The following is a 48,188-nucleotide window of genomic DNA, read 5'->3' on the forward strand; positions in this document are numbered from 1 at the left end:
TCCTGGAGACGACACACGAGAGGTTGGTCCTCACCGCCGAATAGGCGCGCCCGCAGGGAACCCACTCCGCGGGTGGGCTGGTGCGGCCGTTGTATGAGTCGGTGTCAGTTCTTTTGGCGGGGTGCGTAGTCGAGGATCGCGTCGCCGAGCAGCGTGCGCATGTGCTGCAGCAGGTCGGTCGCGTCCCTGGCGACCTGCTCGGGCGGTCGGCCGGCGACCATCTCCCAGCCGATGAGGTCCAGCAGGGTCGAGTGCGCCCAGCCGAGCTGACTGGCCACCAGGCCCGGCAGCAGGGCCCTCAACGGGCTCTCCCACCTGGTGCCGTTCCGCTACCTGGTCGACGCCATGCGCGACGCCTACCTCGGCCAGTACACCGCACCCGCCGTCCTCGAAGGCGCCGCTGTCGCCCTCGCCCTCGCCGCCGTCTCGCTCGCCGTCGGTACCCGGGTGTTCCGCAGGACGGGCGCCTGACGTTGCGCGGCAACCCCGGGGTCCGGAGCACGCGCTGGGGGGCTCGGCAGGTGCTAGGCGCTCGGCGCTCAGCGCGGCGGCCAGAGCATGCGGAACAGCAGTTCCACCTGCGCCGCGACGTGCGCGGGTTCGAACCGGTCGGGGTCCGTGAGGGCGACGCGCCCGAAGTGCTCGGCGCAGGCGACCAGGGCGTGCGCGAGGATCTGCGGGTCGAGTCGGGAATCGCCCCGGTCGGCCAGCAGGTCGGAGGTCCAGCGGGCGACCTGGCGCCGGAACCGCTCCCGGTCCGCCTCGACGCGGTCGCGGACGACGGCGGGCATCTCGCTCGCAGGCTGCAGGATCAGCCGCCAGGTGTCCGGGTCCGCGCGGAGCATCGCCGACATTCGGCACACCGCCCCAGCGGCGAATTCGGCCGGGTCGCTCGAGTCCGTCTCGGGAGGCAGGGTGTCGAGGAGCAAGTGGAAGGCGCGTTCCTGCTCCCGGTCGAGCAGGTCGCCCAGCAGGTCGCCCAGGTTCTCGAAGGCGCCGTAGACCACCGACCGGGCGACGTCGGCCTTCTTCGCGATCGCGTCGATGGAGACCCGGTCGTAGCCCTCACTGACGATCACCGCAAGGGCCGCGTCGAGCAGTTGCTCGCGGCGTTCCGCCATCGGGACGCGCGGGGCGTAGGGCCGTCGCTTGCGCGGCCCGCCCCCCGAGGAAGCGGACGCGGGTGAAGTGGATGCGGGCGAAGGGGTGGGCGCAGACACCTTGGCAGCTTACGACATCCGTGTCTTAATTTAGGACAGCAGTGTCGTAATCACGGAGCAGACGGACAGACAAACGAGGAGCGGCACCATGGCCTTGCTGAAGCGCGACGAGGTCGAACCGCACGAGGACTACGGCTTCTTCGGCCCTGACTCGGTGGTGTGGAAGGTCTGGAGCTATCCGACGTCGCTGACGGTGGGCTTCCAGCGGGCCGTGGTGGTGGAGGAGCTCGACCCGCCGCTGGTGGCCGCCGTCCACGGGACCCAGGGCATCTACCAGCGCCCGCGCACCCGCTACGACCGGACGTTGCGGTACTTCGCGATGGTGGCCTTCGCCGGGTCGCGCGAGGTCTGCAAGGCGGCCGACATCCTGGTCAAGGTCCACTCCAAGGCGATCGGCCACCTGCCCTACGGCGAGGGCGTCTACGACGCCAACGACCCCGCCTCGCAGCTGTGGATCCAGCTCACCGGCTGGCACTCCATCCTCTACGCCTACGAGAAGTACGGCCCCGGCAAGCTGACCGCCGCGGAGGAGCAGGAGTACTGGGAGGCCTGCGCCACCGCGGCCGAGCTCCAGACCTGTTCCCCCGACGACATCCCGCGCAGCCGTGAGGGCGTCCGCGCGTACTTCGAGCGGATGCGTCCGCAACTGTCCGCCAGTCCGATCGCCAAACAGGCGATGAACCACCTCTTGCGGACCGAGCTTGTGCTGCCGCCGACGCCGTGGTGGGCGAAGCCGACCTCCCTGGTCGTCGCGAAGGCACAGCGGGTCGCCACTGTGGCCACGATGCCGCGCTGGATGCGCGAGCTGGCCGAGATCCGCCAGTCACGCCTGCTCGACGCCCTGATCGTGCCCGTCATGAAGGTGTCGTTCGCGCTGGCCCACCTGAACCCGCAGCTCGAGCTGCTTCTGCTGGGCCGGCTCTCACCGTCCACCGTTCCGGTGGTCGCGCCGATGAAGCTGGGGATCCCGCCCCGCACCGACGAGGTGCTGACCCCCGCGGAGGCCCGCGCCCGCCACGGTTATGCCAGGCCCGCCGAAGCGCACCTCGAACTGCGGGCCCGGCAGGCCGTGCGCGTCTTCGGCGACAACGAATCGCCCAGCGACCAGGGGCTCGTGGAGTCACAGGAGATCCTCGGCCCGCTCGCCTGAGCGGCTCGATTTCCCTGTGGGGCTCGAAAAGTCATCGCTGCGCTCGAACCGCCCTTCATCGAACCGCCGTTAAAGGAGCTCGGCGAAGCGGTCCAGCGTCACGGCCGCCCTGGCTTGGGTGAAGGGTGATCAGCACGAAGCGTGACGGGTTCAAAACCCGACTGACACAGGCTCGTCGGTGCGACAGGATGTCAATTTGTCGTACCGACGAATGAAAGGCAGTCCGCATGCCGCACCCCGCACCGCGACCGCTTCCCGAGTCGACCGACCTGCTCACCGCGGAACTGGTGGTGGACATGGCCGCCCCCATGGCGCCGGCCATCTCGCCGGACGGTCGCCTGGTCGCGTACGGCGTGGTCGCGAACAGCGGAAGGGGCGGACATCCGCACAGCTCTGTCTGGGTCGCCGCCGCCGACGGCAGCGCAGCCCCGTGCAGGCTGACCGACGGCACGGCCCGCGACGCCGCCCCGAAGTGGGCGCCGGACTCGGCTTTTCTGTTCTTCACCTCCGACCGCGAGGAGCAGGGCACCGCTCAACTCCAGCGGATCCCTCTGGACGGCAGCGAGGACGACGCCAAGGCAGAGTCCCTGACCAGGTGGCGCGGGGGCATCTGCGACTACTACCCGCTCGCCGACGGTCGCACCGTCGCGCTGCTCGCCGAGGACGAGCCCACTGCGGAGGACGAACGCCGGGAGGCCGAGGGTGACGACGCGAAGGTCTGGGGCCGGCACCTCCCGGTCACCCGGCTGCGCCTGCTCGACCTGGCGACCGGCGTGGCCCGCACCGTGGACGGCCTCGGGGACCGCCATGTCGTGGAGGTGACCCAGCGTCCGGACGGCGGCCCGCTGGCCGTGCTGAGCTGGGCCACCCCCGAGCTCGATCCCGGCGTCACGACGGCGGGACTGCATCTGGTCGCCCCGGAGACGGGCGCCGTCCAGGACCTGGGCCCGGTCGGATTCGAGGCCCAGTCCCCGGTCTGGTGGAACCACGACGGTGCTTGGCATCTGGCTCACCTGGCAGTGACCCCTGGGCACTTGGTAGGCGGCCTCGCCGTGATCGACACGGTCCCGCCGGCGACCGGCCCGACCGTCGAACAGCGCAATCTCACCGCCGGGATGTCTGCCTGCCCCACCGAGCTGGTGCAGGTCGCCGACGGGCCGCCGCTGGCGCTGTTCGCCGAAGGGTTGGATACCGCGCTGTACCGGCTCGATCCGCAGTCGCTACGGTTCGACCGATTGTCCTGCGCGCCCGGCACGCTCGCCGGGCTGACTGCGAGTCACTCCGGGGAGACCCTCGCCGTGGTGACGAGCACCGCGCACGAGCCCAGGAACGTCCACGCGGGGCCCACCGGCGGGCCACTGCTCCGGCTCAGCGACACCAGTCCCGAACTGCGCAGGATCCGCTGGGGTGTCCAGGAGCGGCTCAGCTACCAGGCGTCCGACGGACTGCAGTTGGACGGCCTGCTGATCCTGCCGACCGGCCGGACTCGGGACGAGGGCCCGTTCCCGCTCGTCACCCTGGTCCACGGCGGCCCCTACTTCCGCCATGCCGACGAGTTCGCGCTCACTGTGGTCGACTGCGGCCAGTGGCTGGCAGCCGCCGGATACGCGGTCTTCCTGGCCAATCCCCGGGGCGGGTCGGGCCACGGCCATGAATTCGCAGCCGTGGTGGCCGGCGCGGTGGGCGGCGACGAGTGGACCGACATCCTCACCGGGATCGACCTGCTGGTCGCCGAGGGAGTCGCCGATCCCGAACGCTTGGGCATCTCCGGCTGGAGCCACGGCGGTTTCATGGCGGCCTGGGCCGTCGGCCAGACCGACAGGTTCAAGGCCGCGTTGATGGGCGCCGGCATCAGCGACTGGGGCATGCAGGCCGGGACCGGCGACTGGGGAGTCATGGACGCGACGCTCGGCGGCGGCACCGCCTGGAACGGTCCGGGACCACACATCCACGACCGGAACAGCCCGATCTCCTACGCGTCCCGGATCCGCACCCCGGTCCTGATCCTGCACGGCGAGGAGGACACCAACGTCCCACTCGGCCAGGTGGTGCACTTCCACCGCGCACTGCGCCACTTCGGCGTCGAGCACGAGTTCGTGGTCTACCCCCGAGAGGGCCACGGGCTTCACGAGCGCGCCCATCAACTCGACGCCCTCCGGCGTATCCGCGCCTGGTACGACCGCTGGCTGTAGGCCCGTGCCAGGGTGTGGGCATTGAGTCGTGATCAATGAGTGGCAAACACACGTGAGAACGAAGTCCTGCGGGCCACCAAGGCTCGCCGCCGCTCAAGCACGCCGTCAACCGTGGCGAGGCGGGGGCAGCGCCGGCCTGAGCGGGTGCGGCTCGGCCTGCCCGGCCGGTGTGCGGAAGGCGGCGAGGCCGCTCCCGCGCACCCTGCCGAGCAGTCCCTTGACGCCCGGTCACACCTGCGTGGTGACCTCCGCCGCGACCCGCTCCCCGGAGGCGACCGCGGCGTCGAGGGTCGCGTTGTCGACGTCGGTGTGCTCGCCGGCGAAGTGGATCCGGCCCTCCTGGACCGCCTCGTAGCCGGCGAAAGCGGTGTACTGGCCGATGCCGTAGTAGTGGTAGGCACCCTTGTGCCACGGGTCCAGTGACCAGTGGTCCTCGTAGGCCAGCCCGTTCCATGCCGCCGTGGTCCCGGGGAAGACCCGCTCGATCTGGGAGAGGAACCAGGTGACGTCCGCCGTCGGGGCGGGGCCGTGGGCCGCGCCGGTGAGGACGGACTTGGCCGTGTTCCCGCCGGGGAAGTTGACCAGCAGGGCGGGGCTGCCCTTGGCACCCAGCTGGACCGAGCCGTCCCAGGCGGTCTGGTAGCCGTTCGGCGCGGTGTTGCTGACGCCGTTGTAGCCGAGCGAGGGCCAGGTCTTGGCGGTGAGCTGGGTGACCAGCTTGGCGTTCTGCCCCATGCCCTGCTGCTGGATGGCGGTCGTCTTCAGCGGGGAGAGCCCGGCCCGGGAGAGGTCGACGTCGCGCAGCGTGCTGAACGGGAGTGCGAGCACCACGTGGTCTGCCGGGACGGCGATCGTGCCGCCGCTGGAGACGTCGAAGGTGCAGGTGTAGCTGCCGTCGCCGTTCTGGGCGACCGCGACCAGTTGGTAGCCCTGCTGCACCGTCTGGGCGGGGAGTTGGGCCTGCATGCAACTGATCAGCTGGTCGTTCCCGCCGACCAGGTGGTACTTCTCGTCGAATCCTGGACCGCCGTCGAAGGTCGACGAGTTGCCGAGGAAGCCGATCATGCCGATCGCCGACGACTGCGACGGCTCGCCGCCGGACTGCAGCTGGATGGACTGGATCAGCTGGCTCAGGGCCGAGCCGGACGGCAGGCCGATCTGGCTGAGGTAGTCGAGGCAGGAGAGCTGGTCCAGCTGTTTGGCGGTGGCGGTGGCGCTGTTCCAGCGGGGGGTGCCCATGGCGGTGTAGGAGGAGGCGAACGCACTGTACGCCTCGGCGACCCAGTCGCTCTGCTGGGCCGGGCCGTCGTAGTGGCTGCCGTTGATCCAGCCTGCGTAGGTGCCCGCGTCCAGTGCCCCGCCGTCGGCGTACTCGGTCTTCAGACCGAAACGCTTGGCGAGGTTGAGCACGGAGGTGTCGGTGGAGCTGATGAACGAGCCGCCGTGCTCGCTGACCTGGTCGCCTGCGAAGAAGCCTCGCAGCGACCAGCAGCGACCGCCGATGTGGCTGGTGTCCGCCTCGTAGACGGTCGAGGCGATCGGGGTCGACTGGGTCCACAGCTGGTGCGCGCAGCGCAGTCCGGCCAGGCCGGAGCCGACGATGACGACGCGCGGAGCGGTCGCCGGGTTCACCGCGGACGCCGACGAGGCGGACGAAGCCGCCGCCGCGCGGGTGGCGCCGGAGAGTGCCGCGGCGGCCAGTCCGCCGACAGTCACTGCTCCGGCACCCGCCAGTAGTTGACGGCGATTCAGCTCACGCTCGGCGCGCTCGGCGCGTTCGCCGGCCACCTCGGCGACCGGCATGCGGCGGCGTCGCGCCTCGCGCTGGAGGGAGAAGGCCAGGCCGAGCGGATCGGGCAGGCCGGTGCGGGACTTCGGGGGAGTGGGGGAGGAAGCGGGGGTGGTGCTCGATCTGGCAGGTTCCCGGTGCATGGGGAATCCCTCTCGGAGAGCGGATCGAACGATGCTGACCGGGAGTGAACTGCCGCCGCAACGCTGTTGTCAACAGTGTTGCGCCAATTGACCGCGCCCACGTGCTGTCCTGAGGAGGAACCGGGGTGCTCAGTCCGGCGGGCCGAGTTCGGTGGCCCGCCGTTCGATCGCCGTGATCAGCGCCTCCACCCGGGCGTCGTAGACCCGGTCCTGGGTGACCTGGGCCAACTCGGCTGCCACGGCCGTGATCTGGGGGAAAATCCCCGGGTCCACCAGCCGGTACTCGCGGGTCCACGCGGACTCGTCAGCTGCCCGCGCCTCCGGCGAGAAGAGCAGGTAGGCGGCGCGTTGGCCGACCAGGGCGAGCAGCGAGTCGCCGACCATGCGGTAGTGGACGGCCGCCTCCGTGCCGCGCAGGCCCGCCTCGTGCACGGCGCCGAGGATCAGCTCCACGACGCGGAACTCGTTCGGCCTGCGGGTGGTGCGGCTGGCCATCGCGGAGGCGACGGCCGGGTACTTGAGCGCCACGGCGAGCGAGCCGTCGGCGAGCGCCCGCAGGCGGTCCTGCCAGGTCAGGCCTGCGGGGATGCTGTCCAGCACCTCGCCGAGGGTCCGGTCGGCGACCTCCAGCAGCAGCTCGTCCTTGTCGCGGAAGTGCCGGTAGACGGCTGTCGGGTCGGCGCCCAGCTCCTCGCCGAGGCGGCGCACGGTGAACGCGTCCGCGCTGCCGCGCGCGGCGATCCGCAGGCTGGCCTGGATGATCGCCTCGGGCGTGAGCTGACTGCCCGAACGCTTGCTCCGTGCGGGCCGGGCCGCGGGCTTTCCGGCGGCCTCGCCGGCGGGTGCCGCGGGGGTGGGATTCGAGGAGTTCGACATGGTGCGGTCAGTGTAGCGATGTGGTCGGAGCTCAGCGCAACAGTGTTGACAACAGTGTTGCGCCGCGCTTCACTCCTCCTCACCACCACTCGGGGAGGACCCGCCCATGGCAGCGAACAATCCGTCATATCCCAAGGCAGACCTGCTCTTTCGCGGCGGTCGCGTCTTCACGGCGACTGCGCCGAGCCCGGCTGACAGGTCGGCGGTCGCCGTCGGTGCGGGCAGGATTCTCGCCGTGGCCGAGAACGAGGCCGACCTGCGCGAGCTGGTCGGTCCGGCGACGGAGGTGGTCGACCTCGACGGGGGACTGCTCGCGCCGGGCTTCCAGGACGCGCATGTGCACCCGACCGTCGCCGGGGTCCAGATGCTGCGCTGCGACCTGTCCGGGCAGCGCACGATCGAGGGATACCTGGCCGCCGTCGCCGGCTATGCCGCCGCAAACCCCGCCGCGGAGTGGATCCGCGGCGGGGGTTGGTCGATGGACGTCTTTCCGGACGGCATTCCCACCAGGGCGATGCTCGACGCGGTGGTCCCCGACCGACCGGTCCTGCTCACCAACCGCGACGGCCACGGCGCCTGGGTCAACTCCCGGGCCCTGGAGCTGGCCGGGCTCGACCGACGTACCCCCGACCCCGCCGACGGCCGGATCGAACGCGAACCGGACGGCACGCCGATCGGCATGCTCCAGGAAGGCGCGATGGACCTGGTCGGCAGCCTGGTCCCGGTGGCCACGCCGGAGGAGGCCCGCGCCGGGCTGCTCGTCGCCCAGCAGCACCTCTTCTCGCTCGGCGTCACCGCCTGGCAGGACGCCATGATCGGCGCCTTCCCCGGCAATCCGGACAACTACGGCGTCTACCTGGACGCCGCACGCGACGGCTCGCTCCAGGCCCGCGTGGTGGGCGCGCTCTGGTGGGACCGGGAGCGCGGCACCGAGCAGATCCCGGAGCTGGTCGAACGCAGGCGGGGCGGTCAGGTCGGCCGGTTCCGCGCCACCACCGTCAAGATCATGCAGGACGGCATCGCCGAGAACTTCACCGCCGCCATGCTCCAGCCCTACCTGGACGCGTGTGGCTGCCCGACCGGCAACGCCGGCCTGAGCTTCGTCGACCCGGCCGTGCTCCACGACGCCGTCCGGCAACTGGACGCGCTCGGCTTCCAGTTGCACTTCCACGCGCTCGGCGACCGGGCCGTGCGTGAGGTGCTGGACGCGCTCGCCGCCGCCCGCGCGGCCAACGGCGCGAACGACCATCGGCACCACCTGGCCCACCTTCAACTGGTCCATCCCGAGGACATCGCCCGCTTCGCCGAACTCGGAGCCGCCGCCAACATCCAGGCCCTGTGGGCGGCCCACGAGCCGCAGATGGACGAGTTGACCATCCCCTTCCTCGGGCCCGACCGCGCCGCGCTGCAGTACCCGTTCGGCGATCTCGCCCGCGCCGGTGCGCGGCTGGTCGCGGGCAGCGACTGGTCGGTCAGCAGCCCCAACCCGCTCTGGGGCATCCATGTCGCGGTCAACCGCGCCGTCCCCGTTGCCGCGCCGAACGCCGCCGCCGACCGTCGACCGCGCCGCCCCTTCTATCCCGATCAGGCGCTCACCCTGGCCCAGGCGTTCACCGCCTACACGGCAGGCAGCGCCTGGGTGAACCACCTCGACGCCGAGACCGGCACGGTCGAACCCGGCAAGCGGGCCGACCTCGTCGTCCTCGACCGGGACCCGTTCGCGGGCCCGCCCGAGGAGATCGGCGAGGCCCGAGTGCGGATGACCTTCGTCGACGGCCACCCCGTCCACTGCGCCGCCGGCTGAAGCCTGACCGACCGTCACTCTCCCCGCGCACCCCCGCTGCGCCGCTCGACCACAGAACGCCCTCACCCCGGAGGCCCTTCATGCCCCGCACCAGCCCCACACCGAGCAGCCACAGACCCCGGCGCTCCGTCGCCGCCGCCCTCGGCCTGCTCTCCGCCCTCGCCCTCACCGCCTGCAGCGGCACCGCCGCCGGCGGCACCGGCACCGGCGGCAGCAGCGCCGCCGCCTACCAGTTGACCGCCGACACCCCGCCCAGCAAGGGTGACCTGAAGTCCTTCACCTGGTCCCTCTACGCCGAGCCCACCTCGCTCGACTACGCCCAGTCGTTCGACTACCCGCCCAACACCGTGCTCGCCAACGTCTGCGAGGGCCTGCTGCGCTGGAACCCGGACCTGACCGTCTCCCCGGGCCTGGCCACCTCCTACGCCAACCCGACGCCCACCACCTGGGTCTACACCATCCGCAGCGGCGTCCACTTCCACGACGGCACCCTGCTCACCGCCGACGACGTGGTCGCCTCGCTGCGCCGCAACCTCGACCCCAGCGTCAACAGCGTCTGGGCCTACCCGTTCCGCAACGTCAAGTCGGTGGAGAAAACCGCGCCGATGCAGGTGACGGTCCAACTGACCAGGCCCGACTCGACCTTCAACAAGTACATGGCGGCCAGCCCCGGCACTGTCGAGTCCGCCGCGACCCTGGCCAAGGACGGCAGCAGCTACGGCAACCCCACCGACGGTGTGAACTGCACCGGTCCCTTCTCCTTCGCCTCCTGGAAGCCCGGCCAGTCGATCACCCTCAAGCGCTTTGCCGGCTACTGGGATCCGAGCCTGCGAGCCAAGGCCGGGCAGGTCACCTTCGTCTTCCTGCCCGACTCCACGGCCCGGGTCAACGCGTTCGAGACAGGCGAGGTCGACGGCGGCTGGATGCTGCCTCCCGACTCCTACGGGCAGTTGGCCTCCTCCTCGGCGGGCAGGCTCTACTTCGGGCAGAACACCACCGTCGCCGACGAGGTCGTCAACAACCTCAAGGGCCCGCTGGGCAATGCCAAGGTGCGGCAGGCGCTGCTGATGGCCATCGACCGACAGGGCATCATCAAGGCTGGCGTCTCCGGTGTCGGCGACGTCGCCGACTCGCTGGTCACCCGCAACAACTGGAGCGGTGTGCCGCAGAGCACCCTCGACGGCCTGCTCAAGGACCTCCCCGGCTACCCCTACGACCCCACGAAGGCCAAGGCGTTGGCGGCCTCGGCGGGTGTGCGGGGACAGCAGGTGGTCATCGCGACCAGCCCGCTCGACTCGCAGACCACGATCATCACCCAGGCCGTCGCCCAGGCGGCCACGGCCATCGGGCTCAAGCCGGTGATCGACACCGTCTCGGCGGACAAGTACACCGCCCTCTTCACCGACCCAGCGGCCCGCAAGGGCATCGACCTCTTCCTGACCTTCTGGTACACCTCCATCACCGACCCGCTGGACATGTACACCTCGCTGGAGACCGGGGCGTACTCCAACTACGGCAACTGGTCCGACCCGCAGTTCGACGCGGCGGTCAACCAGGCAGTCGGGGCGTACGACCCCGCCACCCACGCCGCGGCCACCGCCCGCGCCCAGCAGATCGCCATGGAGCAGCTGCCCTGGCTGCCCCTCTACACCACTCCCGTCAGCGTCTTCCTGGGCAACCGGGTCACGGGCGTCAAGCCGTCCATCGACTACCTCTACTACCCGTGGGCCGCCGAGATCGGGGCCAGGCAGTGACGCGCGCCGGAGCGGTGACCCGCGCGCGAGCGGTGCTCGGCGCCGTGCTGCGACGCCTGATCGGCACCGCGGTGACCCTGCTGGTCACCTCGTTCCTGGTGTTCTCCTCGCTCTACCTCGCACCGGGCGACCCGGTCTCCTTCCTGGTCCGCGGGCGCAGCCCCGGGCCGGGCGAACTCGCGGCGCTGCGCCGGCAGTACGGCTTCGACCAGCCGTTCCCGGTGCGGTACTGGCACTGGCTGGACGGCGTCCTGCACGGCGACTTCGGTCAGTCCTACCTGTTCCACGAGAGCGTCGGGGCGCTGATCTGGTCCCGGTTGCCGTCCTCCCTGCTGCTGGTCGCGGTCGCCGCGCTGCTGATCGCCGTCTTCGGGGTCGGCGCGGGGGTGCTCGGCGCGCTGCGGCGCGGCAGCCGGACGGACAAGACGGTGCTGCTGCTGGTCACGGTCGGGGCCGCGGTCCCGTCGTTCGCTGCCGCGATCGTCCTGCGGTCGGTGTTCGGGGTCCGCCTGGGCTGGTTCCCGACCATCGGCAACGGCACCGGTTTCGTCGACGAGCTGCACCATGTGGCGATGCCCGCGGTGGCGCTGTCCGTGACCTTCATGGCCCTGGTCACCCGGGTGACCCGCACCTCGATGCTCGACGAACTCCGGCGCGAGCACGTGGAGGTGGCACTCAGCCGGGGCACGCGGCGCAGCAGCGTGCTGCGGCGGCACGTCTTCCGCAACGCCCTCGGACCGATCGTCACCGTCTCCGGCCTGCTGGTCTCCGGAATGCTGGTGAGCACGGCGATCGTGGAGACCGCGTTCGGCATGTCCGGCATCGGCTCGTTGCTGGTCGAGTGCGTCGACGAGATGGACTTCCAGGTGGTCCAGGCGCTGGTGCTGCTCGTGGTGACGGTCTTCGTCCTCGTCAACACCGCAGTGGACCTGGTCTATCCGCTGATCGATCCGCGTGTGGCCCGTCGCCCCGCGACCGCAGGAGGCGCCCGATGACGCAGCTCACCACGACCGCTCCAGCCCCCACCACGCGCCGCTGGTGGCCGCACGGTCTGCTGTCGAGGAGCGGTCTGTTCTACCGGATCTGCCTGCTGGCCCTGGTCGTCTTCGTCGTGGTCGCGCTGTTCGCTCCCTGGCTCGCGCCGCAGGACCCGACCGTCGGCGACTTCTCCCAGACGCTGGCCGGCCCGAGCGCGCAGCACTGGCTCGGCACGGACCAGGGCGGGCACGACACCTTCTCCGCGCTGCTCGAAGGGGCCCGGACCAGTCTGCTCGGGCCGTTGGGCGTCGTCGCCTTCTCCAGCGTCGGCGGCATCGCGGTCGGGCTCTTCAGCGGCTGGCGCGGCGGGTGGCTGGACGCGTTGATCGGGCGAGCCCTGGACATCCTCTTCGCCTTCCCCTCCCTGCTGCTGGCGATCCTCGCTGTGGCCCTGTTCGGCAAGGGACTCGGCGCCCCCGTGGCCGCCATGGCCATCGCCTACCTGCCCTACACGGCCCGGCTGGTGCGGGGTCTCGCGGCGCAGGAGAAGACTCGCCCGTATGTCGCCGCCTACCTGGTCCAGGGCCATTCCCCGGCCTACGTCGCGCTGCGCCAGCTGCTGCCGAGCGTCGCGCCGACGGTACTGGCCCAGTCGACCGTCAACTTCGGCTACGCACTGCTGGATCTGGCCGCCCTCTCCTTCCTCGGCCTCGGCGTCCAGCCGCCCACCCCCGACTGGGGAGCCATGATCAACCAGGGGCAGGGCGCCATGCTCGCCGGTCAGCCGCTGTCGGCCGTCGTCCCGGCGGTCGCCGTGGTGCTGGTCGTGGTGGCCGTCACCGTCGTCGGTGAGCAGCTCGGAGACCGCCTCGCACGAAGGGACGCCTGATGGCCGAGACCGTGACACCGCGACCGGGGAGAACCCCGGGACCGGATTCACTTCCGACACCCGAGACGTCACCACGACCCGCGACCGGTCCGCTGCTCGACGTGGTCCGGCTGACCGTCGAACTGCCCGGCGCTGCCCGGCCCGTACTGGACGAGGTCAGCCTGACCGTGGCCGCGGGCGAGGTCGTCGGCCTGGTCGGCGAGTCCGGCTCCGGCAAGTCGGTGACCGCGCGCAGCGCCCTCGGTCTCTTCCCTGCGGGAGCGACGCTGCGCGGGCAGGTGCTCGTGGACGGCGCGGACCTGGTGTCGCGTGACCCGGAGCGGCTGCGGCAGGTGCGCACCTCGGTCGCGTCGATGATCTTCCAGGACCCTCGCGCGGGCATCAACCCGGTCCGCAGGATCGGCGACTTCCTCACCGAGCCACTGCGTCTGACGCGACGTCTGCCCCGCGGACAGGCGCGGGAACGGGCGCTGGAGCTGCTCGCAGCCGTCGGCCTGCCGGACCCACCGCGTCATCTGCGCCAGTATCCGCACGAGTTGTCCGGCGGCATGCTGCAGCGCGCGATGATCGCGGGCGCGCTGGCGGGCGAGCCGCGGCTGCTGCTCTGCGACGAGCCGACCACCGCCCTGGACGTCAGCACCCAGGCGGAGATCCTGGCGCTGCTCGGGCGGCTGCAACGGGAACGCGGCCTCGGCATGCTGCTGATCACTCATGACATCGACCTGGCCGCCGCGAGCTGTGACCGGGTCTACGTGATGTATGCGGGCCGGATCGTGGAATCCGCGTCGGCCGCGGACCTGTTCGCGGCACCGCGCCACCCCTACACGATCGGCCTGCTCGGCTCCACCCCGCCGTTGGTCGGTCCGCTGCAGCGCCTCCGCCCGGTCCCCGGTGCCCCGTTGGGTCTCGCCGAAGCGCAGCCCGGCTGCGCCTTCGCTCCACGATGCGCCTTCGCCCTCCCGGGCCGGTGTGACGTGGAGCCACCGGCACTCGTGCCGCTGGACGGCGCCTCCGGGCGCGCCACGGCCTGTCTGCGAGCGGCCGAACTCCCCGACCCCCAGGAGGTCCACCCATGACACCCACGGCGCAGAGCCCGCTGTTGGAGGTCGCCGACCTGCGCAAGTGCTACGGGCCCACCGTGGCCGTCGACGGGGTCTCCTTCACCCTGCCGCCGGGTGGAGCGCTCGGACTGGTCGGCGAGTCGGGTTCGGGCAAGACCACCACCGCCCGGATGCTGGTCGGCCTGGAGCGCCCGGACCGCGGCACGATCACGGTCCGGGGTGAGCCGCTCGCGGCGCGCGTCCACGGCCGGACCGCACGCCTGGCGCGCGCCAAGGCCGTGCAGATCGTCTTCCAGGACCCCTACCTCTCCCTGGACGGACGCCTCTCCATCGCGGCGACCGTCGACGGCGTCCTGCGCCTGCACGGTCTGAGCGACCGCGCCGCCCGCGCCGGCCGCGTCCGCGACCTGCTCGCCCAGGTCGGCCTCGGCGACCGCGAGGCGGCGGCGCTGCCTCGCCACCTCTCCGGCGGCCAGCGCCAGCGGGCGGCGATCGCCCGCGCCCTGGCGGTGGAGCCCTCCGTCCTGGTCCTCGACGAAGCGGTCTCGGCACTGGACGTCTCGGTCCAGGCGCAGGTGCTGAACCTGCTCACCGACATCCGCACCGAGACCGGTGTCGGCCTGGTCTTCGTCAGCCACGACCTCGCGGTGGTGCGCTACGTCTGCAACGAAGCCCTCGTCCTGCACCGGGGCCGCCCCGTCGAGCAGGGCCCGCTGGAGCCCCTGCTCGAACACCCGGCCCACCCCTACACCCGTCTCCTGCTGGCCTCGGTCCCGCACCCGGGTTGGAACCCCGACGACATCGCCCGCCGCAGAAGGGAGTTGAGCGCCTGATCCGGATGACGCGATATGACGCGTATTCTGATGCCCTCGACAGCGACCATCGGGGGATGGCGTCATGGGATTGCGTGTAGCCGTGATCGGCGGCGGGCTTGGCGGACTGTGCCTGGCCCAGGGGCTGAGGAAGGCCGGCATCGACGTCACCGTCTATGAACGGGACGCGACGTCGGCCATGCGAAGGCAGGGCTACCGGCTGCACGTCGACGCGCGTGCCGGACTGGCCTTGCAGCGCTGCCTGCCGCCGGAACTGTGGGAGCTGTTCTTGGCGACGTGCAGCCGCGCCAGCACCCGCTTCACAGTGGTGACCGAGCACCTCCGACAGCTGCACGAGGTGGCGGGCGACCCGGCGGTCGACACGTTCGCCGCTGCGACGCTGGCCACGTCCGTCAACCGGCAGACGCTGCGGGAGATCCTGGCGCGCGGACTGGACGTCGAATACGGCCGCGAGTTCGTCGGCTACGAGCTGACCGGCGACTTGGTCCACGCCGTGTTCGCAGACGGTAGCCACGCCGACGCGGACCTACTGGTCGGCGCGGACGGCGTCAACTCGGCGGTGCGTCGCCAATATCTGCCGGAATCCGAGGTCATCGACACCGGAGGCCTCAGCGTCTACGGCAAGACTCCGCTCACGGAAGAGACCTCGAAGCTGGTGCCGCCGAGCCTGCTCGACGGTTTCACGGCCGTCATCGGCGGTCAGGTCGGCATGGCGACCGGGCTGGTCCGCTTCCGGAAGGCACCCGGCGAAGCCGGCCTCTCGCCGGTCGGCGACTACATGATGTGGGCTGTGACGGCCGAACAGCGACTGTTCAGGGTGTCGCAGGACAGGCTGGACGCCATGGCGGCGGCCGAGCTGCACGCCCTGACGGGGAGCATGATCAGGTCTTGGCACCGGGACCTGCGCGCGCTGCACGCCCTGGCCGACATCGACGAGACGTTCCTGGTGCGGATCCGGACGTCGGTGCCGACGCCGGCCTGGAAGCCCAGCCGCGTCACCGTCCTGGGCGACGCCATCCACGCGATGAGCCCGGCGCGCGGATCCGGCGCCAACACGGCTTTGCAGGACGCCGGACTGCTGTGCCACGTCCTGACCGAAGCCGCGCCGGACGAGAAGAGCCTGCTGGCGGCGGTCGGCGCGTACGAGGCGCAGATGCGCGAGTACGGAAATGCCGCTGTCGAGGCATCCAGGAAGGCGGAGGCCGAGTACGCCCGTCGGCGCGGCGGCCCGATGTTCTGGCTCTACCGGCGGCTGGCCCGGAACAGACCGTCATGACCGCGGACGCCCCGGCGGTTCGGTGTCGGGGCGACGCCGGGCGCTCTGCGCGGAAGACGAGTGTGGACACGCGCGGAAACCCGCCTGAACAGGAACCGGTCAGTCCCGTCACGTTGCCCGTTGGCCTCGTGACAGTGCGGCATCATTGACCCCACTCGATGGACCTGATCGAGCGAAGAAGGAGAGACCAGCGTGGCGATTCAGCGGATGGACAACGTCGGCATCGTCGTCGAGGACATGGATGCCGCCATTGCCTTCTTCGTGGAGCTCGGTATGGAGCTGGAGGGCAGGGGGGAGGTCGAGGGCCTCTTCGCCGACCAGTGCACCGGGCTCGACGGCGTCCGCTGCGAGATCGCGATGGTGCGGACCCCGGACGGTCAGGGCCGGCTCGAGCTGGCCAAGTACCGCAGCCCGGCGGTGATCAGCGCCGGGCCGCGTAACCGGCCGCACAACGTTCTGGGTACGCACCGCGTCATGTTCGCCGTCGACGGCATCGAGGACACCGTTGCCCGCCTGCGCCCTCACGGCGCCGAACTCGTGGGCGAGATCGCCCGGTTCGAGGACAGCTATCTGCTCTGCTACGTCCGCGGCCCGGAGGGCATCATCGTCGGACTGGCCGAGCAACTGAGCTGAACCACCTCGTCGAGGCGGGCCCTGCCCTGAATTCAGCGCGTGTGCGCGACGGGACCACCGCGCAGGGGTGCCAGCTTTCGGCTGAGCCTGAGGACGTTGTCGACGACCTGGGGGTCGGTACTTCCCCGGAAGGCGGGGACGGGGTGGACCCGAGGGCCGATCAGGAGGCCGGTCTTCCCGTCGAGGGAGGTGTCGGTGGCGGCGAAGACGGACGGGCGGGCGGCAGCGGAGGCGGGGCCGGCGGTGGAGCGTTCGAAGGTCCGCCGGACCAGCGGCCACAGCAGGCGCAGCCCGGGGGAGATGATCTTCGGTGAGGTCATGGTGCCGTTGGTCATGTCGGTCGCGGCGCCGCCGGGGTCGGCGGCGAAGACCGCGATGCCGGTGCCGCGCAGCCGCTCGGCCAGGTCCAGGGTGTAGGCGAGGTTGGCGAGCTTGGCCCGGCCGTACCAGTGGAATCCGTAGTAGCCGCCCGGCGGTTCGACGGCCTCGAAGGTGCGCTTGGCGACCTTGATCGCGCCGGAGGTGACGTTGACGACCCGACTCGGCCCGCCGGCCCGGAGCTGATCCAGCAGCAACTCGGTGAGCAGGTACGGCGAGAGGTGGTTGACGGCGAATGACGCCTCGATCCCGTCAACGGTCTCCTGCCGCTGGGCGAACATCGCGCCGACGTTGTTGACCAGCACTTTGAGTGGGCCCTCGGCTGTCAACTGCGCTGCGAGCGCGCACGTTGTCGAGCGAGGCCAGGTCGGCTGCCACGAAGCGCGGGGCCGCTCCGGTGGCCACCGCGGCGATCCGCTCGGCCGCGCGGGCGCCGCGCTCCGCGTTGCGGCCGACCACCGTCACGGCTAGCCCGTGCGCTGCGAGTCCCATCGCGGTCTCCAGGCCAATCCCGCCGGTTCCCGCCGTCACCACTGCCCGATGCTCCACAGTTCCGCCTTCCAGCGCCACACGGATACGGATAGGTATCCGTTTCGATGAGCGCACGTTAGCACAATCGGATAGTTATCCGGTTGCTGTGTGTGGGATGCACCGGGCAACCCCCTCGGCGGGGGTCCGGTGCGGGTGTCGGCGGGGCGGGGGGTGCGATCAGCGTGGGGGGCGCAGGCCCTCAAGGAGAATGCCGAGATAGAGCTCTCGGCGCGTGGCGTCGCTGTCGCCGGACCGCACGGCGTGCTCGATGCCGCAGAGAAGGCGGCGCACATCGTCCGCCCCGACCCCGTCCCGGATGACGCCGACCCGGCGGGCCCGGTCCAGCAGATCCCCGACGGCCCGGTCGAGCTCGGCCTTCATCGCCGAGGTCTGCGCCTCGGCGTCGCTCGCGGACTCCAGTACGGCCGCGAAACCGGCATCGTCCAGGGCGCGGTCGAGCGTGAAGTGCAGCAGGCGGTGCAGTCCGGCGAGAGCGTCCTCGGCGGCGGCTGCCGCCTGTGCCTCGCCGACCAGCTCCCGGAAGCGTTCCGCCGAGAGCGCCTCCATCAGCGCATGGCGGTTGGGGAAGTGCCGGTACACGGTTCCCACGCCGACGCCGGCGATCCGGGCGATGGCGTTGAGCTGGAGTGAGTCGTCACCGGCGGCCAGTTGCTCGCGGGCGATCTGCAGCACCCGGGCACGGTTGCGCGCGGCATCCGCCCGCAGCGCTGGCCCCTGCTCGGCTCTCGGTGTCACCGGCCCAGCATAGGTGCCCCGGCTGGGGTGCCGTCGTCGGTGGCGGGTGCCGACGGAGGCTCTTGCGGGCCGCCCATCGATGGGCTCAGGCGTCAGGGCAGGGGGTCAGGGGGCGTAAGGGGGCGTCAGAGTGGCTTCGGGCGCAGAGTGCTGCCGGCCTTCAGCCGGCCGTGGCTGTCCATGTCGTCGAGCAGCGCGCTCAGGCCGACGGCGAGCATCTTGTGGCGGACTCTGCCGAGCAGCTTGGCCAGGAGGCGGCCGCCGAGGCCGGTGAAGCCGGCGTGCTCGTAGGTGAAGCGCGTGCCGCCGGCATGGGGCTCGATGCGGTAGCTGACCTCCGTCGTCCCGCCCCCACCCGGGTCCGTCCACGAATAGCGCAGCAGGGAGGGCGGTTGGACCTCCAGGACCTCGCAGGCGACGACCCCGCTCCAGCCCGGCTTCGGCTTCGCGACGAACCTGAACCGGGTGCCGACGGTGGGGCTGAAGCCTTCTGGCCTCCCGCCTGCGCCGGTCGCCGTCCACAGCGGGATCAGCTCGGCGTCGGTGACCGCCCGCCAGACCTTCTCCGGGGGATGGGGGTAGTCCTGGGTCAGATGGATGGCGCTCACGCGAGGCTCCTCTGGCTGATGGACAAGACAAGCTCCAAGGTTTATATAGTGACTAGAAATTTACAGTAACACTAAAGTTCTGGTGGCACGACTATGCTGACGCCATGAGTCAGCGCGCGGTGGACTGGACGGGGCTGCGCCCCTTGGCTGAGGGGTCCACGGGCGAGGGGTTGCGCGAGCGCAAGAAGCGGCTGACGCGCCGCCAGTTGTCCGACACGGCCACCGAGATGTTCCTGGAGCGCGGCTTCGATGCCGTCCGCGTCGCCGAGATCGCGGAAGCCTGCGGGGTGTCGGAGAAAACGGTGTTCAACTACTTCCCGACCAAGGAGTCACTCCTTCTCGACCTGGACGAGGCCATCGAGGACGCCCTGCGCTCCACCTTGGCCGACCCTGGCCTCACGCCGGTCCAGGCCGTGCTGAAGATCCTCGCCGAGCAGCTGGCGATGGTGACCTCCTGGCTCGGCGCCCAGGACGACCGACCTCACGCCGTGGAGCAGTTCCGGCGCTTCGGCGCCCTGATCCGATCCACGCCCTCGCTACGCGCCCACCAGCGCGACGCGACCGAGCGGCTCATCGCCGCCGCTGCCGAGATCCTGGCCCACCGCACAGGCATGCACCCCTACGACCCCGAACCGCAGATCGCAGCCACCGCCCTTCTCGGCCTGTGGCCCGTCCAGTTCCAGGCCCTGGGCAGATACCTCGACGACGCCCGCACCCCCCAACAACTGCACACGGCGGTCACGGCCCACGTGGCCAGAGCGGCAACAGTTGTCGAGACCGGACTGGGGTCCTGCTTCACACCGGCTGCCGATTGACCGGCCCGGTCGCAGCACGGGCCGGGTGTGAGCGGCCAGTATCAGTTCTGTCTGCGACAACCTGGTCCAGCGTCGCGCCCTGCGGCGCTACCGCTCCTGGCTGGGATGGCTGGGGACGACGGTCTGACAGCCGGCGCTATTCGATGCCGAAGCTGTTGACCTTGGCCGGATGGATGCGGATGAAGGCCTCGCCGAATCCCGGCCCGAAGTGCGCGCCGCCGGTCGGAATGGCTTCGGCGGCGCCGCGGATCTCCAGCATGCGCGGGGTCCACGGATCGGTCGACACCAGATCGTCGACCACGATCGCCGCCCAGCCGTTGGCCTGGACGTCCCGGTACTTCTTGGTGTTCGCCACATCGTGACCGCCGACGTCGACCGTGCCAAGTTCGGCGTTGTAGCGGAACGAGGTCGGCACGACGTGAGGCTTGTGGTCGGTTCCGGCGGTGGCCAGCCGGCCGAGCAGTTGGCTTCCGAGATACTCGATCTGCGCAGCAGTCAGTTCCGTCATGCCACGAGTAGACAGCGGGCCGCCGTGCCGGTCACGCGACAACGCCGGTCCCGGGCCCCGCCATCGCGAGCATCTCGAAGATCCTGGACCCGCCTGCACGCACTGCGCATGATCGAGACCAGGATCTTCGACGGCTGTGATCAGGTGGCAAGACCCGCTGCGGACCCGGTGGCGAGGTCGGGCCCCCAGCGTTCGAGGGATTGAGCGAGGTCGAGGGGGCCCGGCTTGGCGTGGGAGTCGGGGCTGGGCCAGTCTTCGCGGGGGACGCGCCACATCAGCTCGAACTCGTTGCCGTCGGGGTCCTTGGCGTAGAAGGACTGGGAGACCAGGTGGTCGGTCGAGCCGACGAGGGCTCCGCGCTCGGCGAGCTTGCGGCCGATGGCGGCCAGTTCACCGAGGGTGCCGACCTCCCATGCCAGGTGATAGAGGCCGACTCGGCCCTGCTCGGGGCCGGGGGCGTCGAGCCCCAGGGCGAAGAGGCCGAGGTCGTGGTCGTTGAGGCTGTCGGGCGCACTGAGGAAGGCGGCCCGGCCGGGGATCAGATGGTCGACGTGGAAGCCGAAGACATCGGTGTAGAACGCGACCGAGCGGTCGACGTCGCGGATCCAGAGCACGGCGTGGTTGAGGCGGCGGACTGACATGCGGGAAAGGATACGCCAGGACGTTCGAATTCAAACTACAAGCATGGTGTGCTGGGACATCTGCTCCGCCCGATGACGGCCTGGGCCGAAGGCGTACCCCGGCCTGTCGTCAGGACGCTGGGCGCGCTCGAAACACTCGGCGCGGCCGGCCTCATCCCGCCGCCCCTGACCGGCATCCCCCCTCGCTGGCCCTGGCCGCGGCCGTCGGCTTCGTACTCCTGCAACTGGGCGCGATCGCCGTCCACCCGGCCTGCGACGACCGCCGGATCGCACTGAACCTCGGGCTCACCGCGACCGCGGCCGTCACCGTGTGGCTCGCCACCGGGCTGTGATCGAGTGACCGAGCACGGCCCCCGACGGCGGCTGCGAGAATGGGGCCGTGGAATTCGAGGGTTCACGTCCGATCGCGCCGAGACTCCTCCTCACCAGCCGCGTCGGCTGGTTCGTGCTGGAGCATCCGGTCTTCATCCCGGCCGGCTGCCGCTTCTGGAGCGAATCAGCCGCTCTGGTCGTCGAGCCGCCGGCAGGCGAGCGGCGCAAGTACCCGGGCAGCGTGGTCCGCTGACCCGGGTACCTGCGCGCCGCGCCCCGGCCCGGAGATGACGCTCGTGCTTGGCGCCCCGGCCTCCCGTTTCAGGCGCTGCCGATCAGCTGGCGGGTAGCGGCGCCGGGTCAGTGGCCCCGCGGACGGTCAGCGAGGCCGGGAAGGACCTGCGTGCCCTCAACCTTGACGGCCGTCAACTCGCGCGGGTTGAGCCCCAGAACGGACAGGATCGTGGGAGCGACCTGGGTGGTCTCGACCGAGGCGGACTCGACCTGAGCCGGGATGCCCGGGCCGTCGACAAGCATCAGGACATGCCGGTCACCGGTGTTCATGCCACCGTGCTCGGCCAGCTTGGTCGGCTTCGAGTAGACAATGCCCTCCTGGACCTCGCCGAAGACGTCCGGGTAGTGGCCGTTGTCGACCGAGGTGCCGAAGAAGTGCGCGGCGGCTGCGCCGGCCCAGATCTGCGCCAGGCCCGAGTGCGCGACGGTAACCGGCTTCTCGTTGACGTCGTAACCCTGAGCGGTGTGGTCCCACAGGTAGCTCTTGACGAAGTCGGAAGCGGCTTGCGACCTGTCCGACAGGTAGGACTGCCACAGGTCGTCGTCCGTTCCGGCGACGATGAGGCTCTTGTTGGCCGGATGCGTCTTCGCCCAGGCGGCGTTGATCGCGCTGATGATCGGACCGTCCTGGACGGTGATGAGCTTGTTGGGGTCCTCCGGCGACTGACCGTGCTTGGCCGTCACAATGATCGTCGTCGAGCCCGCGAGGCCGTCCTTGTGAATGGCGGCGACCATGCGGCCGAGCTGAGTGTTGACGTAGTCCAGCGCGCTGGACAGCACCGGCCCTGGGACGAGCTTGCCGTGCACCCACTGGTAGCCGCCCGGTTCCGGAGCGCTGGTGGTGTAGTTGCCGTGGGCGTCCGGACCGATCAGCGTCGTCGGGGTCGAGCGGATCTTCTGCGCGACCGAGACGGTCTGGAAGTTCATGCCGAAGATCGCCGGGGTGCCGACCTTGGTCTTGCCCGAGTGATCGCGGCCGCCGATCTCATTGAGGATGGCCTGGACCTTGTAGCCGTCGTACTGCTTGGTGGCGGCGTCGATGTGGGCCCAGTCGTTGTCCTGCGGGTACGGGACGCCGTTCGGCATGACGGCCTGTGAGTCGATCTCCGGCGAGAAGAGGTCGTCGATGCTCTGACCGTTCGAGCCGGGACCGTTGAAGGACGCATAGACCTCGTGCTTGTCGGACCACGCGGTGCGCAGGCCGGCGTTGTGGATGACCTGGAAGATCGTGTTGTCGCCAAGGTAGTCCCACGGGGTGATCGGCTTGCAGGTCTTGGGATCGACCGGGAACGTCTTCGGGTTGAGCGACGTCTTCGGGTCGAACTTCAGGTTCATGATCGCGGCCGGGTTCTTGTCGACACCCCCGGGGAAGATCGAACCGTTCTCGTCGAACGACGGGAAGGTGCCGTTCGCCGGGTTGATGAAGTCGTTGACGTTCGCCAGTGCGTCGTCCGGCGAGTCGTAGATGACGTCACCACCGGTGGCAGGCCGGCCAGGGGTGCAGGCGGCGCCCGCCTCGTCGGTGGTGTGGCTGTACTCGACGTCGTAGTAGACGCCGGTGGATTTGGGGTTGCCGCCGGTCATCAGCGCGGTGCCGCCCGGGTCGGAGTCCGACGGGTTGGACGTCTCCGCATTGGTGTACTCGCTGCCGGCGTGCGCCAATCTGGCCAGCGTCGAGCCCGGGTGGTTGGCGATGTACCAGTCGAGATCGCTCTGGTGCATGCCGTCGACCGAGATGAGCAGGACGTGCTTGCTCGCGGGCGCGGCTGTCTCAGCGCTGGCGTTGAGGACCGGAAGCCCACAGAGTGCGGCTGCCGTCGCCGTGGCCAGTCCGATCAAGGCCGGACGGGTGTATTTGGGCATCATGCTCTCCAAACAAGTCGAGCCAGTGAAGTCGCACATCGCACATTGCTGTGCGCGCGTATCCTTCAACGCCCAGGCGGGCCTAAGAGAAAAATCGAGTGTCCATCAGGCAACTGTCAGGTCACGTCCGGATGTTGCGGGGCCTCGCGAGCGCTCGCCCGCAACCCTGTCGAGACCGGGTAAGCCCCGCGCCCATCCGCCTGACGGTTCACCAGGGCGCGTGAAGGTGCCGGTCGGTCCGTCGGCGCCGATGGTGGCCATCCGGACGGCGGCCACCGCGCCTTCGGCGGGGTGCGGTGGCCGCGATGGCCGTTGAGGTCGGTGGCGACGTAGCCGGGGCAGACCGCGTTGACCTTGATGCCGTCCGGCAGCAGGTCTCGGGCGTACTGCAGGGCGAGGGCATGGCGCAGCTGCCGCTGTCCCGCGCCATCGCCCAGTTGGAGCGACGCATGGGCGTGCAACTGCTGGAACGCACCAGCCGGGCCGTGAACCTCACCGCCGCCGGCCAGGTCTTCCTGACGGAGAGTCGCAAAGCACTGGACGCGGTCTCGGCATCGGTCCGGCGCGCGCAGCGCGCGGGACGGACCGATCCGAAGCTCACGCTGGCGATGAAGCCCAACGGGGATGCAGGGCTGCTGGAGTCGATCCTGCAGCGCTACCACCGCGATCCGGATGCCGTTGACATCGACGTGACCGTCTGCGGCATCGGGAGCAGGCTCCGATTCTGCTCGACGGCAGGGCCGATGTCGCGTTCCTGACCGCGCCGTACGACGACCTCGCGGGCTTCGACACCGAACCGCTCCTGACGGGTCCTGAGCTGACGAGGCCTTGACAGCCAGGGCAACCGGCCTCGGTGTCTCCAGCAGATCCAGGGGTACGACGGCTGACCTGGCGAGACCTGGCGGCCGGTCAGCGATGACCCGTCGAGCCGCACACCCGTCCAGGTGGACTCGTACATCAGTCGGGCGCGTCTGCCGGCCGGGCATCGGGTCGGGTGGTGACCTTGGGTGGGCAGCTCCCGCTCAGACGGCTGAGGATGTCTCGTCACGCGCCGTGCTTTCGAGTTGATCGGTGCTCCGGCCGGGGCGCCGGCACGGTCACCGTCGAAAACCTCAACACCACCGGTCTGGGGACGTTCACCCGCTGAACGTCCCTGCGAACAGGGGCGGTCGCGCGTGCGCCGGCCGACGTTGCTGGAGATGCGACAACAGCGCGTCTCCGCCTGACGGCGTCTCGTTCGCAGGGCGGCGCACCCAGTCTGTCGCGGACGGCGTCCCGAGCTGGTCGTGGTCGCGGTCCGGTGCCGATAGTGAGGTCAGGTGGAGCATGCGGGTGGGTCTGCACGTGCTCGGTATCGGTGACGGTGCCCGTCCGGAGGTGATCCGGGCTGTGGCCACGGCCGCGGAGGCGGACGGCTTCGCGAGGCTGTGGTGTGGTGAGCACGTAGTGCTCGTGGACGCGCCTGCCTCCCGCTACCCGTACTCTGCGGACGGCCGGATCGCCGTCCCCGCGGATGCGGACTGGCTGGACCCGCTGCTCGCTCTGAGCTTCGCGGCAGCGGTCACCGGCCGGATCGGACTGGCCACGGGCGTCCTCCTGCTGCCCGAGCACAACCCAGTCGTGCTCGCGAAGCAGGCCGCCACGCTTGACGTACTGTCCGCCGGGCGGTTCAGCCTCGGGGTCGGGGTGGGCTGGTCGGCCGAGGAGTTCGCCGCCCTCGGCGTCCCCTTCGCCGGGCGCGGGCGGCGCACCGACGAGTACCTCGCCGCGATGCGCATCCTCTGGACCGACGACCCCGCCTCCTTCGCCGGGGAGTTCACCCACTTCGACGCGATCCGGGTCAACCCCAAACCGGTGCGCGGCGGTCGACTCCCGGTCCTGGTCGGCGGCAACAGCGATGCCGCGCTGCGCCGCGCGGCACGGCTCGCCGACGGCTGGTACGGCTTCAACGTGCCCATGGCCGATATTCCGGCGCGCGTCGCCGTTCTCGCCGACGAGCGCGCCCGCTTCGGCCGCACCCTCGACGATTTCGTGGTCGCCGTCGCGCCGAGCGAATGCACCCCGGAGCGTCTGCCCGAGCTCGCCGCCGCAGGCGTCACCGAACTCGTTGTCGTCGACGCACCCCCGACGGCTCCCGATCAGGCCGCGACGTGGGTCAGGGAACTCGCCCGAACATGGATCCGCTCAGGCGGATGACACGGAGTAGCTGTTGACTGGCCGTTCGGTCAGTGTTCGCCGGCACATCGAGCGGTCGAGCGGACACGGTCATTGGCCGGCAGGCCAGACCCCACTCCCACCGACGAGCCGGGCAAAAGCCCACACCCGCCCTCTCATGCATCTGCACCTGCCTCGGAGAGCGCGTGCCGAGCCCAACTGCACGGTGACCTCGCCGCCGTACCCGTGCTGGACGCGCCGAAGGTCACCACCGTCATCGCCTGGCCACCGCACAGCCGGTCCAAGGCCGTCGCCGACCTCGTCCGCACTGCGACACATCTCTAGGCGTTCTTGAGCCGCTCGGCGACCTTGCCGACGGCCTCGTCCTCGTCCTCGTACAGGTGCCGAAGCGCTTGAGCGCCTCCTGCGCCTCACGCGACGTCAGACCCCTGGGGCGGACCGGCTCCTGCTGTGCCCGGTCGTAGGCCTCCTGCCAGGCGGCGCGTGCGTCCCTGCTCGCCAGCAGTGCCCTGCGCATGTCGGCGCGATGCTCTCGGATCGGTTCGGCGTAGCTGCGGAGCACCGCGGCCGCGTAGCGGCCGTTGGCGGCGAGCCAGTCCGCAAGCCGACCCGGCAGCCGGGGCGTCTCCCACGCGGGGAACACCAGGTACGCCAGCATTGCCAAGGCCCCGCCGAGCAGGGTGAGCATCACCCGCTCCGGGACCGTCTGCTCCCACGCCTGGCCACCCATGCCGAGCAGAAAGACAACGTACGCGGCAGTGAAGCACTGGGAGTAGGCGTTGCCGGTACGGATCAGCGTGTACGACAGGCCCGCCGAGACCACCGCCAGCGCAGCGGACACATGGGCTGCTCGACCCGGCCGCACTCCGCGACCACCTCATCCACCAGCTCCGGAGGGAACGCGCGGGTCAACACCCCCAACGCGATCCGATCCGAGAACCGTTCACCCACCGACTTCACCTGACCGGGCCTTGGCACAACCCGTCCAACGACCAAGGCCCACCAAAGTCACCGGTATTGCATCTAGGCAGGCCCCTGGCCGCCGTCGGACGGTGCGCCGAAGGCAGCCCTGAGCTGATCTTCCTGCTTCACCGAAAGGTCGGAGCGCATCAACTCCATGGCGTGTCCCTCGAACGCCTTCGCGACGGCGTCGACCTCGCTATCGGTGCTCATCAGCACCAGCGCCGAGCTCCCCGGCGTCATGTCACCTTTCACCGAGTCGATCATCGAGCCGTCGATACCGGCCTTGCTGAACTTCTTGGCGAGCGAGGCAGCCTTACTGCCCTCGTCGGTCACGTGCTCCTGTACCTGGGGTGCCGCTGCGTACAGCGGCCAGCGGATCACAGCGACATCACGCAGGTCGATGAGCTCCTGGCCACCCAACTGCTTAAGCCTGAGGACCGCGTCATCGGCCTCTTCGGTGCCACGGAACCGCCATGCCGTTGTTGACATCGATTCACTCCTTCCGGCAGACCGTTTGATCGGGCCGCCGTGCCGATCCGTGCATCCCTCCGGGAGTCGCAGGACCCCCGCGGGCTGGCCGGAACGATTCCCGGCGTGGGAGGCCGGAACGGCCAGGTAGCCAGGGGAGCCAAGGTCGGAGTGTCGATGGCAGGCCTGCCGGTCCGTTCCTGTCTCGCTCGTCCAGGCTAACCTGATATGCCAGGCGTTTCATCTGAGACTCTCCAAGCGTCTCACCAGCACTTTTGTGCCTGCGGGGCAGCCTCTGTTCTACGGCGCAGCGCTCGCCACAGCGCCCTGACGACGAGCGCCATCACGCTGAGCGCCAGCGCTGCGAGGCCGAGTGCGATGGCGGTTGCGGCGAGCGCGAGCAGTTCGACGGTGACGATCCCGCCGGCCTCAAGTCAGGCGAGGATCTGGGTCGAGTGACCTGCGCAGTAGACGTCAAGCTCGGGGCTTGCTCCTGCGCTGTCGGTGTGCGAGGAGCAGGCCGCAGGCGGCCAAAGTGGCTGCGGCGGCCTCGGCGAGGACTGAGAGGGTCTTCATCTGGGACGCCGGAGTTGGAATCGCCCGTTCAGGGCGTGGACGGGACGAGCGGATCGGGCGTCGAGCGGGCCAGCAGACGTCGAGCGGTCTGCAGCCCCCAGTCGTCGAGGGAGTTCACGCGGTCGCTCAGGACTCGGATCCCTGAGTACTTCTCGATGTGGTGGGCCCACTCCTCGCGCCGCTCGACCTGGGGGCGGACGATGATGCAGTCGGGGTCGTTGTGCCAGAACCGGCCGTGCATGAACGCCCGTCCGCGCCCGCTGAGGACGGCGCCGGCCTGGGAGGGTTCGCTGATGTCGCGTTCGGGCGATTCGTAGGTCGGGGCGATGTCGCAGCTGATGCGCATACCGTCGAAGAGGCCCACCGAGGGCAGCAGCGGGGCGCCGCAGCCGAGCAGGGTGGCGTCCTTGCCGACGGCGTCGCGGATGAGGTCGATGCCCATCGCGTACGCCTGGAGCGCGGTGACGTCCTCGTGGCGGCGGCCGACACGGGCCGCGGAGGCGAGGAAGTCCAGTTTGAAGTAGTCGAAGCCGTGGCCGCGCCAGGTCTGGAAGACCTCGCGGAGGTAGGCTGCCGCCCCGGGGTGGGTGACGTCGAGGGCGTACAGGTCCTGCTCCCAGATGTGACCGGTCCACAGCGGCTCTGACCCGTCCGGGGTCCGCACCAGCCAATCCGGATGGTCACGGTAGACGTCGGAGCGGGCGCCGACGAACGTAGGGGCGATCCAGACACCGGCGCGCCGGTCGGAGGCGTGGATCCGGTCGACGAGGCCGTTGAGCGAGCTGAACCGGTCGGAGAGCTGGAGCCAGTCGCCGATCTCCTTCTGGAAGGCGTCGTCGACGGCGATCATGTCGATGGGGAGTTCATGCGCGTCGATGGCGTCGATGTTCTCGTACATGTCGCGCTCGGTGAGCTCGGTGAAGTACTGGTACCACGGGCACCAGCCGGTCGGGTAGCTCTCCGCGACGCGAACGCCCACCTTCTCCGCGTACCGGTCCGCCCAACGGGCCAGGACGCAGTCCAGGCCGCCCGGACCGTCGTCGACGGTGTGCTCGACTGCGCCGTCGGCGCTGATCTGCACGCCCCCGGCCTGTGCGGTGGCCCGGATGGAGGGGCACTCGACGCGGGCGTCGGGCGCCGCGAACACGTGGACGGGACCACCGTCCCCGGGGTCGACGGCGAGCAGCCCCTCACCCTGGAAGCCGGTGGCGGGCGCCGGGGTGTCGGCGCGGAAGACCGACATCTCGAACACCCGCCGCGCGGGCCGGGGGGAGGTGGCCGTGGCCGGGTAGGCGGCGCTGGGGCCGAACGAGGACCAGCCGTTCTCGAAGACACGCGTGCGGGTGGGATCGCACTCGACGAGTGCGACGGGAGCGAAGGGCATGGGAGTTCCAACTCTCGGGCAGATGGCGGCCGACGCGCGGCCCGCCTGTGTCTCGAAGGTGTCGGCGGGGGCCGGGCGTGGGTGAGGTCGGCGCGTGCCGATGCACGCGTCGTAGTCGGGGGCCGGGTGGCTCGCGCCGTCCGCGACGGGCCGGGCGGCGGCCGGGGTCCCGCTTGTCGCAGGGGCCCTGACTATCCGTCGTGGGGGTCCTGCATGAGCGCCGAGCGTCCGCCGTCGATGGTGAGGGAGGTGCCGGTGATGAAGCCGGACTCGTCCTGGTCGGCGAGGAAGCGGATGGCGCGGGCGACGTCCTGGGGGCTGCCGATGCGGTGCAGCGGGTGCAGGGCTTCGACGCGGGTGCGTTCGGTTGCGGGGTTGTCGAAGCCGGAGAAGTAGGCGTCGTTGATCGGGGTGTCGATGTAGCCGGGGCAGACCGCGTTCACCCGGATTCCGCGGTCGGCGAGTTCGAGCGCGAGGGACTGGGTCAGAGCGAGCACGCCGGCCTTGGCGACGTTGTAGGGGAAGATGCCCGGCATGGTGGAGTGGGCGTGGTTGGAGGCGACGTTCACGATCGCGGCGGGCCGAGCCAAGTGTTCGGCTGCGGCACGGGAGAGGAGCCAGACGGCTCGCAGGTCGAGGTCCAGGCAGTCGTTCCACTCGTCCAGCCCGGCCGGGAGCGTGCCGGCGAAGACGTTCGCCCCGGCGTTGTTGACCAGGACGTCGATGCGGCCGGTGTGCCGCAGTGCGAAGTCGGTGAGCCGGCGGCCCTCTGCGGGGTCGCGCAGGTCGCCGGCGAGGAAGTCGGCCTGGCCGTCGGCGGCTCGGATGCCGGCGGCCAGTTCGGCGCCGTCGTCCTGCCCGTGGCCGATGACGTGTGCGCCGCAGCCGGCGAACAGTTCGACGGTGGCCGCGCCGATGCCGCGGGTGGCGCCGGTGACGATCACTGTTTTTCCTGTCCAGCTCATGCGTTCTGCCCCAGCCGCTCGGTCGCCTCCGCCTGCGCGGCACCGCCGGGTCGCGGTCCCGGCAGCAGGTGGTCGGCGAACTCGTCCAGGAACCGGTCGATCATCGCTCGCTCTTCGGCGTCCAGCCGCCAGCCGGGCCGGCGGCACGTGTCGGAGGCGAACCAGCCGCGCGCTACCGAGACAGTCTTCTCCGCCGCCACGATGAGGTTCACGTGCTGCATCCAGTAGGCCAGGTAGGGCGCCAGCCGCTGGTGCAGTGCCTCCGCCCGCTGCTGGTCGCCGGTGGTCCATCGGTGCCAGATCTCCAGGTAGATCTCCACGAAGGAGCAGCCCGGTTGGACACCGACGGCGCCCCGGCGCAGCGCGTCGGGCAGCTGCAGTCCGGCGTACCCGACCAGGCTGGGCAGCGGCTGCGGCCGAGCGGCGAGGGCGGCGATGAGCCGGCCGGGTGGCTGTGACTCGACCTTGACGCAGGCCAGGTTGGGGTGTTCCGCTGCGAGTTGCTTGATGGACCGGGCGTCCAGGGCGGTGCCGGTCTGGGCGGGGGCGTACTGCAGGACGACGGGCAGCGGTGCCACGGCGTCGAGTACGGCGCGCAGGTGTGCCAGGACCTCGTCCGGGGGAGGGGCGAGGAAGTGCGGCGGCAGCAGGTTGATCGCCGCCGCGCCGTTCGCCGCCGCGTACTCGGCGTTGGCCACGGCGGTGGCCGTGGCGTGGTCGGGGACGGAGATGACGGCGGCCGGGCCGCCCTGGGCGCTGTGATCCAGCAGTATGTCGGTCAGGCGTCGGCGTTCGGCGTCGGTGAGGGTGTGGAACTCCGAGGCGAAGCCCGGGAACATGACGGACTCGACGCCGGCGGCCGTCATTGCGTCGATGACCCGGCCGAAGCCGGCCTCGTCGACGCTCTGGTCGGCGTGGAAGGGTGTTTCGAGGACCGGGCAGATTCCGTGCGGCATGTCAGAACGCCTTCTTCGGTGGGGTGTCGCCGCTGGAGCCGACCAGGAAGTCCAGGTCGACGCCCCGGTCGGCCTGAAGTACATGGTCGACGTACAGGCGAGTCCATCCGCGGTCGGCGGCCGGTGCGGGCGCGCTCCATGCCTCGGCGCGGGAGCGCAGTTCGGCCGGGTCGACCAGCAGGTCCAGGCGGCCGCCGGGGACGTCGAGGCGGACCGGGTCGCCGCTGCGGACGAGCGCAAGCGGTCCGCCGACGGCGGATTCGGGGGCGACGTGCAGGACGCAGGCTCCGAACGCGGTACCGCTCATGCGGGCGTCGCTGATGCGCACCATGTCGGTGACTCCGGCGTCCAGGAGTGCTTTGGGCAGGGGCAGGTTGCCGGCTTCGGGCATGCCGGGATAGCCGCGCGGGCCGAGGTTGCGCACGATCAGGACGGTGTCTGCGGTCACGGGCAGTGCGGGGTCGTCCGCCACGGCGAGGTAGTCCGACAGGGAGTCGAAGACCAGGGCCGGCCCGGTGTGTTGAAGGAGGTGCGGTTCGGCGGCCGAGGGTTTGATGACCGCTCCGCTCGGGGCGAGGCTGCCCTTCAGCACGGCGGTCGCGCTGCCTGCGGGCTGGACGGGATCGCTCAGAGTCCGTATCACCGTGGCGTCGTCGCTCTTCCGGGCCGCGTCCAGCAGGCTTGACCCGGTGACGGTGCGCACGTCGGTCCGCAGCAGGTCGCGCAGCTCGTGCAGGAGTGCCGGCAGTCCGCCGGCGTAGGCGAACTCCTCCATCAGGTACCGGCCGCTGGGCATCAGGTCCACAAGCAGCGGGACGTCTCGGCCGAGGGCCGCGAAGTCGTCGAGTTCCAGCGGCACACCGACCCGGCCGGCGATCGCGAGCAGGTGCAGCACGGCGTTGGTGGATCCGCCGATCGCGGCGTTGACGACGATTGCGTTCTCAAAGGCGGCGCGGGTCATGATGGTTGAGGGCCGCAGGTCGGAGCCGGCCAGCTCGACCGCGCGTGCTCCGGTCTGTTCGGCGAGCACGGTGCGGCGGGAATCGACGGCGGGCAGTGCGGCGGCGCCGGGCAGTTGCATCCCCAGCGCCTCGGCCAGGCAGGCCATGGTGGAGGCGGTGCCCATCGTCATGCAGTGCCCGGCGGAGCGGTTGAGGCAGGACTCGAACTCGGCGAAGTCCTCGGCGGTGGCCTTGCCGGAGCGCAGGTCCTCGGTCATTCGCCAGATGTCGGTGCCTGATCCGACGGTGCGTCCGCGGTAGCGGCCGTTGAGCATGGGCCCGCCTGTGAGCAGGACCGAGGGGAGGTCGACGCTGGCTGCTCCCATGAGCGCGGCAGGGGTGCTCTTGTCGCAGCCGGTCAGCAGCACGGCGGCGTCGAGCGGGTTGGCGCGCAGACCCTCCTCGACGTCGATGGCCATGAGGTTTCGGTAGAGCATCGACGTGGGCCGCACCAGCGGTTCGCCGGGTGAGAACACCGGGAACTCCAGCGGTACGCCGCCGGCCTGGAGCACTCCGCGCTTGACGGCCTCGGCGAGTCCGCGCAGGTGGGCGTTGCAAGGGCTCAGTTCCGACCAGCTGGTGCAGATACCGATGACAGGACGGCCGTCGAACTGGGCGGGGCCCAGGCCCATCGCGCGCAGGTGGTGGCGGGCGATGAAGCCGTTCTTGACGTCGCCCCCCAGCCATTCCTGGCTGCGCAGCGGGCTCATCGTTCGTCTCGCTTGGCGGCGCGCAAGTCCTGTTCGGTGTCCAGGAGGTGGTCGTCCATCGCGGCCGCGGCGGCGGCGGGGTCGCCGCGGCGGATCGCGTCCAGGACGGCGCGGTGGGCGGCGATTGTGGCGGTGTGGCCGCCTCCGCGCCGGGATCGGCCGGTGTAACTGGAGCGCCGCGAGTCCAGCAGGACCCCGCCGAGGGAGTCGAGGACGAGCTGCAGCATGCCGTTGCCGCCCAGTTCGGCGAGTTCGTGATGGAAGGCGATGTCCAGCGCGATGAAGCGGTCCGGGTCGGTGACCGCGTCGGCCATCGCGGCCAGCGTCAGCTCCGCCTTGTGGACGGTCACCTGGCCGTCGGCCACCCGCTCCGCGGCTCGCGCGGCGAGGGTCCCCTCGATCGCGCGGCGGGCGCTGACCAGGTCCTCGAACCGCAGTGACTCCTGCTGCAGTCGGAACTCCAGCATCTGTCCGAAGACCCGGGCGGACGGCACCGTGACGCGGGCCGGACGCCCCTGGCTGGAGACCAGGATCTCTCGCGCGGCCAGGATTCTGATCGCCTCGCGGACTGCGAGGCGGTTGACCTCGAAGCGGCGCGCCAGGTCGGCCTCAGCGGGCACCACGTCCCCCGGGCGCAGGTGCAGTTCCTCGATCAGCGCGACGATCCGTGCGGCCACCTGCTCGGCGACGGTGGCCCGCGCCGGATTCTGCGCCGGACTCGGGCTTTCGTGGGTGGCGGCCTCGTCGGCCGAAGCACTCTGGGTCATTCCAACCCCTCCCTCAAACTTAGCTGCGATGTTAGCCGAACGTGTCGCCCGACGCGAGAGTGATCGAAGCACTATTCCTGTGAACTGCGAACCCGTCACATCGACCCTTGACAACCTAGCTGCTAGGTAACAGGATCCCGGGACAACACCGGCTCGACCGAGCAGGTGGCACGACGTTGCTCCCGGTTGCGGGGGCGGAGGTGAGTCGGATGGGGACGCGGTATGTGCTGCGGGTCCAGGCAGACCCGGCCGACGATCCGGCTGAGGTCGCCGAGCGCATGGTGCGGCTGGCCGAGCAGTCCGGGGCCGACGAGCTGTGCGTCTTCCTGTTCGGCATGGAGTTCAACGACGGCAACCCGCCGCTGGAGCGGATCGAGCGCTGGCTCGACCGGACCAGGCCGTGGCGCGCGGCCGTGCGGTCGGCCGGCATCTCGGTCAGCCTGAACCCTGGCCACACCCTCGGGCACTGCGACTGGGGCCGCCCACGGCGCGACGACTGGCAGCCGATGGTCGACCAGCGCGGGACCCCTGCCGATGTGGTGGTCTGCCCGCTGGACCCGGGGTGGCGGGCGTACTTCGCCGAATCCCTGCGCCGCTACGTCGCCGAGGACCTGGACGCGGTCTGGATCGAGGACGACATCCGGCTGCACAACCACGCACCTCTGCAGTGGGGTGGCTGCTTCTGCCCGCTGCACCTGGCCGAGTTCGCCCGGGTGTCCGGCGTGCAGGCCACCCGTGAGGAGGTGGTCGCCGCCTGTACGGCCTCCGGTGAGCCGCACCCGTGGCGGCGGCTGTGGCTGGACATGTGGGAGCGCACCCAGCTCGAACTGGTCCGCTCCTGGCAGAAGATCGCCGCTGATCACGGTGTCCGGCTGGGCCTGATGTCCAGCAGCCCGGAGGCGCACGCGGCCGAGGGGCGGCGCTGGTCGGACTGGCTGGCCGGCTTCGACCTGCACCGGCCGCACTTCTGGGGCTACTCCGACGTCGGCGCCGAGGCGTTGCCCAGGTACGCGGCGCTCCTGGACGCCCAGCGCGCGCAGCAGCCGCCCGGCCTGGTCAGTTACCCCGAGATCGAGTGCTGGCCGTACGGGCAGTGGAACAAGTCCTACCGGCAGACCTTCGGCCAGATGGCGATCGCGCACATCCTGGGCTGCGACGGGCTGGCGATCAGTCTCTACGACTTCTTGACCAACCATCCCGACGACGAGCCCGGCCGCGCCGACTTCCTCGCCGACGCGCGACCGGCCCTGGATTGGTTGGCCGACACCTTCGACACCACGCTGCGCACCGTCGGGGTCGGCGTGCCCTGGTCGCAGGAGACCGGCCGGGCCGTCCGGCTCGGCGACCGCACCGGCGACTGGCGTGCACTGACCGTGGCACACCGCGAATGGGCCGGCTGGCTCGGCGCCACCGGCCACGCCGTCACTCTGCGAGGCGACGCGCCGGTCAACGCCCTGGCGGGCGAGTCCGCGTGGGCCTACGACGACGCCACCCTGCGGGGCTGGCTGGCCGGCGGTCTGCTGCTGGACGGCATCGCGGCGCGGGTCCTCGCCGAGCGCGGCTACGGGGAGCTGACCGGGCTGAGCAACGTGCGCGAGCTCGGCCCGTCGGACCCGCTGCCCGTGCGCGAGATCTGCGAGGACCCGGACTTCTCGTTGCGGGTGGGCGCGATGATCTCGGTCGACCCGCACATCAACGCCCATCCGGCGGTCGTCGTCGGCGATCCCGCCCCCGGCGCCCGAGTGGTGAGCCGGATGACGGACGGCGACGGCCGCCCGGCAGGCCCGGGACTTGTACTGCACCGCAACTCGCTGGGCGGACGCGTCGCGGTCTGCCCGTGGCCGGCCACCACAACGGTGCGGATGACCCCGCAGCGTGCCGCACAACTGTCCGCCGCAGTGGACTGGCTGAGCGCGGGAACCCACGCGCGGGTGTCCGGCGGTCCCTGGCTGGTTCCGCAGGTGCTGACCGACGGCACCCGCTGGCGGCTGGTGGTGTGGAACGCCGGCCCCGACGAAGTCGACGCGGTCACCGTTCGGCTGCCGGCCGGTATGCCCCCACCGACCGACTGCGTGCAGATCACCGCCTGTGGCAAGCGGCACTGGGTGGGATACGCCGACGGCGTGCTCGAACTGAGCCGACCGCTGAGGCAGTGGGAGTTCGCGGTCCTCACCGCGCAACGGCCCTGACCACCCCGGCACATGCGCACCCGCCCCGCCGCACCGCCGGCCGTTCGCGGTGATTCACGCAACGGCCCTGACAACCCCACAGATTTCCCTCCCATCGGCGCGCTGCAGCGAACTGTCGCGCGACCCCCTGACCATGGAGCAGACCATGAGATCTCGACGTCTGGTGTGTACGGCCGCACTGACCGCGGCGGCGCTGACCGCGCTTGCCGCCTGCGGCTCGGGCAGTTCGGCCGGCGGGGCCGGCGGATCCTCCGGCAAGCCGGTGAACATCACCTTCTGGGGGTGGGCACCGGGTTACGACAAGTCGGTGGCGCTGTTCAACGCCACCCACCACGACGTGCACGTGACGTTCCAGCAGACCGCCTCCGGATCGGGCGGCGGCTACGCGAAGATGCTGACCGCGGTCAAGGCGGGCAGCGCCCCGTGTCTGGCCCAGGTCGGCTACGAGACGCTCCCCACCTTCGCCGCGGCCGGCGCCCTGCAGGACGTCTCGACGTACGCGAACGCTTCCAGGGGCGAGTTCGTCCCCTGGACCTGGAACCAGGTCAGCATCGACGGCCAGGTCTACGGCGTGCCGGTCGACACCGGGCCGGAGGCGATGTTCTACCGGACCGACCTGTTCGCCAAGTACAAGCTGCCGGTCCCCACGACCTGGGCGCAGTTCGAGAGCGACGCGGAGAAGTTCCACGCCGCCGACCCGGCGAACTACCTCACCACCACCCCGCAGGACGCCTACGACCTGGCCGGGTTGGCGTGGCAGAACGGTGCCAAGTGGTTCGGCACGGCAGGCGACCAGTGGCAGGTCAGCACCACCGACGCCGCGACCCAGCAGGTGGCGGCCTACTGGCAGACGCTGCTGGACCGTCATCTCGCCAAGAGCGAGCCGACGCTGGACGTCGCATGGTTCGACGATCTCAACGCCGGGCACGTGGCGACCCTGATCGGCGCGGTGTGGAACGCGCCGCTGATCGCGCAGAACCTGCCCAAGCTGGCCGGCAAGTGGGCGGTCGCACCGATGCCGCAGTGGACGGCAGGGGCGAAGGCCGCGGGCAACAACGGCGGGTCGGCCACCGCCGTCCTCAAGGGGTGCGACCAGCCGCAGGCGGCAACCGAGTTCGCGACATGGATGAGCACAGACAACGCGAGCGTCACCAACCTGATCGAGAACACCGGCATCTATCCGGCGGCCACCAGCGGCCTCGACCTGCCTGCCGCCAACGCCACGTCGGCCTACTACGGCGGGAGCGACATCTATCCGGTGTTCAAGGAGGCCGCCGCCCAGGTCAACACCTCCTGGCAGTGGGGTCCGACGATGGACCAGGTCGAGTCCGACTTCACCGATGTGCTCAAGCAGGCCGGCGCCGGCCAGGGCACCATCCCGAACGGCCTGTCGACGGTGCAGTCCAAGACCATCGCCGCCATGAAGAACCAGGGCCTGTCGGTTGCCGGCCAGTAGACCTGACCCGTCGTCCGGAGGGACACCATGACGACCTCACTGACGCACGCGCCGCCCGAGGCGGCCCACCGAGGCAGGCCGGCGGCACGACGTGGCGCACACGCGCGCCGGGTCTTCTCCGCCGTCGGGTTCCTGCTCCCGTTCGGGGTGCTCTTCGCCGGCCTGATGATCGCGCCGATCTGCTACGCGCTGTACGAGAGCCTCTTCCGACTCCACCGCAGCGGACTGGGACTGAGCGCCCCGACGACCTCCTTCGCCGGCCTGGGCAACTACCTCACCGCCCTGAAGGACTCGGTGTTCACCTCCTCGATCCTGCGGGTGCTGCTGCTCGGCATCGTGCAAGTCCCGGTCATGTTGATCGCGGCGCTGATCCTCGCCCTGCTGCTGGACGCGCGCAGCACCCGCTTCAAGCGGACCTTCCGGCTGATCTACTTCCTGCCCTACGCCCTGCCCGGCGTGATTGCGGCGATCATGTGGTCGTTCCTGTACGCACCCGGGGTCAGCCCCTACGCCTCGGCGATCGCGCACCTCGGTGTGCATGTGGACTTCCTGTCCCAGCACATGGTGATCTTCTCGATCGGCAACATGATCACCTGGGCGTGGACCGGCTACAACATGCTGATCATCTACTCCGGCCTGCAGGCCATTCCGCCCGAGCTCACCGAGGCCGCGCACATGGACGGCTGCCGCGGTTGGCGGCTGGCGTGGCACGTGAAGATCCCCCTGGTGCGCCCCGCCCTGGTGCTGACCACGGTGTTCTCGATCATCGGCACCACCCAGCTCTACAACGAGCCCGCGATCCTGTACCGGGTCGCGCCGACCGTGACCTCGTCCTACACCCCGATCCTCGCCGCCCAGCACTCGGCGGACATCAACAACTACAACTACTCCGCGGCGCAGTCGATCATCCTGGCGGCCGTCACCTGCGTGCTGTCCTTCGGGTTCCTCAGGTTCACCCAACGCAAGGCGGCCGACGGATGACCACCACGACCACCCGACCCCGCAGCGCCGCCTCCCCGACCGGTCACCGGCCCGCGGTCCGCGGCATCCCCGTCGCTTCCGCCGCAGGCCGTACCGGCGCCATGCTCGTGATGCTGCTCGCGGCGCTGTACAGCCTGCTGCCCATCTGGTGGCTGATCGTCACCGCCACGAAGAACAAGGGCTACCTCTTCACGACCAACGGGTTCTGGTTCTCCCACTTCGACCTGTGGTCCAACATCCGCGACGTCTTCGACCAGGACAACGGCATCTTCGGCCGCTGGCTCCTCAACAGCCTCCTCTACAGCGCAGGCGGCGCGGCGACCGGCACCGTCATCTCCGTGATGGCCGGCTACGCCCTGTCGAAGTACGCCTTCCGCGGCCGGGACGCGGTCTTCAACACCGTGCTGGGCGCCGTCCTGATCCCCGCGCCGCTCTTCGCCCTGCCGCTGTATCTGATGTTCAGCTCGGTGCACCTGGTCAACACCCTCTGGGCGGTGTTCCTGCCCAGCATCGTCAGCCCGTTCGGCGTCTACCTGTCCCGCATCTACGCCAGCGCGTCGGTACCCGACGAACTCATCGAAGCCGGCCGCCTCGACGGCGCCAGCGAGGCCCGCATCTTCTGGCGGATCGCCCTGCCGGTGATGTCCCCAGCACTGGTGACCATCTTCCTCTTCCAGTTCGTCGGCATCTGGAACAACTACCTGCTGCCCGCGCTCATGCTCAGCAACGACCAACTGCAGCCCGTCACCGTGGGCCTGGCCGGCTGGCGCGCCGAACTCAACAACGGCGTCCCCTACAACGTCACCATCACCGGCGCGTTCCTGTCGGTCGTCCCGCTGATCGTGGCCTTCCTGGCACTCCAGCGGTTCTGGCGCTCCGGCCTGACCGCGGGCGGCCTGAAGTAGCCCGCCACGCCCCGCCACGCCCCGCCCCACCTCTGGCCTCGCCAGACCCCACCCACCGCACCAACTCAGTCACTGAGGAGCCCCCATGGGCAGCGGAACCACACGCCTGCCGAGAGCCGTGGCCGGCGCCACCGCCGGCGCCGTCCTGGCCTTCGGCCTCACGACGCTGACCGCACCGCCGTCCGCCGCCACGGCACCAGGCGTTGCGATCATCCGGTCCGGACAGCTCAGCGCCACCCTCGACCGCGCCTTCCCGCAGGCCGAGCAGTACCAGTACGGACCCGCCGGCCTGGTGTACGGGCACAACGGACCAGCACCACAGGTGGACATCAACGGCACCGCCTACACCCCCACGGTGACCTCCACCATCGCCGCCGACCACGCCGACTACCGGCTCGACTTCGCCGCGATCGACGTCAGCGTCAAGATCCGCATCTCGGTCCGTCAGGACGTACTGGACTGGAAGGTCACCGGCGTCACCGAGTCCGGCACCACCAAGGTGTCCACGTTCGCCGTCCCCGGCCAGAGCCTGCTCTCCGTGCGCGGCGACCAGCCCGGCGCCACGCTCGCAGACGCGACCGTCTACCGCACCGACTACGCGCCCGGCCCGGACCTGGACACCATCAAGGCAGTTGCCGACCTGCCGGTCCAGTCCACGCCGCAGACCGCCAGCATCGCCCTGCTCAACACCAGCACGGTCGCAGCCGCCCTGGAGTCCAACTCCCTCCAGAGCTACGGCAACCTCCAGGTGCAGACCACCCAGGCTGGCAGCGTCAAGCAGACCGGGGCCTGGTCGAACTCCTGGACCTACCGCGGTCCGGACGGCAAGGTCGTCGCGCCGCCGGAGGAGAAGGTCGTCTTCACCGGCGACCGCAACGGCGACTCAACCGTCGACTGGCAGGACGGGGCAATCGCGTACCGGGAGATCATGCCGGCGCTCACCGGTGCCGCCGAGACCAAGAACAACGTGGTCTCCCAGATCGCCCTGAACTTCGAGAGCCAGGCCCAGAACCCCTTCATCAAGACCCTCGACGACATCAAGAAGGTCGACCTGCTCACCGACGGCCTCGGCCAGTCGATCGAGCTGAAGGGCTACCAGGACCAGGGGCACGACTCGGCACACCCCGACTACGCCGGGCACTACAACCAGGCCGCCGGCGGCCTGACCGACATCAACACCGTGGTCAGCCAGGCCAAGAAGTACAACACCATCGTCGGTGTCCACATCAACGACGCCATGGCCTCCCCGCGCGCGAAGGCGTTCCGCTGGGACGACACCAGCGACACCAGCGCCCCGTCCTACATCTACGGCGACACGAACTACGCCCTGAACCAGACCAAGGACCTGGCGAGCGGCGACTTCGGCTCCCGCATCGACGCGCTGCTCAAGGACGTCCCCGGGCTCGGGTTCATCTACTCCGACGCGTTCTTCGCCGAGGACTGGGACGCGTGGAAGGAGGCCGCCACCGTCAACAGCCACGGACTGCCGATCTACACCGAGTTCCCCACCTACATGTGGCCGGACGTCGCCTGGTACCACGACTCCAACGAGTACAACGACGTCGGCATCAACAGCCAGATCCTGCGCTTCATCTACAACTCCGACACTGACGCCTGGATCCAGAACAGCCAGCCGATGCTCGGCGGGGAGCAGAACAACGCGAGCTTCATGGGCTGGCACAGCGCCAACTCGGTCAACAAGGAGATCACGCAGGTCTTCACCAACAACCTGCCCACCAAGTACCTGCAGAACTTCCAGATCACCCGCTGGCAGCCCAACGAGATCGACTTCACCGGCGGCGTCAAGACCACGATGAGCGGCAGCACGCCGCAGATCTGGAAGGACGGCGCGCTGGAGCGCGACGGCGACAACCTCTTCCTGCCCTGGTCCGCGCAGGGTGAGGAGAAGATCTACACCTACAGCGACAGCAGCGCCGCCCGCACCTGGACCCTGCCACGCGCCTGGGCCGACCAGCACGAGGTCACGCTCTACAAGCTCACCGACACCGGCAAGACCCAGGCCACCACGGTGCCCGTGCACGACGGCAAGGTGACGATCACGATCGCGGCCGACACCCCCTACGTCGTCTACCCGCAACACCCGATCACGCCGCAGCAGACCACCGCCACCGACAGCGACGGCAGCAACACCGGCACCCCCGTCCTCACCCACGACACGGCCCAGAACGTGGACTTCGGCGCCGGGACGCCCGTCAAGGACGGCGAGTTCTTCTCCCACAGCTTCGACGCGTGGAGGCCCTCCTCCTCGACCGGCGACACCAGCGGCGTGCAGATCGTCACCGACTCGAACGGCTTCCAGAACCTCAAGGTCAGCGGCCCCAAAGACGGGCAGGTCAGCCAGCAGGTGAACGACCTGCAGCCCGGGCAGACCTACGCCGCCTCCGCCTACGTCAACGTCACCGGCAATCGCAAGGCCACCCTGCAGGTCAGCGACTACGGCGGCCCGACCGTCCAGCAGTGGATCGACGCCCCGCCACCCGTACAGAACGACCAGGACAACCGGCTGGCCGGGCAGCGGTTCCAGCGCATCGACGTCCTGTTCACCATGCCCCAGCGCGGACACACCTCAGCGAGGCTCAGCCTGATCGGCGGCGCCGGCACCGGATCGGACGCCGTCCAGTTCACCGACGTCCGCATCCAGACCGACCCGGGCGGCAACGACCAGACCGGCGGCCACTACGCGACCGAGGACTTCGAGCACCCCATCGGTGGCAGCTTCGGCCCGTTCATCATCGGCCAGTCCAGCGAGCCGAGCGAGATCCTGTCCGAGAACAACCCCGGCTACACCCGGGACACCATCAGCGGCACGTACTCCCTGGAGACCATCAACAACGGCGCAGGACTCCAGTTCCGAACCTGGCCCGGCACACTGCGCCTCCAGCCGAACCACGTCTACCGGGTACGCATGGACTACCAGTCCGACACCAGCGGCCTGTACGACTTCCAGGTCGACACCGACGGCGTCACAACCCCGATCGTCGACCTGCCCCTGGCGCAGACCACCGACCGCGGGCTGACCAGCTCACCGCCGCCCGGCCCGAGCCCGAAGGGATGGACCGACAGCCTGCCGCCCCAGTACTCGGCCCCGCACGCCTCCATCGACACCACCTTCGCCACCGCCGCCACCGGTGACGCCTACCTCGCGCTCACGCAGAACTCCGACGCGCAGGGCGCAGCCACCCTCGACAACCTGGTGGTGGACGATCTCGGCCCGGCACCGGCAGCCGACGCCGGCAACGCACTGTCGACGCTGACCGTGACCCCGGCACAGTGGGCCAGCGGCACCACCACCTCGGCGACCGTCAGCCTCACCAACCACTCCGCGGAACCGATGACCGGACTGGACCTGTCGCTGACCTCGCCCAACGGCTGGGCGATCAAGCCCACCTCGAAGCCCGCCTCGACCGTCGCCGCCGGCGCGACGACCACCGCCACCTACGCCGTCGCCGTCCCGACCACGGCCCTCGCCGGCCACAACGTGCTCACCGCACACGCCGACTACACCTGGCACCGGCAACGGACCGGCGCGACCAGTTCGATCAACGCGGCGATCACGTACTCCTCGGTCGCAGCCGCCTACAACAACGTCGGCATCACGGACAACGCGAACACCAAGGCCGGCGACTTCGACGGGAGCGGCAACAGCTTCTCCGCCCAGGCACTGGCAACCGCAGGAGCGACCCCCGGCGCAACCGTCACCCACGACGGGGTCGACTTCACCTGGCCCGACGTACCGGCCGGCGCACCCGACAACATCTCCGCCCAGGGACAGACCGTGCTGCTCCACGGAGCAGGCCAGATCGCGGTCCTCGGCGCCTCCGCAGGCACCGGCTACGGCACCGCCACCCTCACCTACACGGACGGCAGCACCTCCTCGGCACAGATCGGGCTGCCCAACTGGTGCTGCTCCGACGTCCACGCCCACGGCGCGCAGCCGACCATCGACTCCGTCGGCGACAACGGACCCGGCGGGCCCGCCAACGCGGGCACCCACTACGACATCGCGTACAACACCATTCCCACCGACCAGGGCAAGACGGTCGCGGCGGTGACCCTGCCCAACGACCCGGCGCTGCACATCTTCGCCATGACCCTCAAACCCCTGGTCACCGCGCCGCCGACCGCCGACGTCTACGCCAGCGACCTGGAGTGGACCGGCAGCACCAACGGCTGGGGTCCGGTGGAGCGCGACCACAGCAACGGCGAGGACCTGGCCGGTGACGGCAACGCCCTCACCCTGGGCGGCACCGTCTACGCCAAGGGACTTGGCACCGTCCCCGTCTCGGACATCCCCGGCACCATCGACTACGACCTCGGCGGCAACTGCACCAGCCTGACCGCCGTCATCGGCCTGGACGACGAGGAGACGGGCACCGGCGGCTCCGTCAACTTCATGGTGGTCGCCGACGGCAGGACCGTCTTCAGCAGCGCAGTGTTCCGTTCCGGGACCCCCGCGCAGAGCATCACCGTGCCGCTCACCGGTGCCCAGCAGGTCGAACTGCAGACCGGAGACGGCGGCGACGGCATCGGCAACGACCACGCCGACTGGGCCGACGCGCAGTTCCACTGCTCCTGACCGCCACGCCACCGCCCCGAACGACCATCAACCGAGAGGAGCACCAACGCCATGGACGACCTGCGCCTGGGCGTCATCGGCCTCGGGCCGCGCAGCACCCTCGCCGACTACGCCCACCTGCCCGGTGGCGGCTCGCGCATCGTCGCCTGCTGCGACACCGACCCGCGCATCCTGCGGGCCGAGTCGGCCCGGTTCGGCCCGGACATCGCCGCTGTGCCCGACCTCGACCGAATGCTCGACCTCGACCTCGACGGTGTGTTCGTGCTGACGCCCGACGACACCCACGAAGAGATCGCCCTGCGGCTGCTGGCGGCCGGGGTGAACGTCTTCCTGGAGAAGCCGATGGCGATCACGGTCGAGGGCTGCGACCGCATCCTGGAAGCGGCCCGGAGGCACCGCGTCCGGCTGTACGTCGGCCACAACATGCGGCACATGCCGGTCGTGCAGACCCTGCGCGCTCTCCTCACGCAGGGCGCCATCGGCGAGGTCAAGGCGATCTGGTGCCGTCACTTCGTCGGCCACGGCGGGGACTTCTACTTCAAGGACTGGCACGCCGACCGCACCCGCACCACCTCACTGCTGCTGCAGAAGGGCGCCCACGACCTGGACGTCATCCACTGGCTGGCGGGTGGCGTCAGCCGCCAGGTGACGGCGCTGGGGGACCTTAGTGTCTACGGCGGCATCACCGACCGCGCGGACCGCTCCGGCCAGCGGATGAGGGACTGGTTCGACCCCGACAACAACTGGCCGCCGGCCTCCCTGACGGGACTCAACCCGGTGGTCGACGTCGAGGACATCAGCATGATGCTGATGCAGCTCGACAACGGCGTGCTCGCCAGTTACCAGCAGTGCCACTTCACCCCCGACTACTGGCGCAACTACACGGTCATCGGCACCGAAGGACGCATGGAGAACTTCGGCGACGAGAGCGGCGCGCAGGTGAGGGTGTGGAACCGACGCTCCAACTACCGGGCTGAAGCCGACATCACGGTCGTGGTCCCCCCGGCCTCGGGCGCGCACGGAGGCGCGGACAGCGAACTCGTGGCGGAGTTCTGCGCGTTCCTGCGGGACGGCGTCCAGACCCTCACCTCGCCGGTCGCCGCCCGTGAGGCGGTCGCGGCCGGATACGCGGCGACCGCGTCTCTGCGCGCGGGTGGCCGACCCGTCGCCATCGAAGCGGTGGGCGACGCGATCGGCGAGTACTACGCGGCCGGGCAGCCCGGTGCATGCCGGCCGACAGCGCACGCGGGCGGTGTGTCGTGACGACCGACGTGTACGACCTGCTCGCCCAGGACCGGGTGCTCGCCATCGTGCGCTACCGCGACGGCGCCCACACCCTCGACGCCCTCCGCGCCCTGGCCGCGGGCGGGGTACGGCTTGCTGAGGTGACCGCCACAACTCCCGGTTGGCTGGACGCGATCGGTGCCGCGACCGACGAAGGGCTGGTCGTCGGAGGCGGCACGGTCACCACACCCGCGCAGGTGCGGGACGTGGCCGCGGCCGGCGGCCGCTTCGTCGTCTCACCCGGCCTGGACGCCGACGTGGTCACGGCGGCGCTGCGGGCCGGACTCGAACCCCTGCCGGGGGTGTTCACCGGCACCGAGGTACTCGCCGCCACCCGTGCCGGAGCACGCCTGCTCAAACTGTTCCCCGCCAACACCCTGGGCCCCGCACACCTGGCACAGCTCCGGGCACCGTTCCCCGCCACCGCCTTCGTACCCACAGGCGGCATCACCCTCGGCGACATCGGCACCTGGCTGGAAGCAGGCGCGTTCGCCGTCGCCGTCGGCGCACACCTGGTCGGCCGCACCGCCCCCGCCGATCCGTCCGCCCTGCGCGACCTCACGCAGCGGGCCGCACACGCCCGCGCCACAGCGAATCCCGAACGGGGAACACACGCGGGCACATCCGCTCTGCGGCACCTGACCGTGCGGGCCGCACCGGCCCGCGCCACGGCGAATCCCGAAGGAGGCGCCTCATGCTGACCACCCCACGACCGGCGGGCGGCGCGGTCACCCTCGGCGAGGCGCTGGCCACCGCGACAGGCACGCAGCCCGGGACGCCGACGGCAGGATCGCCGCTGCGCCTGTCCTTCGCCGGCGCCGAGTCGAACGTGGCGATCGGCCTCGCCCGCCTCGGGCACGCCGCCACGTGGATCGGCCGACTCGGCGACGACGACCCGGGCCGGATGGTGCTGCGCGGCCTGCGCGGCGAGGGCGTCACCGTCCCCGCCACACGGACCGCGGAACCCGCCCCGACGGCGTTCATGCTCAAGCAGCAGCGCACCGCGGACCGGGTGTTCGTCACCTACTACCGCACCGGTTCCGCCGGGTCCCGACTCGACGAGGGCGACGTGGATCCGCAATCGATCTCCTCGGCGGCTGTCCTGCACGTCACCGGCATCACACCTGCCCTCGGCCCCGGCCCTCGCCGCGCCGTGCAACGGGCCCTGGAAGTGGCCCGCGAGCACGCCACACTGATCAGCCTCGACGTGAACTACCGGTCCGCGCTGTGGTCGCCGCGACAGGCCGCTTGTGTACTCGGTCCTCTCGCGGCCCATGCGGACGTCGTATTCGCGGGATCCGAAGAACTCGACCTGGTCACCGACGCCGGCTCGCGGACCGCCCAGCAACGTGCCGCGGACCTGCGCGCGAACGGGGTGCGCGAAGTCGTCGTCAAGGACGGTGCCCGGGGTGCCTGGGCCCTCCACTCGGAAGGGCTCACCCGCGTCGCGGCCCGACACGTCACCTGCGTGGACCCGGTAGGAGCGGGTGACGCGTTCGCGGCAGGCTACCTGTCCGCACTGCTGGACGGTCTGCCCGTCCCGGACCGGCTGGAGCGCGGCACCCTGTGCGGCGCGGCGTGCGTCTCGACCCGGGGAGACTGGGAGGGCCTTCCGCACCGTGGCGAACTGGCCATGCTTGCCACCGCCGACAACGTGAGGCGATAGGCCAGGGCCCAGAAGAACTGAGGCGACTCGCTGCCACGGTGATTGCGCCGGGTCCCACGGTGGTAGGGCGCGCCGGAACCGTTCGTGCGCCGCACTGCCCGGCGACGCCGCGCAGATCGCGCGCGGCTACCCGGGCGGCGCGGGCCAGCCTTGGACGGTACCGCCCAGACCCCTCCTCCTCCCACACGGAAGGCAACAAGCCAGTGCACGACCGGACCGTCCTGCCTCTCATCGTCGGCAGCTACACCGAGCAGCTCCCACATGTCGAGGGCAAAGCCGAAGGCCTTCTCGCAGCCTGGTTCGACACCACGACCGGCAGGATCAGCAGCGTCAGCACACTGATCACGGCACGGAACCCGTCGTTCGTCGCACTGTCCCCATGCGGTTCAATTCTCTACGCCGTGAACGAGGTCCGAACCTTCCAAGGCGTCGCAGGCGGCGGTGTCGAGGCCTTTGCGCGCGATCCCGTCTCCGGTGCACTCAGCCGGCTGAACACCCGGCCGACCGGCGTCGACCCCTGTCACCTCGTCGTGGACCCGACCGGCCGGTTCGTGTTGACAGCGAACTACGGCGACGGCTCGGTCACGGTATTCCGCATCGAGGACGACGGCAGACTGGGGGAGCCCACCGACCAGGTCCGCCACCAGGGCCGGGGTACGGATCACAGCAGGCAGGCCGGTCCACACGTCCACATGATCGCCTGCACCCCCTGGGCCGGCGAGGTACTGGTCACCGACCTGGGCCTCGACCAGATCCGGGTCTACTCCCTTGACGCCAGGGGCCGTCTCACGCCCCGCCCAACAGCGCGCATCGACACACCACCAGGTGCCGGACCGCGCCATCTGGCTCTGTCACCCGACGGGATACACCTGTTCGTCGTCAATGAGCTGGACAACACCGTGCTCACCCTCCGTCGGAGCGACAACCGCTACCAGCAGAGCCATCGCGTCTCGACGTTGCCTGCGAACTTCGACGCACACAACCGGACCTCCGCGATCCGGGTCACGCCATCGGGTCGGCTCGTACTGGTGGCAAATCGGGGCCACGACAGCATCGCAATGCTGCGCTTCGACGAACTCGCCGGCACACTGCGTCTCATCGGCACCGCACCCATTCCAGGCCAAGAACCGCGCGACCTCGTGGTGACCCAGGACGGGCGCCACGTGATCGTCGCCGCCCAGGAAAGCAACCTACTCGTCTCCTACGAACTCGATGAGGAGATCCCAGAGCTGCGCATGGTTCACTCGGTTCCAGCACCGAGCCCGTCCAGCGTGTTCCTCGGCTGACTGGCGAGGCCAAAGTCCCGGCGCCGACCAGGCGGAACCCGTGCGGAGCAGGGACGACCGCCCACGAACACGCCGCTGCCCCGGACCGGGTGGTCGGCGCTGCCGGCGAGATCGAGCAGTTCCGCGGTGAACTCAGCCTCTGGGTCGGACTGCTGGTTCCACAGCGTGAACGCACCCTGCAAGGCATCGACGCCGAAGCCGTGTGGGCGCTCGACGCGACTGCGGACATCGGCGGCCTCCAAGGCCAGTCCCACCGCCCGTAGTCATTGAGGAGGGCGACCCCGTGCCCGGGGCAGTGGATCGTCACGTTCTCCAGAACGTTGTCCCGGTCAACCGCACGCCCCTTCGTGCCGAACTCGAACGTGCCGCCCCGCAGCCGCACTCCCGGCGCCAGCGTGATCGGCGGAGGCACGCACCGGCACCAACGCCAAGCTCCCTGGCCGGCTGGCCGGCTGTGAGCGTGGAGTCAGTCGAGGTTGAGGCGTTTGTTGAGGGCCTCGCCTGCGGGCAGGGTGTCGATGAGCTTGTGCAGGAATTCGAGGACCGCGTCGGTCT

The 48,188-nt window shown here is 70.3% G+C and carries 41 protein-coding genes and 4 pseudogenes (1 of these 45 only partly in view); 28 read left to right on the forward strand and 17 right to left on the reverse strand.

Translation table 11 applies throughout. The features are described 5' to 3' along the window. Positions 1–44 carry the 3' end of an NADP-dependent oxidoreductase gene (locus ABH940_RS21585; RefSeq protein WP_370105982.1) on the forward strand. 862 nt of this gene lie to the left of the window's left edge, so only the last 44 of its 906 coding nucleotides appear in the window; its start codon lies off the left edge, out of view; the stop codon is at positions 42–44. Positions 45–104: 60 nt separating this feature from the next. On the opposite strand, the gene ABH940_RS21590 is transcribed toward ABH940_RS21585, so the two are convergent. Further along, complete coding sequence (locus ABH940_RS21590; protein WP_370105983.1) at positions 105–302, reverse strand: hypothetical protein; 198 nt, start codon at positions 300–302, stop codon at positions 105–107. Positions 303–318: 16 nt separating this feature from the next. On the opposite strand from ABH940_RS21590, the gene ABH940_RS21595 reads away from it, so the two are divergent. Then, positions 319–471: a hypothetical protein gene (locus ABH940_RS21595; RefSeq protein ID WP_370062162.1), complete on the forward strand. Its 153-nt coding sequence runs from the start codon at positions 319–321 to the stop codon at positions 469–471. A gap of 68 nt (positions 472–539) precedes the next feature. Here ABH940_RS21595 and ABH940_RS21600 read toward each other — a convergent pair whose 3' ends face one another. Next, positions 540–1,220, reverse strand: coding sequence for a TetR/AcrR family transcriptional regulator (locus tag ABH940_RS21600; protein ID WP_370062164.1), 681 nt, complete (start codon positions 1,218–1,220; stop codon positions 540–542). Between the two features lie 88 nt (positions 1,221–1,308). Between ABH940_RS21600 and ABH940_RS21605 the strand changes: the two genes are divergently transcribed. Together ABH940_RS21605 and ABH940_RS21610 are read left to right on the forward strand one after the other, a co-directional pair. Next, complete coding sequence (locus tag ABH940_RS21605; RefSeq protein WP_370062167.1) at positions 1,309–2,370, forward strand: oxygenase MpaB family protein; 1,062 nt, start codon at positions 1,309–1,311, stop codon at positions 2,368–2,370. Positions 2,371–2,597: 227 nt separating this feature from the next. Continuing rightward, entirely contained in the window at positions 2,598–4,562 is a 1,965-nt protein-coding gene (locus ABH940_RS21610) for a prolyl oligopeptidase family serine peptidase (RefSeq protein ID WP_370062169.1), read from the forward strand. A 228-nt stretch (positions 4,563–4,790) separates the two neighbouring features. On the opposite strand, the gene ABH940_RS21615 is transcribed toward ABH940_RS21610, so the two are convergent. Both ABH940_RS21615 and ABH940_RS21620 read right to left on the reverse strand, forming a co-directional pair. Next, entirely contained in the window at positions 4,791–6,494 is a 1,704-nt protein-coding gene (locus tag ABH940_RS21615; RefSeq protein WP_370062171.1) for a flavin monoamine oxidase family protein, read from the reverse strand. 129 nt (positions 6,495–6,623) lie between these two features. After that, on the reverse strand, positions 6,624–7,370 hold the full coding sequence (locus tag ABH940_RS21620) for a TetR/AcrR family transcriptional regulator (protein ID WP_370062173.1): 747 nt from the start codon (positions 7,368–7,370) through the stop codon (positions 6,624–6,626). Positions 7,371–7,476: 106 nt separating this feature from the next. Between ABH940_RS21620 and ABH940_RS21625 the strand changes: the two genes are divergently transcribed. The 8 genes from ABH940_RS21625 (at position 7,477) to ABH940_RS21660 (ending at position 16,598) form a co-directional block, all read left to right on the forward strand. After that, positions 7,477–9,174, forward strand: a complete 1,698-nt coding sequence (locus ABH940_RS21625; protein WP_370062175.1) for an amidohydrolase — start codon at positions 7,477–7,479, stop codon at positions 9,172–9,174. Between the two features lie 80 nt (positions 9,175–9,254). Next, on the forward strand, positions 9,255–10,928 hold the full coding sequence (locus tag ABH940_RS21630; protein WP_370105984.1) for an ABC transporter substrate-binding protein: 1,674 nt from the start codon (positions 9,255–9,257) through the stop codon (positions 10,926–10,928). A gap of 14 nt (positions 10,929–10,942) precedes the next feature. Beyond that, a complete protein-coding gene (locus tag ABH940_RS21635; RefSeq protein WP_370062179.1) occupies positions 10,943–11,923 on the forward strand; it encodes an ABC transporter permease in 981 nt (326 codons plus the stop codon). Further along, positions 11,920–12,795, forward strand: coding sequence for an ABC transporter permease (locus ABH940_RS21640; protein ID WP_370105985.1), 876 nt, complete (start codon positions 11,920–11,922; stop codon positions 12,793–12,795). The genes ABH940_RS21635 and ABH940_RS21640 overlap by 4 nt, the downstream gene beginning before the upstream one ends. 101 nt (positions 12,796–12,896) lie before the next feature. Then, complete coding sequence (locus tag ABH940_RS21645; RefSeq protein ID WP_370062183.1) at positions 12,897–13,871, forward strand: ABC transporter ATP-binding protein; 975 nt, start codon at positions 12,897–12,899, stop codon at positions 13,869–13,871. Next, complete coding sequence (locus ABH940_RS21650) at positions 13,868–14,689, forward strand: ABC transporter ATP-binding protein (protein WP_370105986.1); 822 nt, start codon at positions 13,868–13,870, stop codon at positions 14,687–14,689. Before ABH940_RS21645 ends, ABH940_RS21650 begins: the two co-directional genes overlap by 4 nt. A gap of 64 nt (positions 14,690–14,753) precedes the next feature. Further along, a complete protein-coding gene (locus ABH940_RS21655; RefSeq protein ID WP_370062187.1) occupies positions 14,754–15,965 on the forward strand; it encodes an FAD-dependent oxidoreductase in 1,212 nt (403 codons plus the stop codon). 192 nt (positions 15,966–16,157) lie between these two features. Next, positions 16,158–16,598: a VOC family protein gene (locus ABH940_RS21660; protein ID WP_370105987.1), complete on the forward strand. Its 441-nt coding sequence runs from the start codon at positions 16,158–16,160 to the stop codon at positions 16,596–16,598. Positions 16,599–16,630: 32 nt separating this feature from the next. Here ABH940_RS21660 and ABH940_RS21665 read toward each other — a convergent pair. From ABH940_RS21665 to ABH940_RS21675, 3 genes and pseudogenes are all read right to left on the reverse strand, one after another. Then, positions 16,631–17,468 (reverse strand): annotated as a pseudogene (locus tag ABH940_RS21665) (SDR family NAD(P)-dependent oxidoreductase). A 216-nt stretch (positions 17,469–17,684) separates the two neighbouring features. Next, positions 17,685–18,263: a TetR/AcrR family transcriptional regulator gene (locus tag ABH940_RS21670; RefSeq protein ID WP_370062193.1), complete on the reverse strand. Its 579-nt coding sequence runs from the start codon at positions 18,261–18,263 to the stop codon at positions 17,685–17,687. A 125-nt stretch (positions 18,264–18,388) separates the two neighbouring features. Continuing rightward, positions 18,389–18,871 (reverse strand): SRPBCC domain-containing protein, encoded by a 483-nt coding sequence (locus tag ABH940_RS21675; RefSeq protein ID WP_370105988.1) that lies wholly within the window; start codon positions 18,869–18,871, stop codon positions 18,389–18,391. Between the two features lie 104 nt (positions 18,872–18,975). Here ABH940_RS21675 and ABH940_RS21680 point away from each other — a divergent pair, with 104 nt between their 5' ends. Then, complete coding sequence (locus tag ABH940_RS21680; protein WP_370062197.1) at positions 18,976–19,686, forward strand: TetR/AcrR family transcriptional regulator; 711 nt, start codon at positions 18,976–18,978, stop codon at positions 19,684–19,686. 136 nt (positions 19,687–19,822) lie between these two features. Here the strand turns inward: ABH940_RS21680 and ABH940_RS21685 are convergent, their stop codons facing one another. Further along, positions 19,823–20,194, reverse strand: coding sequence for a PPOX class F420-dependent oxidoreductase (locus tag ABH940_RS21685; protein ID WP_370062199.1), 372 nt, complete (start codon positions 20,192–20,194; stop codon positions 19,823–19,825). Positions 20,195–20,334: 140 nt separating this feature from the next. Then, positions 20,335–20,835: a VOC family protein gene (locus ABH940_RS21690; RefSeq protein WP_370105989.1), complete on the reverse strand. Its 501-nt coding sequence runs from the start codon at positions 20,833–20,835 to the stop codon at positions 20,335–20,337. A 63-nt stretch (positions 20,836–20,898) separates the two neighbouring features. On the opposite strand from ABH940_RS21690, the pseudogene ABH940_RS21695 reads away from it, so the two are divergent. After that, positions 20,899–21,167 (forward strand): annotated as a pseudogene (locus tag ABH940_RS21695) (DoxX family protein); the annotation flags it as partial. A gap of 47 nt (positions 21,168–21,214) precedes the next feature. Continuing rightward, positions 21,215–21,400: a hypothetical protein gene (locus ABH940_RS21700; protein WP_370062203.1), complete on the forward strand. Its 186-nt coding sequence runs from the start codon at positions 21,215–21,217 to the stop codon at positions 21,398–21,400. A gap of 107 nt (positions 21,401–21,507) precedes the next feature. Here ABH940_RS21700 and ABH940_RS21705 read toward each other — a convergent pair whose 3' ends face one another. After that, entirely contained in the window at positions 21,508–23,304 is a 1,797-nt protein-coding gene (locus ABH940_RS21705; protein WP_370062205.1) for an alkaline phosphatase family protein, read from the reverse strand. A 305-nt stretch (positions 23,305–23,609) separates the two neighbouring features. On the opposite strand from ABH940_RS21705, the gene ABH940_RS21710 reads away from it, so the two are divergent. The 3 genes and pseudogenes from ABH940_RS21710 to ABH940_RS21720 all read left to right on the forward strand — a co-directional run. Continuing rightward, positions 23,610–24,062 carry a LysR family transcriptional regulator gene (locus ABH940_RS21710; protein WP_370105999.1) on the forward strand — a complete coding sequence of 151 codons (453 nt, stop codon included), beginning with the start codon at positions 23,610–23,612 and terminating at the stop codon, positions 24,060–24,062. Between the two features lie 568 nt (positions 24,063–24,630). Further along, entirely contained in the window at positions 24,631–25,500 is an 870-nt protein-coding gene (locus ABH940_RS21715; RefSeq protein WP_370062207.1) for an LLM class F420-dependent oxidoreductase, read from the forward strand. Positions 25,501–25,668: 168 nt separating this feature from the next. Next, positions 25,669–25,803 (forward strand): annotated as a pseudogene (locus ABH940_RS21720) (LysR family transcriptional regulator); the annotation flags it as partial. Between the two features lie 73 nt (positions 25,804–25,876). On the opposite strand, the pseudogene ABH940_RS21725 reads toward ABH940_RS21720, so the two are convergent. The 7 genes and pseudogenes from ABH940_RS21725 to ABH940_RS21755 form a co-directional block, all read right to left on the reverse strand. Beyond that, a pseudogene (locus ABH940_RS21725) lies at positions 25,877–26,335 on the reverse strand (FUSC family protein); the annotation flags it as partial. Between the two features lie 167 nt (positions 26,336–26,502). After that, a complete protein-coding gene (locus ABH940_RS21730) occupies positions 26,503–26,931 on the reverse strand; it encodes a DUF1269 domain-containing protein (RefSeq protein ID WP_370105990.1) in 429 nt (142 codons plus the stop codon). A 583-nt stretch (positions 26,932–27,514) separates the two neighbouring features. Continuing rightward, positions 27,515–28,870, reverse strand: a complete 1,356-nt coding sequence (locus tag ABH940_RS21735; protein ID WP_370062211.1) for a glycoside hydrolase family 36 protein — start codon at positions 28,868–28,870, stop codon at positions 27,515–27,517. 191 nt (positions 28,871–29,061) lie between these two features. Next, a complete protein-coding gene (locus ABH940_RS21740; protein ID WP_370062213.1) occupies positions 29,062–29,814 on the reverse strand; it encodes an SDR family NAD(P)-dependent oxidoreductase in 753 nt (250 codons plus the stop codon). Positions 29,815–29,831: 17 nt separating this feature from the next. Then, positions 29,832–30,791 (reverse strand): dihydrodipicolinate synthase family protein, encoded by a 960-nt coding sequence (locus tag ABH940_RS21745; RefSeq protein WP_370062215.1) that lies wholly within the window; start codon positions 30,789–30,791, stop codon positions 29,832–29,834. 1 nt (position 30,792) lies between these two features. Then, entirely contained in the window at positions 30,793–32,502 is a 1,710-nt protein-coding gene (locus ABH940_RS21750) for an IlvD/Edd family dehydratase (RefSeq protein WP_370062217.1), read from the reverse strand. Beyond that, positions 32,499–33,269 carry a FadR/GntR family transcriptional regulator gene (locus tag ABH940_RS21755; protein WP_370062219.1) on the reverse strand — a complete coding sequence of 257 codons (771 nt, stop codon included), beginning with the start codon at positions 33,267–33,269 and terminating at the stop codon, positions 32,499–32,501. Before ABH940_RS21755 ends, ABH940_RS21750 begins: the two co-directional genes overlap by 4 nt. Positions 33,270–33,478: 209 nt before the next feature. On the opposite strand from ABH940_RS21755, the gene ABH940_RS21760 reads away from it, so the two are divergent. From ABH940_RS21760 to ABH940_RS21805, 10 genes are all read left to right on the forward strand, one after another. Further along, complete coding sequence (locus tag ABH940_RS21760; RefSeq protein WP_370105991.1) at positions 33,479–35,458, forward strand: hypothetical protein; 1,980 nt, start codon at positions 33,479–33,481, stop codon at positions 35,456–35,458. 145 nt (positions 35,459–35,603) lie between these two features. Then, complete coding sequence (locus ABH940_RS21765) at positions 35,604–36,914, forward strand: sugar ABC transporter substrate-binding protein (protein ID WP_370105992.1); 1,311 nt, start codon at positions 35,604–35,606, stop codon at positions 36,912–36,914. Between the two features lie 27 nt (positions 36,915–36,941). After that, a complete protein-coding gene (locus tag ABH940_RS21770; protein ID WP_370062225.1) occupies positions 36,942–37,895 on the forward strand; it encodes a carbohydrate ABC transporter permease in 954 nt (317 codons plus the stop codon). After that, a complete protein-coding gene (locus ABH940_RS21775; protein ID WP_370062227.1) occupies positions 37,892–38,800 on the forward strand; it encodes a carbohydrate ABC transporter permease in 909 nt (302 codons plus the stop codon). The genes ABH940_RS21770 and ABH940_RS21775 overlap by 4 nt, the downstream gene beginning before the upstream one ends. A gap of 85 nt (positions 38,801–38,885) precedes the next feature. After that, positions 38,886–43,397 carry an endo-alpha-N-acetylgalactosaminidase family protein gene (locus tag ABH940_RS21780; RefSeq protein ID WP_370105993.1) on the forward strand — a complete coding sequence of 1,504 codons (4,512 nt, stop codon included), beginning with the start codon at positions 38,886–38,888 and terminating at the stop codon, positions 43,395–43,397. A gap of 51 nt (positions 43,398–43,448) precedes the next feature. Beyond that, the gene (locus ABH940_RS21785) at positions 43,449–44,660 is read left to right on the forward strand and encodes a Gfo/Idh/MocA family protein (RefSeq protein WP_370105994.1); all 1,212 of its coding nucleotides are present in this window, start codon (positions 43,449–43,451) and stop codon (positions 44,658–44,660) included. Further along, a complete protein-coding gene (locus ABH940_RS21790; RefSeq protein ID WP_370105995.1) occupies positions 44,657–45,382 on the forward strand; it encodes a bifunctional 4-hydroxy-2-oxoglutarate aldolase/2-dehydro-3-deoxy-phosphogluconate aldolase in 726 nt (241 codons plus the stop codon). The genes ABH940_RS21785 and ABH940_RS21790 overlap by 4 nt, the downstream gene beginning before the upstream one ends. After that, complete coding sequence (locus ABH940_RS21795) at positions 45,376–46,347, forward strand: sugar kinase (RefSeq protein WP_370105996.1); 972 nt, start codon at positions 45,376–45,378, stop codon at positions 46,345–46,347. Before ABH940_RS21790 ends, ABH940_RS21795 begins: the two co-directional genes overlap by 7 nt. Positions 46,348–46,550: 203 nt before the next feature. Then, positions 46,551–47,633: a lactonase family protein gene (locus ABH940_RS21800; RefSeq protein ID WP_370062237.1), complete on the forward strand. Its 1,083-nt coding sequence runs from the start codon at positions 46,551–46,553 to the stop codon at positions 47,631–47,633. An 89-nt stretch (positions 47,634–47,722) separates the two neighbouring features. Continuing rightward, positions 47,723–47,896: a hypothetical protein gene (locus ABH940_RS21805; protein ID WP_370062239.1), complete on the forward strand. Its 174-nt coding sequence runs from the start codon at positions 47,723–47,725 to the stop codon at positions 47,894–47,896. Positions 47,897–48,188: the final 292 nt, after the last annotated feature.

Source organism: Streptacidiphilus sp. BW17 (assembly GCF_041262485.1).
Lineage (GTDB): Bacteria > Actinomycetota > Actinomycetes > Streptomycetales > Streptomycetaceae > Streptacidiphilus.

Excerpts from the sequence above, each read along its gene's own strand:
- ABH940_RS21605 (WP_370062167.1), top strand. The coding sequence starts at position 1,309 with ATGGCCTTGCTGAAGCGCGACGAGGTCGAACCGCACGAGGACTACGGC.
- ABH940_RS21610 (WP_370062169.1), top strand. The coding sequence starts at position 2,598 with ATGCCGCACCCCGCACCGCGACCGCTTCCCGAGTCGACCGACCTGCTC.
- ABH940_RS21615 (WP_370062171.1), bottom strand. The coding sequence starts at position 6,494 with ATGCACCGGGAACCTGCCAGATCGAGCACCACCCCCGCTTCCTCCCCC.
- ABH940_RS21620 (WP_370062173.1), bottom strand. The coding sequence starts at position 7,370 with ATGTCGAACTCCTCGAATCCCACCCCCGCGGCACCCGCCGGCGAGGCC.
- ABH940_RS21625 (WP_370062175.1), top strand. The coding sequence starts at position 7,477 with ATGGCAGCGAACAATCCGTCATATCCCAAGGCAGACCTGCTCTTTCGC.
- ABH940_RS21630 (WP_370105984.1), top strand. The coding sequence starts at position 9,255 with ATGCCCCGCACCAGCCCCACACCGAGCAGCCACAGACCCCGGCGCTCC.
- ABH940_RS21640 (WP_370105985.1), top strand. The coding sequence starts at position 11,920 with ATGACGCAGCTCACCACGACCGCTCCAGCCCCCACCACGCGCCGCTGG.
- ABH940_RS21650 (WP_370105986.1), top strand. The coding sequence starts at position 13,868 with ATGACACCCACGGCGCAGAGCCCGCTGTTGGAGGTCGCCGACCTGCGC.
- ABH940_RS21655 (WP_370062187.1), top strand. The coding sequence starts at position 14,754 with ATGGGATTGCGTGTAGCCGTGATCGGCGGCGGGCTTGGCGGACTGTGC.
- ABH940_RS21680 (WP_370062197.1), top strand. The coding sequence starts at position 18,976 with ATGAGTCAGCGCGCGGTGGACTGGACGGGGCTGCGCCCCTTGGCTGAG.
- ABH940_RS21685 (WP_370062199.1), bottom strand. The coding sequence starts at position 20,194 with ATGACGGAACTGACTGCTGCGCAGATCGAGTATCTCGGAAGCCAACTG.
- ABH940_RS21690 (WP_370105989.1), bottom strand. The coding sequence starts at position 20,835 with ATGTCAGTCCGCCGCCTCAACCACGCCGTGCTCTGGATCCGCGACGTC.
- ABH940_RS21705 (WP_370062205.1), bottom strand. The coding sequence starts at position 23,304 with ATGCCCAAATACACCCGTCCGGCCTTGATCGGACTGGCCACGGCGACG.
- ABH940_RS21710 (WP_370105999.1), top strand. The coding sequence starts at position 23,610 with ATGGCCGTTGAGGTCGGTGGCGACGTAGCCGGGGCAGACCGCGTTGAC.
- ABH940_RS21715 (WP_370062207.1), top strand. The coding sequence starts at position 24,631 with ATGCGGGTGGGTCTGCACGTGCTCGGTATCGGTGACGGTGCCCGTCCG.
- ABH940_RS21730 (WP_370105990.1), bottom strand. The coding sequence starts at position 26,931 with ATGTCAACAACGGCATGGCGGTTCCGTGGCACCGAAGAGGCCGATGAC.
- ABH940_RS21735 (WP_370062211.1), bottom strand. The coding sequence starts at position 28,870 with ATGCCCTTCGCTCCCGTCGCACTCGTCGAGTGCGATCCCACCCGCACG.
- ABH940_RS21745 (WP_370062215.1), bottom strand. The coding sequence starts at position 30,791 with ATGCCGCACGGAATCTGCCCGGTCCTCGAAACACCCTTCCACGCCGAC.
- ABH940_RS21750 (WP_370062217.1), bottom strand. The coding sequence starts at position 32,502 with ATGAGCCCGCTGCGCAGCCAGGAATGGCTGGGGGGCGACGTCAAGAAC.
- ABH940_RS21755 (WP_370062219.1), bottom strand. The coding sequence starts at position 33,269 with ATGACCCAGAGTGCTTCGGCCGACGAGGCCGCCACCCACGAAAGCCCG.
- ABH940_RS21760 (WP_370105991.1), top strand. The coding sequence starts at position 33,479 with ATGGGGACGCGGTATGTGCTGCGGGTCCAGGCAGACCCGGCCGACGAT.
- ABH940_RS21765 (WP_370105992.1), top strand. The coding sequence starts at position 35,604 with ATGAGATCTCGACGTCTGGTGTGTACGGCCGCACTGACCGCGGCGGCG.
- ABH940_RS21770 (WP_370062225.1), top strand. The coding sequence starts at position 36,942 with ATGACGACCTCACTGACGCACGCGCCGCCCGAGGCGGCCCACCGAGGC.
- ABH940_RS21775 (WP_370062227.1), top strand. The coding sequence starts at position 37,892 with ATGACCACCACGACCACCCGACCCCGCAGCGCCGCCTCCCCGACCGGT.
- ABH940_RS21780 (WP_370105993.1), top strand. The coding sequence starts at position 38,886 with ATGGGCAGCGGAACCACACGCCTGCCGAGAGCCGTGGCCGGCGCCACC.
- ABH940_RS21785 (WP_370105994.1), top strand. The coding sequence starts at position 43,449 with ATGGACGACCTGCGCCTGGGCGTCATCGGCCTCGGGCCGCGCAGCACC.
- ABH940_RS21795 (WP_370105996.1), top strand. The coding sequence starts at position 45,376 with ATGCTGACCACCCCACGACCGGCGGGCGGCGCGGTCACCCTCGGCGAG.